The organism is Nocardioides sp., from assembly GCF_041913365.1.
Lineage (GTDB): Bacteria > Actinomycetota > Actinomycetes > Propionibacteriales > Nocardioidaceae > Nocardioides.
Map to the genome: position 1 here is coordinate 188,884 of NZ_JAYSFM010000003.1, position 54,564 is coordinate 243,447.

The following is a 54,564-nucleotide window of genomic DNA, read 5'->3' on the forward strand; positions in this document are numbered from 1 at the left end:
TCGGGTCCGTGGTCGGGTCCGTGGTCGGGTCCGTGGTCGGGTCCGTGGTCGGGTCCGTGGTCGGGTCGGTCGTCGGGTCCGTGGTCGGGTCGGTCGTCGGGTCGGTCGTCGGGTCCGTCGTCGGGTCCGTGGTCGGGTCGGTCGTCGGCGTGGCGCTCGAGGTCGGCGTGGCGCTCGAGGTCGGCGACGGGTCCTGGGTCGGCGTCGGGTCGTCGGTCGGGTCGTCGGTCGGGTCGTCGGTCGGGTCGTCCGTGGGGTCGTCGGTCGGATCGTCGGTCGGATCGGTCGTCGGGTCCGACGTGGGATCCGTCGTGGGATCCGTCGTGGGGGCGAGCGTGGGCGCCAGCGCGTCGTCGGGGGTGGGCACGTCGGCGACCACGTCCTCCGGCGCATCCGTCTCCACCGACGTGTCGGCCGAGGAGCCCGACCCGCTGCCCGAGCCGGACCTCAGCGAGCTGCCCCCGGGATCGGCGGGGGCGCTCACGCCGGGATTGCGCACGGGCGGCTCGGCCGTGGTCCGGTCGGCGTTGTTGAGCCCGACCGCGATCGCCCCGCCCACGACGGTCACGCTCGCTGCCACGCCGGCGACCGCGACGGCACCGCTGTTGCCCACGACCAGGTCGCGGATCCGGCCGACCACCGCCCCGACCCCGACCGGCACGGAGGCACCACCCGCGGCGGCACCGACGTACGTCGCGCCGACCCCGCCGAGCAGCAGCGGAGCCAGGATCGCGCCGAGGTTGGAGTTGACCTCGGTGAGCTCGAGGTAGATGGCCATGCAGGACCGGCAGCCGCCGAGGTGGTCCTCGACCTTCGCCGCGTCGCGCCGCGAGATCGCGTTGCGGACGTAGGCGCCGAGCTGGCCGTGGGTCCAGCGGCAGGTGTCCTCCTCCAGCTCCGTGACGTGCTGGGTGAGGAAGGCCTGGCGCAGGCCCTCGCGGGCCCGGTAGGCCAGCGCGGAGACCGAGTTCGCGCTCATCCCGAGCAGGGGAGCGATGTCGGCGGGCTTGTCGCCCTCCACCTCGGTGTGCCAGAGGACGAGCTGCCAGCGCTCGGGCAGCGACGCGAACGCCCGGGCCGCTGCCGCACTCTCGAAGCCCTCGACGGCAGTGTCGCGGAACGGCACGCCGGGGTCGAAGGCCTCCATGTCGTCGGTGCTGTGCAGCCGCACGTTGGCGCGGAAGCGGTCGACCTGGAGGCGGCGTACGGCGGTGAGCAGGTAGGCGCGGAACGCGACGTCCGGCCCACCTCCGCGCTGCAGCACCCCGAGGACCTTGATGAAGGCGTCGGAGACCAGGTCGTCGACGTCGCCGGCCGGCACCAGCTGGCGGGCGAGGCGGCGGGCGGCCTCGGCGTGGCGCTCGAAGAGCGTGCCGTAGGCGTCGACGTCCCCACCGCGGACCGCCGAGATCAGCTCGGCGTCCCCCGGTGACTCAACGCTGGTGGCAGTGCTCATGTCGACGCTCCGGACGCGCGCCTGACCCGGGTGCCAGGCAGTGCGACTCTAATCCCCGGCACCGGATCCGGGCCGCGAAGGCAAAAAAACCCGAAACAGTGGTCTGGTCCGCGTCATGGGTCCGCATGAGCCCCGTCACACCGGTGAGCAGGACGACCAGGAGGGGGACGCCGTGAAGAACTTCGCCGCACGCGTGCGACGGATCTCGGCGACCGATCCTGGGGTGAGCAGGCCAGAGTCTCCCGAAGCGCGGTTGGGGTTGCCGCACCGGTTCGAGGCTGTGGGGGAGGCGCTCTCCTCAGGATCGGGTCTTCTGGACGCGTGCGCGGTGGCGGGCCAGGACCTGGCCCGTGACGGTGCCTCGATGCAGGAGGCGCTGGAGAGCCTGCGCGACACCTCGCACCGGATGGCGGGTGGGGATCCGCCGTTCGACGCGGTGGCCGCACTGCTCACCGCCTGGGGGGAGACGACCCTGGGCTACCTGCACCAGCTCTCCTGCGACGACCCGCTCACCGGCCTCGCCAGCCAGGCCCACCTGCGGAGCCGGCTGTCCGAGCTGCACCGACTGCCGCCCGCGGAGGAGGCGGTCGCCGCGCACGCGCTCGTCGTGTGCACGCTGCCCTTCGGGGACGACCCGTCGGAGGAGCCGGTCGACCACTTCACCCGGGCCATGCGCCTGGCGCGGGCGGGGGAGATGGCACGGACCGTGTTCGCCCGTGACGAGACGGTCGCGCGCATGGGCATGCACCGCGTCGCGGTCCTCACCCGGCGCGACGACCGGCTGGGCCGGCGGGTGCGGGTGCTGCGCACGCTGCTCGAGGGCGTGGAGGGACGCCCGGGCGGACCTGTCGTACGCGTGTGGATCGAGGGGCTGCCCGACTCGGACGTGGCCACCGGCATGCTGCTCGACGAGCTCGCCCGGGGCTGACCCCCGCCTCCTGTCCGTGCCGACCCCTAGGGTGGTCGGTATGTGCGGCCGCTACGCCTCCTCACGGAGCCCCGAGGACCTCGTCGAGGAGTTCGAGGTGGTCGAGAGCCGGGTGGCCGGGCCCCTCGCGGCCGACTACAACGTCGCGCCCACCAAGGAGGTCTACGCCGTCGTCGAGCGGCCTCCGTCGCGGGAGTCCGAGGAGCCGCCGCAGCGCCAGCTGCGGGTGTTCACGTGGGGCCTGGTCCCCTCGTGGGCAAAGGACCCGTCGATCGGCAACCGGATGATCAACGCGCGGATGGAGACCGTCGCGGAGAAGCCGGCCTACCGCAAGGCCTTCGCCTCCCGGCGGGCGCTGCTGCCGGCCGACGGCTACTTCGAGTGGTATCCCACCTCGCAGACCAACGCCAAGGGCAAGCCGGTCAAGCAGCCCTTCTTCATCCGCCCCAAGGACGGTGGCGTGCTGGCGATGGCGGGCCTCTACGAGATCTGGCGCGACCCGACCAGGGACGAGGACGACCCGGACCGCTTCCGCTGGACCTGCACGGTGCTGACCACGCAGGCCGAGGACTCCCTCGGCCACATCCACGACCGGATGCCGCTGATGGTCGAGCGCGAGCGCTGGCACGAGTGGCTCGACCCGACCACGACGGGCGACACCTCGCTGCTCGTCCCGGCCGCGCCCGGCAGGCTCGAGGCGTACGCCGTCCCCACCCTCGTCAGCAACGTGCGCAACAACGGCCCTGAGCTCGTCGAGCCGCTGGAGGCGACCACGTGAGCACCGAACTCGTGAAGGAGAGCGCGTGAAGAAGGCCACGGTCCGCACCGTCGACACGCCCCACGGCGAGGGCCGGCTGCACACCCGCCGGGCGACCAGCCCGATGGCCACCCTGCTGCTCAGCCACGGCGCCGGGGGAGGGGTGGAGTCGCGCGACCTCTGGGCGCTCGCCGATGCCCTGCCCGCCCAGGGGGTCTCGGTGGTGCTCTTCGAGCAGCCGTGGCGGGTCGCCGGCCGCAAGGTCGCGACCGCCCCGCCCACGCTCGACGTCGCGCTGAGGTGCGCCGCCGACATGATGCGCGTGCGCACCCCGCTCGTCGTCGGCGGTCGCTCGGCCGGAGCCCGCTCCGCCGCCCGTACGGCGAAGTCGCTGGGCGCCACCGGCTGCCTGGCCCTGTCGTTCCCGCTCCACCAGCCCGGCAGGACCGAGCCGACCCGGCTCCCCGAGCTGATGGACGCCGGCCTGCCCACGCTGGTGATCCAGGGCGAGCGCGACCCGATGGGCCGTCCGGACGAGTTCCCGGGCGACCTTCCCGACCTCGACATCGTGGTGATCCCCGGCGGCGACCACGGCCTCAAGGTGCCCGCGCGGGGCGAGGTGACGCAGGACGAGGCGATGGGGATCGTGGTCGAGTCCACGCTCGAGTGGCTGGTCCGCGAGGTCGTCGGGAATCCTCCGGCGTAGCTCGCTGTTGCGTCAGTGTGCAGTCACTGACCCTCGACCGACCGCGACCCCGAGAGCGCGGTACTGACCCTGCGTCCACGGCGGTACTGTGGGAGGCGATGACTGAATCGCTCGAGGACCAGCTGTCCTCCCCCGAGACCGCCGAGGTCGACCGCGCCGCGGAGACCGACGAGGAGCGGTCGGCGCGCTTCGAGCGCGACGCCCTGCCGTTCCTGGACCAGCTCTACGGCGCCGCCATGCGGATGACCCGCAACCCGGCCGACGCCGAGGACCTGGTGCAGGAGACGTTCGCGAAGGCCTACAGCGCCTTCCACCAGTTCCGGCCCGGCACCAACCTCAAGGCCTGGCTCTACCGGATCCTCACAAACACCTACATCAACTCCTACCGCAAGAAGCAGCGCCAGCCGCAGCAGTCGATGTCCGAGGACGTCGAGGACTGGCAGCTCGCGCGGGCGGAGTCGCACTCGTCCACCGGGCTGCGGTCGGCGGAGATGGAGGCGCTGGAGCACCTGCCCGACTCCGAGGTGAAGGAGGCGCTGCAGCGCCTGCCCGAGGAGTTCCGCCTCGCGGTCTACCTCGCCGACGTCGAGGGATTCCCCTACAAGGAGATCGCCGAGATCATGGACACGCCCATCGGCACCGTGATGTCGCGACTCCACCGCGGTCGTCGCCAGCTGCGCGACATGCTCGCCGACTACGTCCGGGCCAACGACCTCCTCCCGGCCAGCTCGCTGCCGGGGTCCACCGAGGGGAGCGGATCGTGAGCACCCACGAGCACGGCAAAGAGGACTGCGTCGACTACATCGAGCGCATCGTCTACCTCATCGACAACGAGCTCGACCAGGCCGACTGCGCCGTCGTCGAGATGCACCTGCGCGAGTGCGGTCCCTGCCTGGAGAAGTACGACCTCCAGAAGGCGGTCAAGCAGCTCGTCGCGAGGTCCTGCGCCGAGTCGGCCCCGGAGTCCCTCCGCGACCGCGTACGCCTCCAGCTGCGCGAGGTGAGGATCCAGATCACCGAGGGCGGCAGCTGAGGCCTCCGATTCGCCGCACCACGGCGGATTTGAGACACTGCTCCGAGCACCGATTCCAGGAGGACCACCATGGGCAAGACCGGACGCAAGCGCCGCGCTCGCAAGAAGAAGGGCGCGAACCACGGCAAGCGCCCCAACGCCTGACGCGCACCCGCGCCGTCATCAGTAGAAGTCCCCGCCGCGGCGGGGACTTTTGCATGTCAGCTTCTCGGCGCGTAGACCCGGAGCTCACGCCCGTCCCGCTGCTCGACCTCGCCGGGGTCGACGTAGGTGATCGAGCCGCTGCCGACGTCCTCGACACCGATCGGCTCGCCGGGCTCGGCGACGTGGCCGTCCGCCGGGCCGCCGCGCAGGATGACGTTCGGGTCGTGGGTCATGGGCTCGACTCTAGGTCTGGATGTCTGGACCACCGGTCGGGCCTCCCGAGCGCGAAGCGCCCACCGCCGCGGTGTCCGTCAGCCCAGCAGACGAAGGTGCTTGTCCCCGCAGGTCGGGACGAGGACCATGTGGCGCAGGGCTCTTCTCCGCTCGGGGGTTGTCATGGCGCCGTCCAAGAAACTGTTGAACTTCATCAACCCGGGCCTGGTCTTCGGCTACCAGGTCACGTTGATGCTCGTGTCGTTCATCGCACTGTGGTGGTTCACGTCAGCGCCCGGCCGTGCTCCGGACATGAGCTGGACCAAGGTGGTGCCGCTGTGGGTGCCGTTCGGCGGCTGGCTCGGCGGGATCACCATCAGCATCGTCGGCGTGGCGACCCACACCCACGACTGGAACCGTCAGATGTACGGCTACTGGCACCTCGCCCGGCCGTTGCTGGGCCTGATCACCGGTAGCGTCGCCGTTCTCATCGTCCTCTTCGTCGTCACGGGTGTGAGTGGCAGCCCGATCCCCTCGGGTGAGGAGACCTACGAGCCGAGCGGCATCGCGGTGCTCTTCGTGCTCGCGTTCGTGGTCGGCTACCGCGAGGAGACCTTCCGAGAGCTCGTCAAACGGGTTCTCGACGTGATCCTCACCCCGGGAGACAAGGCCGCCGAGCAGAAGATCACCCTGGTGCCGGCACGCACCGTCCTGACTGCCAGACGTGGCGAGTCCGTGTCGGGGACCGTCACCTTGGTGAACACCACCGGCGACACCTTCGACATCTCCCAGGTGACCCCGCGCTTCGATCCGACGATCTCGAACCTCACGGTGGCGCTGGCCCCGGGCAACGGCCAGCTCGGTCCTGGCCAGTCGGCTGAGCTGACCGTGACGTGGGAACCCCAAGCGGCGGCCACTTCGTCCGAGACCTCCCTCGTGGTCGCGGTCGGCGGATACCGCGTCACCTCCGTGGTCCGGCCGACCGTCGGTACCTGACTCGGTGGCTCGCGAGGCTGGGGGGTGATCCGGTGAACGAGAGCTGGGCGACGAGTCCCTCGCGCGGCCGCTATGACGGGGCTGACGCGCGGCCGACTGCTGCACAGGTCAGGGACGTGATCCTGGCGGGTGAGCGCGGCGAGGCTCCGACGCAGCTGGTCCTCTCGCGAGTCACCCTGGACTCGACGCTGGACCTGTCCTACGACACCGTCCACACCACGCTCGTCCTCGATCGATGTGTCCTCGCCGGAGGTCTGACTGTCAAACGCGCGAACCTCGAGGGCCTGGAGCTCTATGACACCCAGGTTCCCTTCGTGGACGTGAGCTGGGCACAGGTCCACGGTGACCTCCGACTCGTCAACGTGCAGGCACCGACACCAGCCCCGACAGGCGCGACGCGCACCGGAGCTCACGAGACTGGCCGTGACGCTCCGGGTGCCGAACCAGCCCAGGCTGCGGAGAAGCTGGCGCGAGAGCCCGACCGGGAAACACTGCTGCCGATCGGCATGTCGTCCACAACACCTCCGCGACCGCAGGGCGATGCCGCCACCGAGACGGACGACGGGCCGGCCGGTCCCAGCACCGACGAGGGCCAGGCCAGCACGGGTGAGGACGGGACGGACACGGCTGAGGACGTGTTCGACGTCCCTGCGACGCCACCGCGCGGGCGGACGCCGGTGGCGGTCTCCTGCGCGGGGGCACGGGTCACGGGCGAGGTGAATCTCGCGGGGTCGTCCATCGCCGAGGGCGACGCTGATGCGCTGTTCGCCTGCCGGGCGACGGTCGGTGAGAGGGCGGCCGAGGACGCCAGCTTCAGCTGGGAGCGCTTGATGAACGCGATCGGGCTCGCGTCCGCGCTCGTCCTGTGGATCGTGGTGGTCGGCGGCGCCACCATGTGGGCCCGACTCGATGCGATTGGCGCGCCCGCGCTCCCTGCGCTGACCTCCCTGGGGCAGACCTGGATGGCCACTGCCGGCTTGCAGACGTTGCTGACACCGATGTTGCTCGGCACGGTGGTCGCGTTGCTCGCCTACTTCTCTCGGCGGCTCCCTCTGGACCCGGCACGCCCGGCCGACACCTTCGAAAGCTCCAGCCCCGCTGCGCGAGCTCCGGCCGGGAGCACAACTTCGGAGGACGCACCAGAAGACCGCCCGCACGTGCCTGCCCTTGTGCAGCGGGGGTTGCGTGCCCTTCGAACCGCGCGGCACCGTCCCTTGATCGCCTGGAGGACAGCTCACCGTGAAGGCGACGGGCGTGTCCTCGTGCCAGCCGTCGTCGGAGTCGTCGTCGCGGGGCTGTACGTGGCCCACGCCTCGTTGCTGGTCCTCGGTACCACTGCCGCCATCGTCGCCATCGGACTCGTTGTCGCGTTGGTTCGTCTCCCGGGCTGGTGGGACCTCGGCCTCGCGCTGGGTGGCGGGGGAGCGGTGCTCGCCGCCTGGCTCCTCTCCGACAGGACGCAAGCCTTGTCGTTCATCGCGGGCGCCACCGCCTTGGTGCTGGCGTGCGTGTTCGTCGCTATGAGGCGCGCGAACACCTCCAGCAGTGGGTCGTCGCTGTTGGCCGCGCTGTTGGTGGTGCTCTTCGTCGGGACGGTGGCGTCGTTCCTGGTCAGCGTGACACTGGGATGGACCGTGGTGATGGCCGTGACGACGGTGCTCGCCGTGTGGATCACGTTGGGTGCGCTCGTGGGCAAGCGCGAGGGTGCGACTGCGCTCACGCTGTTCGTCGCGATCGTCGTGTGGAGCGGCGCGCTCCAGTACGCCCGAGAGCTGGGCAACCGGGAACCCGCATTCCCTGAGGCGACGCTGACCCTCGAGGACGGCTCGGACGCCTCAGGGCTCCTCGTCGGGCGCACGTCGGACGTCGTCATCCTCGCCGCCATTCGTGCTGAGCGCGGCCTACGAGAGGTCAGCGTCTACCCTGCCGACCGAGTTCACAGCCTGGGCATCGGCAACCAGGTCCACATCAACACGTCCGACAAGAGCGTCGACGACTCTGAGTCGTCGAGCGATCCGACAGGCGGCGGAGAGCCGGGCGTGGAGCAGACTGAGTACGAGCCGCCCACCCAGGAACCGTTCAGCGCGACCACCCCGATCGAGACGCTCGATGCAGAGGTGAACAGCATTCCCGTCAGGCTCGGAATGCTCGGGGTCCAGCGCCGCGACGGCGTCACCTACGTGTGGTTGCGGGTGGTCAACATGGACCGGACGTGGCACACCGTTGCGGAGATGCTCCTGCTGGACCGAGGCCTCCTCGATACGCCCATAGCGCTGGATCCCGGATCGGGCCTGACCTACGAGGTGGCACAGCATCGCGTCGGCTGCGGATGCAGCGCCGGCCTGGACGCAGTCCAGCTCCAGCCCCACGCCCAGCTCAACGTGTACGCCGCCTTCACCTTCCCCGCGTCGACGACGAACGCGACGCTGACGGTGCCTGCCATCGGAACGTTCGACGATGTACGGATTGAATAAGAGCTTGGCGCTCGTCGCGGCCCTCGTAGCGATCCTGGTCGTTGCGGCGTTCGTGCTCTCCCGCGCCCAGCAAGCTGCGCAGCTGCCGGCGTCCTCGCGGGTCCATCGCATCGACGGGGCCGGCCAGTCCGCACGGGCGAACGTGTACCGGCTCGAGTCAGTGCGGCGCGAGCTTGCGTCACCACCGGTCCACCTCGTCTCGTCCGCAGTGCGGGCGCCCGTCAGCGGCACCACACCTCGAAGTCGCTCGTACCGCCTCTTCTCCGCCACCAGCCGCCTGCCGACAGTCGTCACGACCAGGTTCGCGTTCAACTCGGTGCAGGTTCGGGACCAGGGTGAGCTGCTCGACCGGGTACGCACGCTCTCGGCTGCGAGCGGTCCCGGGGGACAACCCGTGTCCTTGGACGTCGCTGGGCACGCCGACGGGATCGGCGCCGTGCCCTACAACGAGGACCTGTCCGCACGGCGCGCACGAGAGGTGGCCGCGCTCTTGATCGAGGCTGGCTTCAGCGTCCAGGCGTGGGCGTACGGCGAGACGTGCCCGCTCGCCTACCCGGACACCGGCTCAGAAGGGGAGGACCTGCCGCAGGCACGACAACGGAACAGGCGGGTCGTGATCTCGGTTGCCGGCGATCGTGACCCGACGGCCAGCCAGCACTGCCGAGGGCCGGGTCAGCCGATGGTGGCGAGGGTCGAGCTCGCGGCTCAACGATGAGGACCTCTCAACACGGTAGAACCACGGCGAGCGCACCAACGCCTCACGCGCACCGACCCCGACCCCCCCGAGCCGACCGCCACGCGGGTTCGGTGCCTCTCGGAGGTCTTCACTCGTGTCGTCGAGCGCGGGTGACGTGATCGCCGCCGCAGGCGCGTGCTCGAACTGGCTCTCATCGTCCGCAGTGCACGGACGTCCTGGCGATCATCCCGAGGGACACGGTGAGTAGCGCGCCCGGAGAATGCGCGACAGGAGTGATTGTCTCCACGGCCGCAGCTTGGGCGTGCACAGCGCCCGGCGCGGGTGCTCCTCGCGCGAGATGACCATCACCGCCCGGTCCGATTCGCGAAGGACGACGAGCTCGTCGTCGACGTCGTCCAAGACGTACGCCGTGAACGATGAACCACCGTCGCGGCCGATCCGTTCGGTCGGGAGCCACGGAACCGACAGCGAGCTGGCCAGGGTCACGAGAGCGGTCATCGAGATGACCGCGATCACCGCACGTCTGTGGCGTCGCGTCAGGGGTGCCGCCTTGGCATCCCAGGCTCGAAGGGCCGCGCTCACTCGTGCCAGCTCGGCGCCCCGCTTCTCGAGGATCTCGGCCTCTCGCTGCAGCTCTGACATCAATGACTTGTGGTGCTCGAGCCGCTGCGCCCGGTCGGCGGCTGCTGCAGGATCTTCAGTCGTGGTGCTCGTCTCTGTCAGCTCTGCCTCGAGTCGGTCGATCTCCACTGCGGATGTCTCAACGCGCACGACGTGTGCTGCGAGGTCGGCATCGAGCGACGTCGTCATCCCGGCCACGGCGTCAATGAACTGGGCGTCCTGTCGGGCTTGCATCACGACCGACTGATACGGCTCCCACCCGTACATGCGCATCTCTCTCTCAACGGCCGAGCGCTCGTCAGATCGCGCTACGCGATCCTCGAGCCGCAGGTACAGGAAGCTGGTCAGGTACAGGGTCACCCCAACACCCGCAGCGAGGTACTGGGGCACCAGGAAGACCCACGCGACCAAGGCGAGCACGATGAGCCCCGACCTCGCGGGAGCGGCCGTGGCGGTCGCCCAGCTACCGAAGCTCAGCAGTACCGTCAGGCCGGGCACCGCAGCGGCGACCAGCACCGGCAGAGTTGTCAGCCCCGCCCCGAGCAGCACGCTTGAAGTCCCGCCGCGCTGCAGGATCGCGGCCGCGGTGGTCAGGTCCAGGTGCGCGACAGCGAGGATCCGGACGGCGATCAGCAAGAACGCCAAGCTCGACACCAGACCGACGTTGGCCGTCCACTCTGTGCGCAGACGCATCCACGGAGACGCCACGCCACCGGTCTACCAGCCCCCGGCCGCTCCTGGTAAGGGGCATCTTTGCCGCCGCAGACACACGATCGAGATCCGTTGGACATGCCGGGCCAGCTGAGTCAGCGACCTGGGTACAACTCCCGATCAGACAGGTGTCCTCTCAACTGCCTATCTGCGTCGATGGAAACGGAGGTCACCGTTGGGTAGTCGTTCCACCCTGTAGGTGAGGTCGTGCGCCCGGTGATGATGGTGGCTGCAGAGCAGGATGCCGTTGTGGAGGTCGGTGGGGCCGCCGGCCAGCCACGGGTCGAGGTGGTGGGCCTCGGACCAGGTGCCGGGGGTGTCGCAGCCCTCGGCGCGGCAGGTCTGGTCCCGGAGCAACAAGGCCTTGCGCTGGCCGGGGCTGAAGAGGCGGCGCGCGCGACCCAGGTCGAGAGGAAGGCTCTCGCCGCCGAGGACGACCGGCAGGATCTTGGCGGTGCAGGCGAGTCGCCGGGCCTGGGCGGCCGTGATCCGGTCTCCCGTGAGCTCGTCGCCCGGGACCATGCCGGCGTCGAGGACACCGGCGGTGGCGAGCTCGGCCTGGAGCGAGGCGAGCGGGATCGTGACGACGACCGTCGTGGCGTCGCCACCATGGATCGGAAGCCGCGTCGCGTCGATCGCCTCGAGGAGGTGGACGAATGCCTGGCCCAGCCGCCGCGGGCGGGGCAGGCGCGCGACGGGGAGGTCGGCCGGAGGAGCGACGCGGGGGTTGGCGTAGGACTCGAGGTAGGTCGCGAGTCGCGCAGCTGACGCGTCGGGGATGCGACCGGAGATGCGGGTGGTGCCGTCCCCGAGCCGTCGGAGGACAAGCCGGGTCTGCTCCTCGGCGCTGGCCTCGAGGTCGGCGAGACGCGCGGCCTCGGCAGCCTCGGCGATGTCGGGAGCCACGACGTCGAGGATCCGCCGCCCGATCCTGGCGAGCTCCTTCGGCCCGAAGTCGCGTGCCTGGGCGACCAGGTGCTCCTCGGCACGGGCGACCGTGTCGTCGTCCACGCTTGCCGGCAGCACGTCGATCGCGCGGCGGATGACGTGCGCCTGCGCGAGCGTGGCCTCACCCTCCCGCATCGCAACGGCGAGAAGGGGACGCTCGCGGTCGAGGGTGCTCGCGAGCGCGAGGTCGGCACGGGCGTCGGTGAACCGGGTGCGCGTGTGCTGGGCGAGCCAGCCAGCCGCGTCCCGCGCTGCTGTGGCCTCGGCGAGGTCGCCGGCATCGCCCAGGATGCGCAGGCGCAGCTCGTCGAGCTGGGCTGTGGCGCGGACGAGCTCGGCCAGCGCCACCGCCTTGTCGTCGGTCGACATGAAGGCCGGGCTCGCATCGGCCACGGTCTTGAGCGAGGCACGCACGCCCGCGACCGCCTCGACGATCGGGTGCTGTGGGGTGTGCGTGAGGGACATGGCGACCACGCTTCCGACCACGTCCGACATTCCAGGGAGTGGCTGCTCCGCCCTGTGGAGGAGCTGCGTCGGGGGCCGTCTGTGGACGATTCGTGGCGGGTTTCTCGGCCCCGGCGCCTGCCGGGGCAGTCTGCCGATGAGCGCGGGAAGGTCCCCGGTGATGGAGGCGGATGGCGCAACGGGGATCGACGCTGGGTTGGTTCCGGCGGGAGAATCACGTGGGGTAGAGCCTGAGACATGCGGTGCGAGGATCGCGACATGGCAGACGACCGCTCGCTGGCGATGACGTTCGACTCGGCGGCCGAGCTCTACCAGCAGGCGCGCCCCGACTATCCGGAGCAGCTCTTCGACGACCTCGTCGAGATGGCCGGTCTCACGCCGAGGGACCGCCTGATCGAGATCGGCTGCGCCACCGGCAAGGCGACGCTGCCGCTGGCGCGCCGCGGGTTCGCGATCCAGTGCGTCGAGCCGGGTCCGGCGCTCGTGGAGGTCGCGCGGCACAACCTCGCGGGTCTGCCCGTAGAGGTGCAGCACGGGAGGTTCGAGGACGTGGTGCCTGCGGACCACGAGCCGTACGACCTCGTCCTCGCTGCGACCGCCTGGCACTGGGTCGACCCGGTCGTTCGGTACCGGCGGGCGTGGGAGCTGTTGCGGCCCCGCGGGCACCTCGCCTTCTGGAGCGCCCGTCACGTCTTCCCCGACGGTGGCGACCCGATCTTCGCCGAGCTCCAGGAGGTCTACGACGAGATCGGCGAAGGCCTCCCCGACGGCGCGGCCGAGTGCAGGCCGGGCGAGCTCCCCGACCAGCGCGCCGAGATCGAGGCGAGCGGGTTCTTCGACGACGTGCAGGTGCGGCACCTCGACTGGGAGGTGACCTACGACGCCGAGGGCTACCTGGCGTTGCTCGACACCTTCTCGGGCCACATCGCGATGCAGCCGTGGCAGAGGGACCGGTTGTACGCCGAGGTACGGCGGCGGCTCGCAGAGCGCCCCGACGGCCTCCTGCATCGGGGGTGGGGAGCCGTGCTCCACGTCGCCCGCCGCCGCGAGCAGTCCCGACTCAGAGACGCGACAGGAACCGCTCTTCATCGACCACGACCCGGGTGATCTCCCCGGCGCCGAGGACCTTGCCGGAGGACGTGTCCCGGGCGCTGACGGTGAAGCGGTGCAGCCGGCCGTCGACGTACGCACTGGACGCGCTGACCTCGACCGTGGCGCCGACCGGGCTGGCGGCCAGGTGCTCGACCTGGACGCGCGTGCCGACGCTGGTCGACCCCTCGGGCAGCTCGGGAGCCAGGCACGCGCACGTGGCCGCCTCGAGCCAGGCGAGCAGCCGCGGGGTGCCGAGCACGGGCAGCGACCCGCTGCCCAGGGCCGCCGCGGTGTCGTCGTCGGTGACCGTGAAGGTCAGGGTCGAGGGGTCGGGCATGGCGCGGCCTTCCGGGAAATCGCTGGGGGAGTGAGGCAACCTGAGTGGTCCCCACACGTCTACCAGACATGAGCACGAGGACCATCGGCATGGAGCCAGCAGTGGACATCACTGAGCTCTACGCCGCCCACCGGCTGTCGCTGGTCCGGCTGGCGGTGCTGCTGGTGGACGACTTCGCCTCGGCCGAGGACGTCGTGCAGGACGCATTCGCGGCGCTGGCCAGGCGTCCGGAGGCGGTGCGGGACCCCTCGAAGGCGCTGGCCTACCTGCGGGTGTCGGTGGTCAACACCGCGCGCTCGGCGCTGCGCCGACGGCGTACGGCACGGGCATACTCGCCGCCGCACGACCTGTCGCCACCCTCGCCCGAGGACACCGCGGTGCTGGCGGAGGAGCACCGCGAGGTGATCACCGCGCTGCACCGGCTCGCGCCGCGGCAGCGGGAGGTGTTGGTGCTGCGCTACTGGTCGAACCTGTCCGAGGCCGAGATCGCGCAGACCCTGGACATCAGCCAGGGCACCGTGAAGTCCACCGCCAGCCGCGCCCTCGCAGCGCTGGAGAAGGCGATGCAGGAGAGCAGTCCGTCGAGCTCGGGGAAGGAGGAGCGATGAGCACGCCAGGCACGATGTCCGAGTTGGAGGAGCGCCTCCGCGCGGCGCTCACCGCCCGCGCCGAGCTGGTCCGCTCCGAGGACCTCGCCCCGCTCACCCCCGTCGTGGAGCTGCGGCCCCGCTGGCGGTCGCCGTGGGTGCTGCTCGCCACCGCCGCGGTGGTGCTGCTGGTCCTGGGAGTGGTGTTGCAGGGCGTCGGCCGCGACCAGCGCTCCGACGACCTCGCCCCGGAGCCGGACCAGCAGGTCACCCTCCCGCCCGACGTGGGGGGCAGCTGGACCGCGGCGGAGGCGGCGACACCGGCGAAGGTCGACCTCGACGGCGACGGCACGCTGGAGAAGGTGACCTACCGCGCCGAGCCGAGCGAGGACTACACGGGGCGGCTCAGGCTGGAGACCACCCTGAGCAGCACGGGGGAGGAGACCTACGGCGTCACCGACCTGGGCAGCACCCTCGGCACCACACCGCTCGACCCGATCGACGCCGACGGCGACGGCGACCAGGAGCTGGTGCTGCTGCACGAGCTGGACCCGGACGCCGTCGGCGGGCACAGCACGCCTGTGCTGTTCGACCTGCGCGAGGGCCTGCTCGTCGAGGTCGTGCCGGAGGATCCCGACCTGCTGCAGCGCGTGGTCCTGGGCGTTCCCGGGAGCGAGACCGAGCACTACGACCTGGCCGTGATCCACCACTTCTGGTTCGAGGACGGGCAGCTCCACTCAGGTCGCTCGCTCAACAGCTACGCCCGCGGCAACATGAGCCTCTACCGCCCCGAGCGCGTCGCGCTGGAGAGCTGGGTCTGGCGCCTCGACGAGGACGGGGTGCTGCGCGCCGACGAGGCCGGCTGCCGGCTGGAGGAGCTGGGCGAGATCGGACCGTGCGGTGGGCAGACCGAGGACGATCCGCTGGAGGTCGGTGCCCCGACGACGGAGCTGTGGGGAGTGGGCGACGGTGGCGACATCGCCCAGGGCTACCCCTTCAGCGTCCGACTCGAGCCCGGCGTCCCGCCGTCGCTCGTCCTGGTCGGCATGGGTGGCCGGACGATCCGTCACGAGGTCGACCTTGCCGACCCGCAGGTGGCCGCGGCGCAGCCGTGGGGCGCCACCTACGACGGGATGTCCGTGCTGCTGACCTCCGCGTCGGACCCCGACGCCATCCAGCTCCTGGTCGAGGACGGCGAGCAGCTCGCGGAGCTGCGTGCGGTGGGAGACGTGCCGTTCGGCAACGGGACGACAGCGGACGGCCGCAGCTACCGGTCCTGGATGACCGACGATGGTGTCGTGGTCACGGCGACGAGCCTGGGCGACGACCAGTGGGAGATCTGGGGCTGGCAGCTGCTCCGCGGTCTCCGGATGACCGCGATGCCGCGGGGCGTGGTGTGCCTGGCCGACATCGACGACCCCGCGAGCGGGTGCTGATCAGAACACCTTGTGGAAGGCGATCAGGTCGACGCCGGGCAGCGGCGACCAGTCGCGCGACGGGTCGCGCGTGTAGCCCAGCCGGCCGTAGACCCGGTGCGCCGACGTCATGGTCGCCAGCGACGACAGCGCCATCCCGGTCGCGCCCTCGGCGCGGGCCTGCTCCTCGCACAACCGCGCGAGCGCGGTGCCCGCACCCGCGCCCTGCGCGGACGGGTCGACGGCCAGCATCCGGAACTCGCCCTCGTCGTCGCGCGCGATCTCGCGCCACGGCGTCCCGGGCCGGCAGAAGGTGACGTTGCCGACCACACGGCCGGCGTCGACGGCCACCCACACCTCGGCCTCGGCGTCGCGCGTCGCCACGTCGTGCAGGCGCTCGCGGTAGTCGTCCTCGGCCCCCGTGAGGAACGGCTCGTACGCCGCCACGCAGACGTCGCCGGCGGCGACGTGCTCGTCCGGCCGGATCCGGCGCAGCTCCATGGAGTCGCTCAGATCCCGAACGTGTTGCGGGGGTACGCCGCCTCGACGTCGGTGATCACGTTGACGAGGTAGGGCACGCCCGCGGCGTAGGCACGGTCGAGCGCCGGGCCGATCTGCTTCGGGTCGGTCACCGTCTCGCCGGCGCCGCCGAGCGCCTTCACCACCTCGTCGTACGGCGTGCGCTGGGCGAGGTCGGCGGCCACGTCGTAGCCGTAGAGCATCTGCATCGGGCCCTTCTCCAGGCCCCACGCGGAGTTGTTGCCCATCACCATCACCACGGGCAGCTCGTGGCGGACGAGGGTGTCGACGTCCATCAGCGAGAAGCCGGCCGCGCCGTCACCGAGCAGTAGCGTGACCTGCGCGCCCGGCCGGGCGATCCGTGCCGCGATGGCCGCGCCCAGCCCGGCACCGAGGCAGCCGTAGGGGCCCGGGTCGAGCCAGCCACCCGGCCGCTTGGGCTCGACGTACTTGCCGGCGAAGGAGACGAAGTCGCCGCCGTCGCCGATGACCACGGAGTCGTCGGCAAGGCGGGGGACCAGCTCGCCGTAGATGCGGGCGGGGTGGATCGGGTCGGCCTCGGCGGTCAGCAGCTGCGCGTCGCGCTCGGCGGCGGCGCGCACCTGGTCGGCGAGCTGGTCGGCCCATGCCGTCCAGTCGGGCTTGCTGCCGCGCTCGATCGCCGTTTGGAGGCCGTCGAGGACCGCGGTGAGGTCGCCCGACACCGAGGCGGCGAGCTCGGCGTGGCCGGAGACCTGGCCGGGGGAGTCGGCGACGTGCACGACCCGCGCGGGCGTCGCGCCGTCCTTGCCGCCGAAGACGCCGTAGCCCAGGCGGAAGTCGAGCGGCGTGCCGACCACGACCACGAGGTCGGCACCCGAGAGGGCGGCGCCACGCGCCTTGGTGACCAGCGAGCGGTGGCCGCCGGGGATGACGCCGCGGCCCATGCCGTTGGTGAGGGTCGGGATGCCGAGGTCCTCCACGAAGCGCAGCGCGGCGGTCTCGGCGTGGTCGGCCCAGACGTCGGTGCCGAGGACCAGCACCGGCCGGGTGGCCTCGGCGAGCAGCCGGGCGACGGCCTCGACCGCGTCGGCGTCGGGCTCGATGCGCACGCCCTCGCCGGAGCCGGCGCTGCCGGTCGAGGAGTTGAAGAACTCGTCCATCGGTACGTCGACGAACACCGGCCCGCGGTGGCTCGAGCGCGCCAGCGTGAACGCCTCGTCCATGCCGGAGGCGACCTCGGCGGCGGTCATCAGGGTCTTCGCCGACTTCGCGACCGGCGCGATGATCGGCGGCTGGTCGAGCTCCTGGAGCGAGCCGCTGCCCCAGCGGTTCTGCGGGGCGCGACCGCCGACGACGACCATCGGGGACCCGGCGAACTGGGCCTGCGCGATCGCGCTGATGCCGTTGGTGACGCCCGGACCGGCGGTGAGGACGGCCAGGCCGGGCACGCGGGTCAGCTTGCCGGTCGCCTCGGCGGCGAACGCGGCCGTCTGCTCGTGGCGTACGTCGAGCAGGCGCATCTGCGGATCCTGGCCATCCTTGTTGATCCGTACAGCCCCGTCGTACATCGGGAAGACGTGGGCACCCGAGAGGGTGAACATGGTCTCGACGCCGTGCGCCCGGGCGACGTGGACGGCCAGCTCGCCGCTGTGGCCTGTGATCTCGCTCTCGCTCATGGAGCAGAGATTAGTCGGTGCCTACTCGCAGGTAGGGAGCGTTCGTCATGCGGAGGGCGTCGATGACGACCAGCAGCAGGTCGGGCCGGACCGTCGGGGGCGCCTGCGCCAGCGACAGCTGGAGGAAGAGCGCGCGGAGGAACGCCTGGGGCGCGGCGGCCGGCGGGAACGGGTCGCCCTGGCCGCCGAGGCCATAGGCGTTGGCGGCGGCCCCGAGGCGGTGGACCCACGGCTCGAGGACGTCGGTGCCGAGCGTGTTGCGGCGCAGGACCTGCATCACGGCGTAGGCGATCCGGTCGGGCTCGCCGGCGGTGAGCGGAGCGTCCGGGGGCTGCGCGACCAGCCGCTCGGCCAGCACGTCGAGCAGGACGGAGTGCTCGGCGCCGGCCAGGTGCGGGGACTCGCCCAGGGCGCCGATCGCGTCGGCGCCGTGCGCGATCGCGTGGGCCCAGCCCTTGTCGGCGACGAAGCCGCGCGTGTCGCGCTCGGTGAGGAACCACGTCGCCAGGCGGTCGCCCCACTCCAGGATCTTGCCGCCGGGGAGCAGGTGCTGCTCGTTGTCGCGCTCGAGGCAGGCCCCGAGGATCAGCGCGCTGAAGCTGCGGCGGAACACCGTGTCGGTGCCGTGCTCACCGAGACCGACGGCGAGGCCGGCGACCATCCCGTCGCCCAGCCCGGCGAGCAGGTCGTCGTAGACGCCGCGCTCGATCCAGGTCGCCAGCGCGGGGTAGGCGGTGCCGTCGCGCACCTCGGGGCGGGTCGAGCCCAGCATCGTGGTGAGCTCGGCGGTGAGGTCGTCGAGCGGGCGGTCCGAAGGGACCTCGAACCCGGCTGCTTGCACCTGGTCCCAGTACCCGAGCGACATGGGGGCCATCCTGCCAGCCGCCCCCGACACGGCTCCAGTCCGGTCCACGGCAGCCCCTAGGCTGGACCGGTGCCGTCCCTCCACGAGCTCGTGCGAGCCCACACCGACCTCGTCGAGGACGACGTGGCGTGGCTCCAGCTCCTCATGGCGGACTGGCAGATCCTGGCCGACCTGTCCTTCGCCGACCTCGTGCTGTGGCTGCCCGACCGCGAGGGGAGGGGCTACTGGGCCGGTGGCCAGATGCGTCCCACGACCGGCCCCACGGCGCTGGTCGACGACGTGCTGGGCACCTTCATCCCGGCCGGGCGCCGCCGGATGCTCGACGAGGCCTTCGGGTCCGGGCGGCTGGTCCGCGAGGGTGACCCCGAGTGGCGCGACGCGGTGCCGGTGCGGGTGGAGGTCATCCCCGTCCGCCGGGCCGGCCGGGTGATCGCCACGATCGCCCGCAACACCAACCTCCTCGGCATCCGCACCCCCAGCCGGCTCGAGCTCAGCTACCTCCAGACCGCCGCAGAGCTGACCCAGATGATCGCCAACGGCCACTTCCCGCTCCCGGGCCAGCGCAGCGACCACGCCGACTCGCCCCGCGTGGGGGACGGCTTCGTCCGCCTCGACCCGGCCGGGAAGGTCGTCTACGCCAGCCCCAACGGACTGTCGGCCTACCGCCGGCTCGGCCTCCAGGGCGACCTCGCCGGGCTGGTGCTCACCGACCTGACCCGCGACCTGGTCCCCGCCCGCAAGCGCCCCGACGAGGAGACCCTCAGCGCGGTCCTCGGCGGCCGGGACGGCCGGGCCACCGAGGTCGGCACCGACGAGGTGACGCTGATCGTGCGCAGCATCCCGTTGCGGCCCCAGGGCGACCGCAGCGGCGCCCTGCTGCTGGTCCGCGACGTGAGCGAGCTGCGCCGGCGCGACCGGGAGCTGGTGACCAAGGACGTCACGATCCGCGAGATCCACCACCGGGTGAAGAACAACCTCCAGACCGTGGCGGCGCTGCTGCGCCTGCAGGCGCGTCGTACGCACGCAGAGGACGCCAAGGCGGCCCTCGAGGAGGCCGTGCGCCGCGTCGGCTCGATCGCGATCGTCCACGAGACGCTCAGCCACGCGGTCGAGGAGACCGTCGACTTCGACGAGATCGCCGACCGGCTCGGCTCGATGGTCGTCGACGTCAGCGGGGTGGAGGTGCCCGTGCGGGTGGTGCGCGAGGGCTCCTTCGGCAAGCTCCCCTCGGAGGCGGCCACGCCGCTGGCGATGGTGCTCACCGAGGTGCTGCAGAACGCCGTCGAGCACGGGTACGCCGACCTGCCGGAGGGTCCCGAGCAGCGCACCGGGCGCGTGGTGGTCACCGCGCGGCGGATCGTCGGCCGGCTGCATGTGGTCGTCGAGGACGACGGCCGCGGCCTGCCCGAGGACTTCGACGTCGACGCGTCGACCCAGCTCGGCCTCTCGATCGTGCGCACGCTCGTCGAGTCGGAGCTCGGCGGGGTGCTCGAGATCGGCCCGGGGGTGCGGGGGACCCGCGTCCAGGCCGACCTCCCGGTCGACTGAGGGCGGGGCCGGCTCAGGCGGTGCGGATGCGCGCGCGAGCGTTGCGACGCTTCAGTGCGCGGCGCTCGTCCTCGCTGAGGCCACCCCACACTCCGTGGTCCTGCCCGGCCTCCAGGGCCCAGGCAAGGCACTGTTCGCGTACCTCGCAGCGTCGGCACACCTGCTTGGCCTCCTCGATCTGGAGGATCGCGGGTCCGGTGTTGCCGATTGGGAAGAACAGCTCGGGGTCCTCGTCGAGGCATGCAGAGCGGCTGCGCCAATCCATGGGGTGGGGGTTCCCTCTTTCTCAAATCACAGGCAGTGGCTGTTGTCGGACATTCAGCTGGCCCGGGCGCCACGAAGTACACAACCTCAGAGGCGCAGCGACCAGACTGGCAAGACTTGAACGTTCACACAACCCCAAACGCTGGTCGTGTCCGTCACAACTACTGTTGTCCAGTGCCCGTTACGCCCTCGAACATTCCCCCCGGTCCCGGACGTGCCGTGCCGCCGCCGCTCGTGGTCGCCGCGTCGCTCGCCGGCCTCGAGGCCTTCGTGCTGGCCGGGCTCGCGGTGCTGGAGCTCGCCAACCTCAGCTCGATGCGGCTCACCATGGGCCTGACCACGACCGCGTTCTTCCTCGCGGCCGCGGCGGGTCTGGCGTGGTGCGCCTGGTCGCTGTGGCGCGTACGACGCTGGGCGAGGGGCCCGGTCGTGATGGCGCAGCTGATCCAGCTGGGGCTGGCCTGGAACCTGTGGGCAGGGTCGACCAAGCCCCTTTCGGCCGGCCTCGCCGTGGTGGCGCTGGTCGTGATCGCCGGCCTCGTGCACCCGGCGAGCACCGACGTGCTGGAGCACGAGGCCCGGACCTAGCCCTCAGTCCTGCTCGAGCGAGGTCCGCAGCTGCGCCAGCGTGCGGGTCAGCAGCCGGGAGACGTGCATCTGGGAGACGCCGATCTCCTCGGCGATCTGCGACTGGGTCATGTTCTTGAAGAAGCGCAGCAGCAGGATCCGCTTCTCCCGCTCGCCGAGCCCCTCGAGCAGCGGCTTGATCGACTCGCGGATCTCCACGTGCTCGATGTTGGTGTCCTCCACGCCGAGCGTGGCCAGCATCGCCGGCGGCCCGTCGTCGGAGTCGTCGGAGGCGTCGAGGGAGAGCGTGGCGTAGGCGTGGCTGGACTCGATGCCCTCCATGATCTCCTCGACGCTGCAGCCGATGACCTCGGCCAGCTCGCGGGGCGTGGGGGAGCGGCCCAGCTTCTGGGTGAGCTCGCCGGTCGCCCCGCCGATCTGCATCCGCAGCTCCTGCAGGCGCCGCGGCACCCGGATGGCCCAGCCCTTGTCGCGGAAGTGGCGCTTGATCTCGCCGATCACCGTGGGCGTGGCGTAGGTCGAGAACTCGACGCCCCGGTCGGTCTCGAAGCGGTCCACCGCCTTGATCAGGCCGATCGTCCCGACCTGGACCAGGTCCTCGAACGGCTCGCCCCGGTTGCGGAACCGGCGGGCGCAGTGCTCGACCAGCGACAGGTGCAGGTGCACCAGGTCGTCGCGTGCCACCGAGCGCTGCGCGTCGCTCGAGTCGTCGCCGCGCAGCACCGCGAACAGCTCGGAGCTGCGGGCGCGCACGTGATCCAGGCCGCTCGGCCCGTCCTCGGGCGCGCGGTCCACGGCGGCCCCCGCCGCCTCGTCCCCCGTGTGTGCGCTCATGTCAGCGCTCGGCACCTGTCGTTCCCGCAGCGACCTGCGACGTCACCGTGAACCGGACGCGGAAGCGCCCGTCCTCGGATCCCGCGGCAGCGTCCTGCGCCATCGTGTCCAACACCTGCCAGGCGAAGCTCTCGGTGTCGAGCTGTGGATCGTCCATCGCCTCGGTCTCCAACGTCACCGTCATCGAGCCGGGGCCGAAGTAGAAGCAGGCCACCAGGTCGGTGCCCGGATCGGCCTCCGGGATCGCGAGGGCCGTCGCCTCGCCGATGGCGATGCGCAGGTCCTCGATGTCGTCGATCGTGAAGTCCAGGCGCGCAGCCAGGCCGGCGGCGGTGGTGCGGACGACCGTGGCATAGGCACCCTCGGCCGGAAGTCGGAGCTCGACGTCGGCGCGGCCCCCGTGGTGTTCTGCCATCTGCGTCAACGTCTCCGTCCTCCGAGTGTGTGCTCGCCCACCCTAGGCCATCTCGTTCGGCCTCCGACCGCGTGCGCCGTCACCGGAACCAGGGGCAGACCTGGTCCCGCGTGCGCAGCGCGTGCCGGTGGACCGGGTCGCGCAGCAGCGGTGCGGACAGTCGTACGACGGTCTCCGCCGGCGGTGCCGCAGGCGCGGCTGCGTCGGTCGGCGGCAGCGCGACGACCACGCCGCACACGCCGTACTCCTGGTCCTCCACGGTGGTCGGGCCGAGCCGGGCGAGCATCCGCAGCGAGGCCGGGTTGTCCTTGAGGACCTCGGTCTCGATGCGCTCCACGCCCGCCGGGCGGTGCCGCATGAGGACCTCGAGCAGGGTCGTGGCGACGCCGCGGCCCTGCCACTCGTCCTTGACGGTGACCGCGAGGTCGGCGGCGTCCGGGACGTCCTCGTAGCGCACGATCCGCGCCAGCGCGACCGGGTCGTAGACGTCCGGCGACGTCTCGACGCACAGCACGAGGGCGACGTGGTCGACCCCGTCCACGTCGTCGACGAGGTGCTGGAGCATCGCGTCGCTCAGGTGCACCACGGGCGCGAGGAAACGTCGCCGCCGGGACTCGGGCGCGAGCGTCTCGAACTCGGCCACCAGCGCCGCCCGGTCCGTGCGCTGCAGCGGCACCACGAAGCCGTCCGTGCCGTCCGGCAGCCGCACCTGCTCGATCATCCGTGCTCCTCCCCGAACCCACCCGGGCAGGAGGATTCAAGCAGGCCGGTCCAGACGGGTGCGCCGTGTGCGTTGATGGGTCCGCCGGACGGGCGCAGAATCGAGTGTTCGGGAAGAGGTGGCCCCATGGGCGTAAATCGCCTGGTCAAGCGGCTGACGGTCTGCAAGCTCGTCGACCACAAGTGGCAGAAGCTGCCGTATCCGGTCGGTGCGGACGGCGAACGGGGCGGGGTGTACCTGCGGTGCCGCCGGTGCGGCAAGGAGGACCACCGGGCCGGCACCGTCGCCCGCGGGGGCGGTGCCCTGGCCTGATGGCAAAAACGACGACGGGCCCGGTCGCCACCCGCGTGGCGACCGGGCCCGTGCTGGTCCGATCTGGCGACCGAGCCTGAGGTTCAAGCACGGAGCGGCAAGCCGCTCAGAAGAAGACCTGAGAAGTCGCGGCTCCGCGGATGTCCGAATCTGGCGACCGAGCCTGAGGTTCAAGCACGGAGCAGCAAGCTGCTCAGAAGAAGTCCTGAGCAGTCGCGGCTCCGCCGCGCCTGCTCAGGCCTTCTTCGTCTCCCAGAAGATCTCGGCGATCTCGTCGATCTTGGCGAGCAGCTCGTCGGCCTTGGCCGCGTCGAGCTCGCCCTTGGTGCCGCTGGCGCCGGCCAGCTTGGTGGCCTCGTTGACGAGCGTGTGGAGCTGCGGGTACTTCTCGAAGTGCGGGGGCTTGAAGTAGTCGGTCCACAGCACCCACAGGTGGTGCTTGACCAGCTCCGAGCGCTGCTCCTTGATCAGGATGGCGCGGGTGCGGAAGTCGGGGTCGTCGTTGTCGGCGACCTTGGCGATGATCGCCTTGATGGACTCGGCCTCGATGCGTGCCTGGGCGGGGTCATAGACGCCGCAGGGCAGGTCGCAGTGGGCGGAGACCTCGACGGTCGGGGCGAGCAGGTGGCGAAGCATCGGGTTCCTCTCGATCGGGACGATGAGCGTCTGGCTGCGACACTACTCCGCGTGCAACGACGTCTGCAGCGGGGTCTCGCCCGGTGGGGTGGGGCCTCCGGGGCGCCCTTCGGGACCGCGGTCGTGCGGGGCCGCTCGATGCTCCCGACGCTGCGTGAGGGTGACCTGCTGCTCGTGCGCTACGGCGCCCGGCCCCGGCCCGGCGACCTCGTCGTCGCCCGGTTCGTGGACGGCACGCTGACGGTCAAGCGCGCCGAGGGCGAGCGGCGTACGAGCTCGGGCGGAACGGGGTGGTGGCTGCTCAGCGACAACCCCGGCGAGGGCGTGGACTCGCGCCACCGTGGCCCCGTCCCGGAGGCCGCGGTGCTCGGCGTCGTACGGCTGCGACTGTGGCCTTCCCCACGCATGGGACGGCGGCTTTCACCCCGCTGAGCTGTGCAAGGATCCCGAGCATGGCTTCGCTCCACCCGCACTCAGGCGATCCCGTGTTCGACCTGCACGTCGGCGGCAAGATGGAGACCGTCTCGACGGTCGCCCTCCACGGCCCCGACGAGCTCTCCCTCGCCTACACCCCGGGCGTAGCGCGCGTGTGCGAGGCCATCGCCGCCGACCCGACGCTGACCCAGCACTACACCTGGGTCCCCAACACCGTGGCAGTCGTCACCGACGGCACCGCCGTGCTCGGCCTCGGTGACATCGGTCCTGCCGCGGCAATGCCGGTGATGGAGGGCAAGGCGGTGCTGTTCAAGCAGTTCGGCGGCGTCGACGCGGTGCCGATCTGCCTCGACACCACCGACGTCGAGGAGATCATCGAGACGGTGGTGCGGCTCGCGCCGAGCTTCGGCGGCATCAACCTCGAGGACATCTCCGCCCCGCGGTGCTTCGAGATCGAGGCACGGCTCAAGGAACGGCTCGACATCCCCGTCTTCCACGACGACCAGCACGGCACCGCCGTGGTCGCGCTCGCGGCGCTGACCAACGCGCTGCGGCTGACCGGACGCGACGCCGCGACCGTGCGCGTGGTCGTCCAGGGCGCCGGTGCAGCCGGCGTCGCCGTCGCCCGCATCCTGCTGGAGGCCGGCGTCCGCGACATCGCCGTCCTCGACCGCCAGGGCGTGCTCAACTCCGAGCGCGCCGACCTCACCGAGGTCAAGGCCGCCCTCGCCCGCGACACCGCCGACCGGTTCGGCCGTCGGGGGAGCCTGGCCGACGCGATGGCAGGCGCCGACGTCTACATCGGGGTCTCCGGCGGGCAGGTGCCCGAGGAGATCGTCGCCTCGATGGCCGCCGACGCGATCATCTTCGGCCTTGCGAACCCCACGCCCGAGGTGCACCCCGACCTCGCCCACAAGTACGCCCGCGTCGTGGCCACCGGTCGCTCGGACTTCCCCAACCAGATCAACAACGTGCTCGCCTTCCCCGGCATCTTCCGCGGGGCCTTCGACGTGCACGCCACGGCGATCACCGAGGGCATGAAGGTCGCCGCGGCCACCGCGCTCGCCGAGCTCGTCGGCGACGACCTGCGCGAGGACCTCGTCATCCCGTCGCCCTTCGACCCCCGCGTCCCGGGGGCGGTCCGGTCCGCCGTCTCGGAGGCTGCGCGCCGCGACGGCGTCGCTCGCCGCTGACTACTCCAGCTTGGCGCCGGGCCGGACGCCGAGGCGCGTCGTGAGGCCGGCGAGGGCGGCGTCGAGGTCCTCGGCCACCACGACGTCGTCGAGGACCTCGCTGCGGATGAAGCCCGCGTCGACCAGGCCGCCGAGGGCGTCGAGGAGCGGGGTCCAGAGGCCGCCGAGGTCGAGGAAGCCGACCGGGTCGTCGTTGAATCCGATGTAGCGCCAGCTCCAGACCTCGATGACCTCCTCGAGGGTGCCGAGGCCGCCGGGCAGGCAGAGGAAGGCGTCCGCGAGGTCGGCCATCATCGCCTTGCGCTCGTGCATGGTCTCCACGACGCGCAGCTCGGTGAGGTCGTCGCGTCCCCACTCCCGCTCGATCATCGAGCGGGGGATCACCCCGATCACCTCGCCGCCGCCGTCGAGCGCACCCTGCGACACCTCGCGCATCAGCCCGTGCCCGCCGCCGCCGTAGACGAGCCCGATGCCCCGCTCGGCCAGGCCGCGCCCGACGTCGTACGCCATCCGCGGGAGGGCGGGGTCGACGCCCGGGCTGGAGGCGCAGAAGACGGCGACGCGGCGCAAGGTGGTGCTCACGGGACGGCAGTCTAGGAAGCCCGGGACCGAGGTTCCCGGGGTGACCGGGACAAGCGTCCCTGTCGTGCCTGCGCCGCCGAGCGGATCGTGGTCGGGATCCGGTGACCATCGGGGTCACCGCCGGTGCGCCGCGGGAGCACACCCACGGCGCGAGGAGGGAGAGGGCGATGAGGCCTCTGTTCAGCTCGGGTCGCTACGCGGCCGTCACCTCGACCGTGGCGCTGGTCGTCGCGCTCGGGGGCGGGACGGCGTACGCCGCCGGGCTCATCACGAGCAAGGACATCAAGGACGGTGGGGTGAAGCGGGTCGACCTCGCCTCGGGCGCCGTCGACTCGGCGAAGGTCGCCGACGGGACGCTGGCCGCGCGCGACTTCCGGGCCGGGCAGCTGCCGGCCGGTCCGCAGGGCCCGGCCGGCGCACGCGGCCCCGCCGGCCCGCAGGGGCCCGCCGGTCCGGCCGGCACGGGAGGGGAGCTCGAGCTCGTCTACGTGCGCACGGGTCCGCTGGGGGCGGACGTCGGCGTCACGGAGGTGTACCTCTTCTGCCCGGACGGCCTGTCCCCGACAGGGGGCGGGATCGCCTCGGGTGGCTCGACGACGGCGCTGGGGATGCACGGGTCGTTCCCGTTCGACGACAGCTGGGCCGGCCCTGACGGCGACGGCGACAACATCCCGGACAACGGGTGGGCGGTCGAGGTCAACAACGACGGCACGGCGGGCACGGTCTTCGCCGCCTACGCGGTGTGCGGCTCCGCGACGTACGTCGCCGACCAGTACGTCATCGTGACGCCGACGCAGACGACCTCGCGGACGACCTCCGAGGGCACTCGTATCGTCGCGCGACCGGGCCGGTGACGGGGGCGGCGGGCTGAGGCCCTAGAAGCCGATCGACGGCTCCGGCGCGACGAGGGTGCGCATCGCACGCGCGAGCTCGGCGTACGCGCCCCGGCGGTGCTCGGCGACGAGCCCGGCACGCAGCCGGCCGCCGATGCCGTGGCCGAGGTAGCCGGCGCCGAGGACGTCGATGTCGAGGGTGAGCTCGGCGGCGTCCTCGGTGCGGGTCGCCTTCCCGGAGCCGCCCGAGCAGGTGAGCCGCCAGCGTCCGGCGTTCCACGGGGCGTGGCGGTCCGCCACCTCGACCACGACGTCGCAGTCGTCCTCGTAGTGGCGCAGCGGCCAGGCGGCTTCGAGGTCGACGAGGCGGATCCACGTGCTGTCCCAGGTCTCGAGCGACCCGGCGCCGCGCGGGCCACCGACCCACCCGAGGATCGGGTCGTCGGCCCCGATGTTCTCCAGCTTGGTGGTGCCCATCAGGTCGAGGTCGACGACGCGGCGGGCGAGCGCCAGGCGAGCGGCCGGGCCGCCGCAGAACGTGCCGACGGTGACGGTGCCGGACGGACGCGCCTTGCTCCACTTGTGCTCGCGGCGCAGGCCGACGAACCCGACGTCCTCACCGTCGCGTCGGGCGAAGAGGATCCGCCGGCGCTCCTTGTCCCGCAGCTGCTCGGGCGGCTCGAGCGCCATCAGGGAGAAGAAGTCGGGCGTCCCGACGATCGTGCCCGGGAAGTCCGGTGCCGAGTCGAGCTGGCAGGCCCGCATCCTCTCGGTGACGCCCGGGTCGGACATCGACACCAGGTGGGTGGTGATGCCGGCGACCTCGTCCTCGAGGTGCGGCGCGGTGAAGGTCGTCCCGCGGCCGACCTCGACCTGGTGGGTCAGGACAGCGTTGCCGTATCCGAAGCGCCCGTAGATCGCGACCTCGCTGGCGTGGAGGGCGGACAGGGCGAGCCCCGCCTCGTGCGTGCGCGCGAGGTGGTCGGTCATCATCGAGGTGAGCACACCGCGCCGCCGCGCGTCGGGGTGCACGCCGACCCACGTGAGCCCGGCGATGGGCACGACGGCGCCGCCGGGCAGCGACATCTCCATCGGACGGACGCCGTAGATCCCGCTGTGCGTGTCGGTGGGGCCGCCCTCCACGTCGACCGCGAACCGCTGGTCCTCGGGGAGCCCGAGCCGCACGTGCTCGGCGTCGGAGTCGGTGACCTCGCCGAACCAGACGAGCTGGTCGGTGGCCAGGAACCTGTCGAAGTCCTCCGCGGGACGTACCTCGATGCTCACCCGATCAGCCAATCGTCCGTCGTGAGGACCCGCAACCGGATATCGACCCGCACTCGCTAGGGTCGCAGCATGTTCGCCGTCTACGCCGAGTCCTTCTCCTCCGACGACCCGCTGAGCGGCCTGGTGGTGGGGGAGCGTCCCGCTCCGGAGGCCCCCGACGGCTGGGCGACGGTGACCGTGAAGGCGGCCAGCCTCAACCACCACGACCTCTGGTCGCTGCGGGGCGTGGGCCTGCGCCAGGAGGCCCTGCCGATGATCCTGGGCTGCGACGCCGCCGGGGTCGACGAGGACGGCAGGGAGGTGGTCGTGCACGGCGTGATCGGCGACCCCGCGTGGACCGGTGACGAGGCGGACGACCCCGGTCGCTCGCTGCTCTCGGAGCGGCACCAGGGCACCTTCGCCGACCAGGTGGTCGTGCCGCGCCGCAACCTGGTGCCCAAGCCGGCGTCACTGTCGTTCGAGGAGGCGGCCTGCCTGCCCACCGCGTGGCTCACCGCCTACCGCATGCTCTTCACCCAGGGCGGCTGCAAGCCGGGCGAGACCGTGCTCGTGCAGGGAGCCGGCGGCGGCGTCGCCACCGCGTTGATCACCCTCGGCCGCGCCGCGGGCCTCACCGTGCTCGCCACCAGCCGAGACGAGGCCAAGCGCACCCGCGCCCTCGAGCTCGGCGCCCACGAGGTCTTCGAGTCCGGCGCCCGGCTGCCGGTCAAGGTCGACGCCGTCATGGAGACCGTCGGCAAGGCCACCTGGAGCCACTCGATCCGGTCGCTGCGCCCGGGCGGCCGCATCGTCATCAGCGGCACGACCTCGGGCCCCGACGTCGACGACGCCGGCCTCACCCGGGTCTTCTTCCTCCAGCTCTCGATCATCGGCTCGACGATGGGCACCCGGCAGGAGCTCGACCAGCTCGTCACCTTCCTCCACGCCACCGGCACCAGGCCGCTGATCGACCACACGCTCCCGATGGACCAGGCGCGCGACGGCTTCGCGGCGATGGCCGGGGGAGACGTCTTCGGCAAGATCGTGTTCACCCGGTGAGGCACGTCGTCACCGGCGCCGGCTCCGGCATCGGGCTCGCCCTCGCGCACCGGCTCGCCGACCGGGGCGACGACCTCGTTCTGCTGGCCCGCAACGAGTCCCGGGCGGCCGCGCTGCGCGACCTCTTCCCACGGGCGCAGGTGCTGGTCGCCGACCTCGCCGAGCCCGGCACCCTCAACGGACTCGGCCGCCAGGTCGACGGCGCCGTCGACACGCTGCTCCACGTCGCCGGGGTGGTCGACCTCGGCCGGGTGGAGCGGCTGCGGCTCGCCGAGTGGGAGGAGCAGATCACCGTGAACCTCACCGCGCCCGCCGTGCTGAGCCGCGAGCTCCTGCCGCACCTGCGCGCGAGCGGCGGCACGATCGTCTTCGTGAACTCCTCGGCCGGGCTCACCGCGAGCGCCGAGTGGTCGGCGTACGCCGCCTCGAAGTTCGGGCTGCGCGCCTTCGCCGACGCGCTGCGGGCCGAGGAGGTCGAGCACGGCGTCCGGGTCAGCACTGTCTACCCCAGCCGCACCGCGACCCCGATGCAGGAGAAGGTCCACGAGCAGGAGGGTCGGACGTACGACTCCTCGCGGTGGATCAGCCCGGAGACGGTCGTCGACACGATCCTGCACGTGGTCGACCTGCCCGCCGACGCGACGATCCCGGACGTCACCGTCCGCCCGGTGGTGCCGCGGCCCGGCACCTGACCGGGCCGCTCGTCACCGAGGTCACGGGGTCGGGTCCGGGAACGTCAGCCGGTCGTCGCGCGCGAGCTCGAGGAGCTGGGCGTCGGTGAAGCTGCGGGCCTGCGCCGCGGCGCCCTCACTGGCCGCGGGGATCTCCTCCAGCACCGAGACGAGGAAACCGTCGTCGGCCTCGAATACCACGAGGAAGCGCCAGCGGGCGCTGCCATCCGTGCCGAGCCGCTCCGAGATCTGCGTCGAGGTGCGCCCGTCCGCCACCGGCGACCACGCGCAGTCGGGGCAGCCGTACGCACTGCTCCCGGCCGGGTGGCCCACGAAGAGGCGGAAGAGGCCGCCGCCGCCCAGGTCGTACTCCGCCTGCCAGTCGGTCGCGGAGGCGAAGTCGGCGTCCGGCATCGGGCCGTTGTGGTCGGTGCTGCTCGGAAAGACGTCGCGCGGGGCGCCCAGCGCGGGGAGGTGCGCGGCGACGACGTCCATCAGCGTCTGGTCCACGTCGGTGCCCGCCACGAAGTCGGTCGCCGCAGGTGCGGGCTCCGGTGCGACGACGTCGTCGGACCGCGTCAGGCGAGGCGCGAGGACGCCTGCCGCCACCACGGCCGTCGCGAGGCCGGCGGCTCCCGCGAGGCGCAGTCGCGCACGTCGCCGGCGAGCTCCCCGCCCGAGCGCGAGGACCTCGCCGAGGTCGGGTCCGGTCGAGGCGTCGTCCGTGGCGCGGGAGTAGGCGCGCCGGAGGTCGGTGTCGGTGCTCATGAGGTCTTCCTCTCGGTGCTGACGGTCGCCTCGTCGGCCCGGAGGCGGGCGAGGGCGCGGTTGGTCTGGCTCTTGACGGTGCCCTCGGCCACGCCGAGCAACCCGGCGACCTCCGCGACCGACAGGTCCTCGAGGTAGCGGAGCGCCAGGACCGCTCGGTCGCGCGGAGGCAGGTCGGCGAGCGCGCCCATCAGGTCGACGCGCACGTCCAGGTCGACCTCGCGTGCCGCGGAGTCCTGGACCGAGTCCGACAGTGGTTCACGGGCCCGCTTCTGCGCTGACCGGATGCTGGTGGTGACGACCGTGCGGCGCGCGTAGGCGTCCACGGCCGCTGGGTCGATCCTCGGCCAGTGGAGGTAGAGCTTCACGAAGGCCGTCTGGGTCGCGTCCTCGGCGGCCGGCCAGCTGCCCAGGATGGCGTACGAGATGCTGAGCAGCCGTCGTCGGCGGGTCGCGAAGAACTCGCAGTAGGCCGATTCTCAGGCAGGCACGCGCATGCCGTCTCCAGACTCGTGTAGGCGTCGTCATGAGTAGAGATCCGCGAGACGGCCGGGAGGTTCCCTCCTCCCGCAGATCAACCCGACTCGAGCACGAACGCCCGGATCCGCCGGGTCTCGCCGATCCGCTCGCGGTAGCTGAGGTAGCCGGGGTAGAACTCCCCGGCCAGGGCGAAGATCTCCTCCGCCTCGACCGGCGTCGCGGGCCGCGCGGTCACCTCGCGGGAGGTGTTGCGGTAGGTGACCACGGCGTGCGGGTCGGCCTCCAGGTTGAGCGCCCACGCCGGCGTCGAGGCCTGGCCGAAGTTCGTGCCGAGCAGCGCCAGCGTGCCGGCGTACGGCGTCGCGATGAGGTGGCTCGTGCGCCGCTGCCCGGACTTGCGACCTGTCGTCGTCACGTCGAGCACGGCCAGCCCGGCCAGCAGCCCCGGCGCGCTCTGCCTCCCCTTGCTGAGCCGGCCGACGACGTCGTCGAGGTGGCGCAGGACGTGGGAGAACACCCAGCCGCCGGGTCGGGTGCCCGCGCCCCACCGGACCAGCCGGTGCAGCGGGTTGGCCGAGGTGTGGGAGTAGCCGAGGTCGTCCGCGAGGCCCATCGTCGTCACGCTCCTGCCGCGGGCTCGCGCGAGCGCCAGTTGAGCGCGCCGACCAGCAGCATCCGCAGCTGGGTGCGCGCCTGGGCCAGCGTCCGGGCCTCCGAGTCCGGGTCCTCCACGAGCCGCTCGGCCATCGTCACCACGAACGACACGATGAGGTCGGCGAGCAGGCCGATGTCGGTGCTGGAGTACTGCTGGGCGGCGCCGCTGCGGGCGATGTCGGTGGCGAGCTCACGGGTGATGAGCTCGATCTCGTGGCTGATGGCCTCGCGGACGCGCGGGGGACCGGCAGTCCGCTCACGGGCGATGAAGGCGTAGTGGGAGCGGTTCTCGCGCACGTGCTCGGCCACGATCGGCAGCGAGCCGTCGATGAAGTCGCGGTACTCCGGGGCGTGGCGCCACACGTCCATCAGCATCAGGCGCAGCGAGCGGAAGCTCTCGTCCACGAGCGCCAGCCCGAGGAGCTCCAGCGAGCCGAAGTGCCGGTAGAAGGCGGTGGGCACGACGCCGACCTGCTTGGCGACCTGGCGGAGGGAGATCGCGGCCAAGTTGGAGTCCGCGGCCAGCGCGAGGGCGGCGTCGAGGATCGCGCGGCGGGTGCGCTCCTTGCGCTCGGCGCGGGACTCGCCGTCCTCGGGCTCGGTGGACATGCCTCGAGCCTAGGGCACGCGTGGCCGACAGGGAGTGCACGAGTGTTCACGGAAAGTGCGCCGGATCACCCGTCGTGCCGTTGACGTCTGGTCGCGACGCCGGGATAGTTGAGTGAACAGACGTTCACTCAAGAACGGAGGCCAGGATGATCGTCCTGGACAGGATCGTCCGCTCGCGCACCATGGCGGCGCTCGCCTCGCCCCACGGTGTCGACCACTACCTCTCCCGGGTCAACCCGATGTGGGCGGCGCACGAGGTGCGCGCCCGCGTCGTCGACGTGCACCGCGAGACCCACACGGCCGGCGCCCCCGTCGCCACCCTCACGCTCCAGCCCACCTCGACGTGGCGCGGCCACCGTGCCGGCCAGTACGTCCAGGTCGGCCTCGACCTGCCGGGCTCCGCGCGTCGGATGACCCGGTGCTTCTCGATCTCCTCCGCCGCCTCGGGGGCGGGGGAGGAGATCACCCTGACCGTCCGCTCCCACGCGGAGGGGCAGGTCAGCAAGTACCTCGTCGACGCGCAGCCCGGCCAGGTGCTCCACCTCTCGCAGGCGCAGGGGGAGTTCACGCTGCCAGTCAGCCCCGCCACGCCCGGCATCGACCCGCTGCTCTTCATCACGGGCGGCTCGGGCATCACCCCCGCCATGTCGATGGTGCGCACCCTGCTCCGCGACGGGTACGACGGCCGCGCCGGCCGGCCGGTGACGTTCCTCCACTACGCCCGCTCGCCCGAGGACCAGATCTACGCCGCCGAGCTCGCCAGGATCGCGGCGGACGACAACGACGTGACGGTGCACCTGCGCCACGGCGACGCCGTCTTCCACGAGCTGGAGCTCCGTCGCCTGGTGCCCGGCTTCCGTGACACCGACACCTGGGCCTGCGGACCCGCCGGGATGATCGACCTGGTGCGGACGGCGTACGCCGACAGCCCCCGGTTGCGGCTCGAGCTCTTCAAGCCGCCGAGCACCGCGACCGGCAGCGCCCAGGGCGACCTCACCTTCGCCGGCAGCGACCGGCAGGTCGCCAACAGCGGCGCCTCGATCCTCGAGCAGGCCGAGGAGCTCGGCCTCACGCCCGAGTTCGGCTGCCGCATGGGCATCTGCTTCTCCTGCACCACCCGCAAGCCCGAGGGCACCGTCCGCAACGTGCTCTCCGGCGTCGAGTCCTCGCTCCCCGACGAGGACATCCAGATCTGCGTCTCCGCCCCCGTCGGCGACTGCGTCGTCGACCTGTGAAAGGACACCATGACCACCACGAACCAGAAGCTCACCCCTGACCAGCTCGAGGCCTTCGGCCGGGAGATGGACGACCTCCGCCAGCGGATCCTGGCCGACCTCGGCGAGGACGACGCGGCGTACATCCGCGGCATCGTCAAGCGCCAGCAGCAGATGGAGGTCCTCGGTCGCGCGCTGTTCTACCTCCCTCCGGCCTGGCCGCTGGCCGTCGCCGCGCTCTCGGTCTCCAAGATCCTGGAGAACATGGAGATCGGCCACAACGTGATGCACGGGCAGTACGACTGGATGGGGGACCCGCACCTCAACTCGCGCATCTACGAGTGGGACAACGTCTGCCCGAGCGAGCAGTGGAAGTACTCCCACAACTACGTCCACCACACCTTCACCAACATCCTCGGCAAGGACCGCGACATCGGCTACGGCATCCTCCGCATGGACGAAGACCAGAAGTGGCACCCCTACTACCTCGGCAACCCGCTGTACGCCCTCCTCCTGATGGTCTTCTTCGAGTGGGGTGTGGCCATGCACGACCTCGAGGTCGAGAACATCGTCGCGGGCCGGCGCAAGCTGGAGGAGAACAAGGCCCTCCACGCCGGCATCATGCGCAAGGTGCGCCGCCAGGCGCTCAAGGACTACCTGCTGTTCCCCGCGCTCACCGGTCCGCTGTTCCCGCTGACCTTCGTCGGCAACGCGACCGCCAACCTGGTGCGCAACGTCTGGGCCTTCAACATCATCTTCTGCGGCCACTTCCCGGCCGGCGCCGAGACGTTCACCCAGGACGAGTGCGAGGACGAGACCCGCGGCCACTGGTACTACCGGCAGGTCCTCGGCTCGGCCAACATCACCGGCGGCCGGCTGTTCCACATCATGTCGGGCAACCTGAGCCACCAGATCGAGCACCACCTCTTCCCGGACCTGCCAGCGCGGCGCTACCCCGAGATCGCGCCCGAGGTGCGCGCGATCTGCGAGCGCTACGGCATCGCGTACACGACCGGTCCGCTGCGCAAGCAGCTCGCCAGCGTCGCCAGGAAGATCTGCCGTCTCGCGCTCCCGGACCGCACGACCACGCAGCCCGACGAGCCGACAGCGGCGCAGCCGGTCGCGGCCTAGTCCTCCGGGTCGTCGAGGCGCGCCAACCAGGTGGCCAGCCGCTCGATCGGCACCTCGAAGTCGGGGTGGGCGTCGACGAAGGCCTGGAGCTGCTCGGCGAGCCAGGCCAGGGTGACCTCCTCGTCACCCCGGCGCTTCTCGAGCTCCTCGATGCCCCGGTCCGTGAAGTACAAGCGCGGACCTCAGTAGTCGTTGCCGGCGGCGTGCGGCGAGGCGAACGCCGCGTCGAGGAGCGTCTTCTGCTCCTCGGTGTGGCGCTTGACCGTGCCGACCGACGGGGACGCGGAGGACGGACGGGTGATCGGCTCGACCACCTGGTCCAGCTGCGGCCACACGTTGAGCTGGTAGTGCGGCCACGGGCCCATGTTGCGCGGCTCGTCCTGCACCCAGCGGATCGCCTTGAGGTTGGGGTACTTGGCGACCTCGGCCTTGATGTCCTCGATCGGGTTCGGGTAGAGCCGCTCGACGCGACCGATGGCGAACTTCGCGCCGTCCTCGCGCTTCGAGCGCTCGACCATCAGGTCCCACGTCACGCGGCCCGAGCACATGATCAGCGTCTCGACCTGCGCGGGGTCCGCGGCGTCGTCGCCGATGAAGGCGCGGAACGTCGTGTCGGCCACGAAGTCGGCCGGCTGCGAGGCCGCCTCCTTGCGCTTGAGCATCGACTTCGGGGTGAAGACGATGAGCGGACGGTGCTCCTCGCCGAGCGAGTGGCGACGCAGCAGGTGGAAGTACGACGCGGGGGTCGAAGGCTGGGCCACGACCATCGCGTCCTCGGCGCACATCGTCAGGAACCGCTCGATGCGGGCCGAGCTGTGGTCGGGGCCCTGCCCCTCGTAGCCGTGGGGGAGCAGCAGCACGACGCCGGACTGCTGGCGCCACTTGGTCTGGCCGGCGGAGATGAACTCGTCGATGACGGTCTGCGCGCCGTTGACGAAGTCACCGAACTGCGCCTCCCAGAGGACGAGCGCCTCGGGCCGCGCCACGGAGTAGCCGTACTCGAAGCCGAGGGCGGCGTACTCCGAGAGGAGTGAGTCGTAGACGTGGAACTTGGCCTGGTCCTCGGTGAGGTTGGTCAGCGGCGTCCACTCGTCGGCGTTGGTGCGGTCGATGATCGTCGCGAAGCGCTGCACGAACGTGCCGCGCCGCGAGTCCTGACCGGCCAGGCGCACCGGGCGGCCGTCCATCAGCAGCGAGCCGAAGGCCAGGATCTCGCCGGTGCCCCAGTCGATCGGGCCCTCGGTGATCGCGGCCGAGCGGCGCTGCAGCTGCGGCATCACCTTCGGGTGGACGGTGAAGCCGTCCGGCGGCGTGACGTAGCTGTCGGCGATCCGCTTGAGGACCTCCGGGGTCACCGCGGTGGAGAACTCGCCGGCCGGCTTGTCGGGGTAGTCCGGGACGGTGGTCCACTCGGTGGGCGCCTCGGAGCTGGCCTCGCGCACCTCGGTGAAGACGCGCTCCAGCTGCTGCTGGTAGTCCTTGAGGACCTGCTCGGCCTCCTCGATCGTGATGTCGCCACGACCGATGAGGGACTCGGTGTAGAGCTTGCGCACCGAGCGCTTCTGCTCGATCAGGTCGTACATCAGCGGCTGCGTGTACGACGGGTCGTCGCCCTCGTTGTGGCCGCGGCGGCGGTAGCAGACGAGGTCGATGACGACGTCCTTGTTGAACGCCTGGCGGTAGTCGAAGGCGAGCCGGGCGACGCGGATGCACGCCTCCGGGTCGTCGCCGTTGACGTGGAAGATCGGCGCCTGCACCATCCGCGCCACGTCGGTGGCGTAGAGCGAGGAGCGCGACGAGCCGGGTGCGGTGGTGAAGCCCACCTGGTTGTTGATCACCACGTGCACGGTGCCGCCGGTGCGGTAGCCGCGCAGCTGCGAGAGGTTGAGCGTCTCGGCGACCACGCCCTGGCCCGCGAACGCCGCGTCACCGTGGACGAGCAGCGGGAGGACCGGGAAGTTCTCGCCCTGGTCGAGGATGTCCTGCTTGGCGCGGGCGATGCCCTCGAGCACCGGGTTGACCGCCTCGAGGTGGGACGGGTTCGCCGCCACGGACACCTTGATCTTGTCGCCCGACCCCGCCACGAACTCGCCCTCGGCGCCGAGGTGGTACTTCACGTCGCCGGAGCCCTGGACGGTGCGCGGGTCGATGTTGCCCTCGAACTCGCGGAAGATCTGGCTGTACTTCTTGCCGACGATGTTGGCCAGCATGTTGAGGCGACCGCGGTGCGCCATGCCGATGGTGACCTCGTCGAGGCCCGCCTCGGCGGCGGCCTCGCAGATCTCGTCGACCAGCGGGATGGTGGTCTCGCCGCCCTCGAGGCTGAAGCGCTTCTGGCCGACGAACTTGGTCTGCAGGAACGTCTCGAAGGCCTCGGCCTGGTTGAGCTTGAGCAGGATCCGCAGCTGCTCCTCGCGGGGCGGCTTCACGTGCGGCTGCTCGACGCGCTCCTGGATCCACTTGCGCTGGTCGGGATCCATGATGTGCATGTACTCGATGCCGGTGGTGCGGCAGTAGGAGTCACGCAGGATGCCGAGGATGTTGCGCAGCTTCATGAAGCGCCGGCCCTCGCCGCCGAACGAGCCGGTGGCGAACTCGCGGTCGAGGTCCCACAGGGTGAGGCCGTGCGACTCCACCTCGAGGTCGGGGTGGCTGCGCTGGCGGTACTCCAGCGGGTCGGTGTCGGCCATCAGGTGGCCGCGGACCCGGTAGGCGTGGATCAGCTCGAGGATGCGCGCCTGCTTGACGATGTCGTCGTCGTGGCTGGCGACGATGTCGCGGGCCCAGCGGATCGGCTCGTAGGGGATGCGCAGCGAGCGGAAGATCTCGTCGAAGAAGTCGCCCTCGCCGAGCAGCAGGCTGTGCACGCGCTTGAGGAACTCACCCGACTGCGCGCCCTGGATCACCCGGTGGTCGTACGTCGAGGTCAGCGTCATCGCCTTGCTGATGGCGTTGCGGTTGATGGCCTCCTCGGAGGCGCCCTGCCACTCCGGCGGGTACTCCATCGCGCCGACGCCGATGATCGCGCCCTGCCCGGCCATCAGGCGGGGGACCGAGTGGACGGTGCCGATGCCGCCGGGGTTGGTCAGCGACATCGTGGTGCCCTGGAAGTCGGCGACGGTCAGCTTGCCGTCGCGCGCCTTGCGGACCATCTCCTCGTACGCCGTCCAGAAGGCGGCGAAGTCCATCGTCTCGGCGCCCTTGATGTTGGGGACGAGCAGCTGGCGGGTGCCGTCGGACTTCTGCATGTCGATCGCCAGGCCGAGGTTGATGTGGGCCGGGGTGATCAGGTTGGGCTTGCCGTCGACGACCTCGTAGCCGACGTTCATCTCCGGCATCGACTTCAGCGCCTTCACCAGCGCGTAGCCGATGATGTGGGTGAAGGAGACCTTGCCGCCGCGGGCGCGGGCGAGGTGGTTGTTGATGACGGTCCGGTTGTCCCAGAGCAGCTTGACCGGGACAGAGCGCACCGAGGTGGCGGTCGGCACCGACAGCGAGGCGTCCATGTTGGCGGCGGTGCGCGCCGGGGCGCCGCGCAGGACGGTGTAGGTCGGCTCGTCGCTGGCCTGGCTCGGCGCGGCCGGCTTGGACTCCTTGGCGACCGGGGTGCTGGTGCCCTTCGCGGGCTCGTCGGCCGGGGCCGCCGGGCGCGGCGTCGACTTCACGGCGGGCTTCTCGGCGGGCTTGTCGGCGGACTTCTCAGCGGACTTCGCCGCGGGAGCAGCAGGTGCGGCGGGCGCCTTGGCGGGCGGGGCCTGGGTGGTGGTCGCGGCCTTCGGTGCGGCGGCGCGGGCCGGGGAAGCGGCGGACGCAGGCGCGTCAGCGGCGGCCGGAGCCGTCCCGTTGCCGAAGTACGCCGCCCACTCGGGCCCCACGCTCGCGGGGTCCTTGTCGTACTGCTCCTTCATCTCCTCCACGAGCCACTCGTTGGCTCCCAGGTCAGATGACGGTGCAACCGAGGTCTGGTTGCCGGACTGCCCGTTCGGGGACTGCGCCACGCTTGTTTCGCCTCTTCCAGGATCATCGCGCAAGGGTTGGACACTGTGCCGGTCCAATGTCGCCTTCAAGGCTAGTCGCACACGCACGCAAATGCAGGGGCGGGCCCGTCCTTTGAGGCATGGTGTCGACCACACCCGATCCGTACCTCCGGGTAACCGGTCAGCAGACCGGCCTGCTGGCCGATCAGGCAACCGCTACCCACCCCGTTCCGTCCTGCCTCGCCCCCGCCTGGAGTCGTCATGCCACGCCCCTCACCGGGCCGCACGCCGTGGTCCCGCCTCGCCGCCCTCGTGCTCGTCCTCGTCCTGCCGCTGTCCGCCACCGCCTGCTCGTCGGGCTCGGACCCGGAGGCCGCGCCCGAGCGGCTCAGCCGCGGTGACAGCCAGGTGGCGCTGGCCTCGCACCCGGTGCAGACGAAGACCAAGATCCACCGTGTCTACGGCCGGCTCCCCGACGCGCGGCGCAAGGCCGTCCGTCGTCAGGTGGGCCAGGTCGTCGACCGCTGGTGGGAGGCCGCCTACCTCGGCGGCACCTACCCGCGCAGCAGCTTCCCGTCGGCCTTCCCCGGCTTCACCCGGGGCGCGGAGCGTCGGGCCCGCATCGACAAGGCGCTGCTGACCAACCAGACCGGCGGCCGCCGCATCGACGCCGTCGAGGCCCGGCACCGGTCGGTCTCCCTCGACATCCTCGCCACCCGCAAGCAGGCGCGGTCGGTGACGGCGCACGTCCTGCTCCGTTTCGACACCCGTGGCGACAAGACCGGCACCACGGTGGTGCGCGGACGCCTCTTCCTGGTCCGCAAGCGCGGGGCGTGGCGCGTCTTCGGCTACGACATCTCGAAGGGAGCGCAGCGATGAGCGAGCACACCACCCCCCGCGAGGTCGTACGCCGTGCGCGCCGCGCCGTGAAGGCGGTCGCCCTGGCCGGCGTCCTCGCCGTCACCGCGCTCGTCGTGCCCCAGTCGGCCGTCCAGTCGACCGAGGTCAGCCTGGTCAAGATCCGCCACGCGCAGGGCGTGTCGGTGGGCGACGACGTGGTCTGGATCCTGGCCGTCGGCTCCGACGCCCGACCGGGGCAGGACATGACCCGGGCACGGGGCGACGCCCTGCAGCTGGTCGGGATCAACACCCGCACCGGCTCGGCCACCGCGATCGGCGTGCCCCGCGACTCGTGGGTCGGCATCCCCGGCCACGGCCGCGAGAAGATCAACTCGGCGCTCTACTTCGCCGGGCCGCGCGGCATGGCCGGCGCGATGCGCAACCTCATCGGCATCGAGCCCGACTACGTGATGGTCACGCGCTTCCCGTTCTTCGAGGACATGGTCGACGACATCGGCGGCATCACCGTCACCAACCCGCGCCGCTTCTACGACCCCTACCTGAAGAAGGAAGGGTTCCGGAAGGGCCGGATCCACCTCGGCGGCTACGACGCGATGGCGTTCTCGCGGATCCGCAAGGGCCTGGCGGGCGGCGATTTCGACCGCTCGGCCAACCAGCAGCGCACCCTGCGCGGCATCCACGCCCGGATCCGCGCGCAGGCCGACAAGCCGGGCTTCATCGAGCGCGGCGTGATGACGGTGATGGCGCACATGGCCACCAACGCCGACCCCGGCGAGCTCTACGAGCTCGCGCAGGCCGTCGCCCAGGTCGACCCGCGCCGGATCACCACGTGCGTCGTGCGCGGCCGGGTGGGCTTCGTCGGCGCCGCCAGCGTGGTCTTCCCCGACGTCGCCCAGGCCCGGCGACTGGGCCGCGACGCCCGCTCGGACGCCACGCTGCGGCGCTGCTGACCGACCCCCGGGACGACGCGACGCCGAGTCGAACCCCATGGCCGACTCGGCGTCGCTGACGGTGAGCGTACTCAGGGCACGCCTCGGAGCGCGTCAGTGCGGGTAGATGCGGCCCGCCGTGCGCGCGAGGTCGATCACGACCGCCTCGGAGTAGAGGGTGATCCGCAGGGCGATCACCTGCGAGCCGCGGTAGCCCGTGTCGACCAGCTGGCGCTGGATCTCCCCGACCCCGTTGGGCAGCTCGACGACACCACCGGGCTCGGGCACCTGGATCGCCTGGCCCGCCACCGTGATGGAGCCGACCGACGTCGAGACCCTCGAGCGGACCCGCTTCCCGGTCTTCTGGCGCATCGCCGCGCGTGAGGACACGTCGGTGATCACGAGCTGGGCGGTGGGGACCGAGAAGGAGCCGATGGCGGTGCGCGACCAGCCCTTGGCGACCGACTTCTTGCGGAACTGGTCGCCGTGCACCTGGTAGACCACCCCGTCGAGGGTCACCGGCACGGGCAGGAGCTGGCTGGCGTGCGGGACCTTGTAGGTCTGCGTGCGGCCGCGCGAGCCCTGGCAGGGCAGGGCCTTGTGCTCGACGTTGCCGAACTTCAGCGCCCCCTCGAGCGCCTGGTAGTCCATCGCGGTGCCGCCGGACCGGAAGACGCCCACCGGGGCCGGGCCGCCCATGCGCACCCGGGCGGTGCCGAGCTCGACGAGCTGGCGACGGTCGCCGGCGGTGACCTCGATCCGCAGGGCTGACGCCTGTGACTGGGCGTTGCCGCTGTTGGCACGACCGTTCTTGTAGCCGAGGGCGATGCTGCCCAGACCGGGGATCTGGATCGGCTTGGTCACGTCGCTCAGCACCTGGAACACCTGCTGAGCCGCCTGCTGGGTGCCCGTGAACACCGTGTCGGTGACCTGGTCGAGCGGGGCGAGCAGCTGCTGGAGCTCCGGGGGCAGCTGCTGGACCACGGTGTTGTCCAGCAGCTCGAGGGAGATGCTGGCGAAGGTGAAGCCCTCCTCGTGGCCGTAGCCCTGCGGGGTGTTGAACGCGTGGGCGGTGGTCTGCAGGCCCTTGATGACGAGCTTCGGCGTGGTCAGCGGGCCGACCGTGCCGCCGATGCTGATGTCGCCGATCGTGCTGGTCCCGCGTACGCCGTGGGTGCTGCCGTCGGTGTAGGTCTCGGTGCGGCTGGTGCTGGCCGAGACGTGGATGAGCGGGTTGTCCGGCACCGACACCGTGGACTGCTGCTCGACGATCTTGCCGACGGCCCGGGTGCACAGCTGCTGCGCGTGGGCGTCCTTGAGGTTGAGCGCCTCGACGCTGTCCGTCACGAGCTTCACGCCGTAGACGTCGCCGCGGTAGCCGTAGTCGGTCAGCTGGTCCTGCCCCCGCTGCTGGGCGCTGCCGGCCGCCTGCGCGGGCGCGGTGAGCGCGGCGGTGAGCGCCAGCCCTGCGGCCAGGGCGAGGCTGGTCGCCGCCGTCGTCCGGCGCGTGGTGCTGCGTTGCATGGGTTCCCCTCCCGAGGTCGTGGGGAGCCGACCAGGGGCCGATCCCCTCAGACCGGCGCGTGCTCCCTCGCCCGCTCAACGAGACGGTCGCCACAGGGTTACGTGCCAGTAGCAGCGTCCGGGCCCCGGAAATGACGGATGGACCCCCGCTCGTCGGAGTGGGAGTCCATCGGTGTGCGCCTCCGGCAGGATTCGAACCTGCGGCACCTGGTACCGGAAACCAGTGCTCTATCCCCTGAGCTACGGAGGCGTGCCCCGTCCCCGACGGTGCCGGGGCCAGTGCGCGGTGAAGACTACCGGTCGCACGACGCGGTCGTGAAACCGCCCGAGGTTCAGCGCAGGGCGAGCGATCCCGAGGTGGCGGCCGGGAAGGGGAGTGCCTCGTGCTCGGCCACGCGGGCGTCGAGCTTCGCGGCCACCTCCTCGGGCCACGGAGCGGTCAGTCGGGTCGAGAGGTCGATGTGCAGGAAGATCTCCTCGACCACGCACGCGACGGTCTGCTTGGTCTCGTCGAGCAGGTAGACCAGGGCGTGCGCGGCCCGGTCGGAGCGGCCCAGCAGCCGTACCCGTGCCGACATCGCGTCGCCGGTGCGCAGCTCGCTGAGGTAGGTGACGTGGTGCTCGGCGGTGAAGCAGGCATGCCCGTCGGTGAGCGGCCACATCTGCGGGATCCCGACCTCGACCAGGGACTCGTCGAGGCCCTCGCTCGCGATGCCGATGTAGTGGCGGACGTTGAGGTGGCCGTTGATGTCCTCGAAGGGCATCGGCACGGGCTGCTCGACGTAGGCGGGGAGGTCGATGAGCTGGTCGTAGGTGGGGTGCGTCGTCACAGGCAGGACCTTAAGGGCTGCCCGCACCGGCAACCACGGCGTGAAACCGGTTCGGGCCGGACGGCGGGCCGCCGATAGGCTTGCCCGGTGAATCCCGAGCAGCTCTCCGAGACCATCGTCGATGCGCTGACGGCCCTCGTGGCCGACGGTGCGATCACGCTGCCTGACGGCGTGCCGACCCAGGTCACGGTCGAGCGACCCCGGCAGAAGGGGCACGGCGACTACGCCACCAACGTCGCGCTCCAGCTCGCCAAGAAGGCGGGGACGAACCCGCGTGCCTTCGCCGACCTCGTCGCCGAGCGGCTGCGCGCCACCGACGGCATCTCCGACGTCGAGGTCGCCGGTCCCGGCTTCCTCAACGTGACGGTCGAGGCCGGCGCGCAGGGCCAGGTCGCGGCCGACGTCGTCGCGGCGGGCGCGGCGTACGGCCGGTCGCAGGACATGGCGGGCCACGCGATCAACATCGAGTTCATCTCCGCCAACCCGACCGGCCCGCTGCACCTCGGCCACACGCGGTGGGCGGTGCTCGGCGACGCGATCGCCCGGGTGCTCGAGGCCGCCGGGGCGAAGGTGGCGCGGGAGTTCTACATCAACGACCGCGGCAACCAGATGAACCTCTTCGGCGCCTCGATCGAGGCCGCCGCGCTGGGCAACCCGGTCCCCGAGGACGGCTACCGGGGCGACTACGTCGCCGACCTCGCGGCCGAGGTCGTCCAGCAGCAGCCGGGCATCCTCGACCTGCCCGCCGACGAGCGGCTCGTCGCGTTCCGCGAGGCGGGCTACGCGATCCAGCTCAAGCAGCAGCAGGACCAGCTCGACGGCTTCAACACCCACTTCGACGTCTGGTTCTCCGAGCGCGACCTGCACGCCGACGAGTCCCACGGCTCGGTGGCCGACACGCTGCGCAGCCTCAAGGACAACGGTCACCTCTTCGAGGCCGACGGTGCCCTCTGGATGCGCACCACCGACTTCGGTGACGACAAGGACCGGGTCCTGATCCGGTCCAACGGCGAGCTCACCTACTTCGCCTCCGACACTGCGTACTACCTCAACAAGCGGGCGCGGGGCTTCGACCACTGCATCTACCTGCTCGGCGCCGACCACCACGGCTACGTCGGGCGGCTGCGGGCGATGGCAGCCTGTGTCGGTGACGACCCGGCGCTCACGCTCGACGTGATGATCGGCCAGCTGGTCAAGATCATGCAGGGCGGTGAGGAGCTGCGGCTGTCCAAGCGCGCCGGCACGATCGTCACCCTCGACGAGCTGGTCGACCAGATCGGCGTCGACGCGCTGCGCTACTCGCTCGCCCGCTACCCCGCCGACAGCCCGCTCACCCTCGACGTCGCCGAGATCACCAAGGCGTCGAGCGACAACCCGGTCTACTACGTCCAGTACGCCCACGCCCGCACCTGCCGGATGATCGGCAACGCGACCGACCTCGGCATGTCGCTGCCGGGCGAGGCCTTCGACCCGTCGCTGCTCAGCCACGACCGCGACGGCGAGCTGCTGCGCGCGCTGGCCGACTACCCGCGCGTGGTGGCCAGCGCCGCCGAGCTGCGCGAGCCGCACCGCGTGGCCCGCTATCTCGAGGACACGGCGTCGGTCTTCAACAAGTGGTACGACACCAAGGAGTGCCGCATGCTGCCGATGGGCGACGAGCCGGTCACCCCGACCAACGAGGCGCGTCTCGTCCTCGTCCACGCGACGCGGACGGTCATCGCCAACGGCCTCGACCTGCTCGGGGTCACCGCTCCCGAGAGGATGTGATCGGGCGTGCCGACCGCACACCCGTCCGGCTGGGCGCACGCGGACGGTGCGCTGCGAGGCCCCCACTGGCTGCGTGAGCCCGCCGACCCCAACGCGCTGGTCGACCACCTCTGGTCGCGCACGACCACCAAGACCGACGGCGTGCTGGCCGTCGGGGGAGTGCCGCTGCCCGAGCTGGTCCGCGAGCACGGCTCGCCGGCGTACGTCCTGGACGAGGACGACTTCCGCGCCCGAGCCCGGGCGTTCCGCGACGCGTTCGCCGACTACGACGTCTTCTACGCGGGCAAGGCGTTCCTCTGCACGACCGTCGCCCGCTGGCTGGCGGAGGAGGGGCTCTCGCTCGACGTGTGCTCCGGCGGCGAGCTGTCCGTGGCCGAGCGGGCCGGCTTCCCGATGGAGCGGGTCGGCTTCCACGGCAACAACAAGACGCTCCGCGAGCTCGAGCGCGCCGTCGAGCTCGGCGTGGGGCGGGTCATCGTCGACTCGTTCCACGAGATCGAGCGGCTGGCCGAGGTGGTTTCGAGGCTCGCTGGCGCTCGCACCTCAACCACCGAGGGCATCGGGGTCATGGTGCGGGTGACCGCCGGGGTCGAGGCCCACACGCACGAGTACATCGCCACGGCCCACGAGGACCAGAAGTTCGGCTTCTCGATCGCCAGCGGCGACGCGCTCGACGCCGTACGCCGCGTGCACGAGGCACCGGGGCTGCGCCTGCTGGGCCTGCACTCCCACATCGGCAGCCAGATCTTCGACACCTCCGGCTTCGAGGTGGCCGCCCGCCGCGTGCTGGCCCTGCACGCCACGGTGAGCGAGGAGGTCGGCGTCGAGATGCCCGAGATGGACCTCGGCGGCGGCTTCGGCATCGCCTACACCACCCAGGACGACCCGGCCGACCCCTCGCAGCTGGCCACCGAGATGACCAAGATCGTCGAGCACGAGTGCCGCGCCCTCGGCGTCGCCGAGCCCCGGCTGTCCATCGAGCCCGGCCGCGCCATCGTCGGACCGGCGATGTGCACGGTCTACGAGGTCGGCACGGTCAAGGAGGTCGCCCTCGACGGCGGCGCGCGCCGCTCCTACGTCTCCGTCGACGGCGGGATGAGCGACAACATCCGCACCGCCCTCTACGACGCCGACTACTCCGCCACCCTGGCGTCCCGCTCCTCGGCCGCCGCGCCCGCGCTGGCCCGCGTGGTCGGCAAGCACTGCGAGGCCGGCGACATCGTGGTGAAGGACGAGTTCCTGCCCGGCGACGTGCGTCCCGGCGACCTCGTCGCGGTCCCCGGCACCGGTGCCTACTGCAGATCCATGGCGTCCAACTACAACCACGCCCTGCGTCCTCCGGTGATCGGAGTTCGGGACGGGAAGACTTTCACCGTCCTGCGCAGGGAGACTGAGGCCGACCTGTTGGCGACCGATGTGGGTGTGTTCGATGAGTGAGGGTGACAAGCGGCTCCGCGTGGCGGTGCTCGGCTGCGGTGCGGTCGGCTCCCAGGTGGTGCGGCTGCTGACCGAGCAGCACGACGACCTCGCGGCCCGGGTGGGCGTGCCCGTTGAGCTGGTCGGGGTCGCCGTACGCCGCCTCGACGCGCCGCGCGAGGTCGAAGTGGCCGACGGACTGCTGACCACCGACGCCGCCGGGCTGGTGGCGCGCGACGACGTCGACCTGGTCGTCGAGGTGATCGGCGGCATCGAGCCCGCGCGGTCGCTGATCCTCTCCGCGCTGGAGAACGGCGCGAGCGTCGTCACGGCCAACAAGGCGCTGCTCGCCGAGGACGGCCCCACCCTCTTCGAGGCGGCCGCCAAGGCCGAGCGCGACCTCTACTACGAGGCGGCCGTGGCCGGCGCGATCCCGATCCTGCGGCCGCTGCGCGAGTCGCTGGCCGGTGACAAGGTCACCCGGGTCCTTGGCATCGTCAACGGCACGACCAACTTCATCCTCGACAAGATGGACACCTCCGGCGCCGGCTTCTCCGAGGCGCTCGAGGAGGCCCAGGAGCTCGGCTACGCCGAGGCAGACCCGACCGCCGACGTCGAGGGCTTCGACGCCGCCGCGAAGGCCGCGATCCTCGCCAGCCTGGCGTTCCACTCGCGCGTGACCGCCTCCGACGTCTACCGCGAGGGCATCTCCGAGGTCACCGCGGCCGACGTCGCCAGCGCCCGCGACATGGGCTCGGTGGTCAAGCTGCTCGCCATCTGCGAGCTGCGCGGCGACCAGGTCGCCGCCCGCGTGCACCCCGCGATGATCCCGCGGTCGCACCCGCTCGCCAGCGTGCGCGAGGCCTACAACGCGGTGTTCGTGGAGTCCGAGGCCGCCGGCCAGCTGATGTTCTACGGCCCCGGTGCCGGCGGCGCGCCCACGGCCAGCGCCGTGCTCGGCGACCTCGTCACGGTCGCGCGCAACCGGCTCGCCGAGACCCGCGGCGCGGGGGAGTCGGCCTACGCCGACCGCGCGGTGCAGCCGATGGGGGAGACCCGCACCCGCTACCACGTCGCGATCGACGTCGACGACCGCGCTGGCGTGCTGGCGGCGGTGGCCAACGCCTTCGCCGACCACGACGTCTCCATCCAGACCGTCCGCCAGGAGGGCCGCGGCGCCGACGCGCAGCTCGTGGTCGTCTCGCACGCGGCTCCCGACGCCGCGCTCAGCGCCACCGTGCAGCAGCTGCGGGACATGGACATCGTCCGCGAGGTCACCTCGGTGATGCGGGTCGAGGGAGGCGACGAATGAGCACCCGGACGGCCAGGACCCACCAGTGGCGCGGCGTGATCCAGGAGTACCGCGACCTGCTCGACCTGCCCGACGGCATCGCGGCGGTCACCCTGCGTGAGGGCGGCACCCCGCTCGTGCACTCAGAGTGGCTCTCCGGCGTGACCGGCGCCGAGGTGTGGCTCAAGGTCGAGGGCGACAACCCGACCGGCTCCTTCAAGGACCGCGGCATGACCGCGGCCATCTCCCACGCCCGGCACCTCGGCGCGCAGGCCGTGGTGTGCGCCTCGACCGGCAACACGTCCGCGTCGATGGCGGCGTACGCCGCGAAGGCTGGCCTCAAGCCGCTCGTCCTCATCCCCGAGGGCAAGATCGCGGCCGGCAAGCTCGCCCAGGCGGTCGTGCACGGCGCGCAGGTGATCATGGTGCGCGGCAACTTCGACGACTGCCTCGCGATGGCCATCGGGCTGTCCAAGGACTATCCCGTCGAGCTGGTGAACTCGGTCAACCCGGTCCGCCTCCAGGGCCAGAAGACCGCGTCCTTCGAGATCGTCGACTTCCTCGGCGACGCCCCCGACTTCCACCTGCTGCCGGTGGGCAACGCCGGCAACATCTCGGCGTACTGGCTCGGCTACCAGCAGTACGCCGAGCTCGGCCTGGCCACGAAGCGGCCCCGGATGCGCGGCTTCCAGGCCGAGGGCGCGGCGCCGCTCGTGACCGGCGAGCCGTTCCCGCACCCCGAGACCAAGGCCACCGCGATCCGCGTCGGCAACCCGGCCTCCTGGCACCTCGCCGAGCAGGCGGCCAAGGAGTCCGAGGGCGGCTTCGCGGCGCTCTCCGACGCGCAGATCCTCGCCGCCCAGCTCGAGCTGGCCCGCCACGACGGCGTCTTCGTCGAGCCCGCCTCCGCGGCGGGTGTCGCCGGCCTGCTGGCCGCGGTCGCGGGCGGGGAGTCCTTCGCCGGCTCGACCGTGGCGATCACGGTGACCGGCCACGGGCTCAAGGACACCGCGACGGCGCTGGAGTCGTGCGGCGACATCGTCGACACGGTCGTGGACGCCGACGTGGACGCGGCCGCGGCCGCCGCCGGACTCGCCTGATGCCCCAGTTCGTCGACGGCCCGGTGCGGGTCACGGTCCCGGCGACCTCGGCCAACCTCGGGCCCGGCTTCGACTCGCTCGGCCTGGCCCTCTCGCTGCGCGACGAGCTCGAGGCCGAGGTGCTCCCCGAGGGCCTCGTCGTCGAGGTCGAGGGTGCCGGCGCCGACGGCGTCCCCCGCGACGAGTCGCACCTCGTGGTGCGGGCGATGCGCGCGGCCTTCGAGCTGATGGGGGCGCAGCCGCCCGGGCTCCGGCTCTCCTGCCACAACGTCATCCCGCACGCCCGCGGCCTCGGCTCGTCGTCGGCGGCGATCGTCGCCGGCGTGGTGCTGGCCCGCGGGCTGGTGGCCGGGGGGCAGCTGCTCGCCTCCGACGAGGCGCTCTTCGACCTCGCCGCCGACCTCGAGGGCCACCCCGACAACGTTGCTCCTGCCTTCTACGGCGGATTCGTCGTCTCCGGGCGCGAGGCCGACCACTGGTACGCCGTTCGCGTCGGGGTCGACCCGCGGATCACCGCCGTCGCGTTCGTGCCGCCGACCGGCGTCGAGACCAAGGTCGCGCGCGGGCTGCTGCCGCAGACCGTCCCGCACGCCGACGCAGCCGCCAACTCGGGCCGGGCCGCGCTCCTCGTGGCCGCCCTCGCCGGGCAGCCCGAGCACCTGCTGGCCGCCACCCGCGACTGGCTGCACCAGGACCAGCGCGAGCCCGCGATGCCCGAGACGCTGGCGCTCGTACGCCGCCTCCGCGCGGACGGCGTACCGGCCGTGGTGTCCGGTGCCGGGCCGACGGTGCTGGCCTTCGGCTCCACCGACACCTCCTCGCTGACCGCCCGCTGCCCCGACGGCTGGGCGTGCCACGACCTGGTGGTCGAGCCCGCGGGCGCGCTGATCGTCTGACCCGACGGGAGGGGATCGGCGGCGTCGGGCCGTCCGCGGACGGGGACCCTGCTAACCTGAGCGCGCGCCGTTCGGCGCACTCGCCCGGCCGGTTGCCGGCCCGCCCGTCCTCGGGCGCCTCGGGCGACACACCTTCCGCCTCGGTGGCCGCGTGACCGGTCCCGCAGGCGACGCAACGTGCGAAGGATCCACGTGACCGAGACTCCCTCTGCCACCGCGGAGAACGCTGCCCCCGAGGCAGCCGAGACCACCCGGCCCGCGAAGAAGGCCGCGTCGAAGTCGGGCGGCCTCAGCTCGATGCTGCTCGCCGACCTCAAGTCGATGGCCGGTGGCCTCGGCATCGCCGGAGCAGGCTCGATGAAGAAGGCGCAGCTCGTCGACGCGATCAAGGCGGCCCAGTCGGGCGCCGGTGCGAAGGCCGAGCAGGCGCCGGCGCAGGCCCCCGCCGAGCCCGCCGCCGAGACGCGTTCCGATGAGGCCCGTTCCGCTGAGCCGGCCGCGCAGACGACGGTGCGCACCCGCACCCGCAAGCAGCGCCAGGCCGAGCGGGCCGAGCAGTCCGCCGACCAGGCCGAGCCGACGCCGCAGGACGGCCAGACGCAGGGCCAGAAGCCGGACGGTCAGAAGCGGGACCAGAAGCAGGACCAGAAGCAGGGTGGCCAGAAGCAGGGCCAGGGCCAGAAGAACGAGGCCCGGGACGACCAGAAGTCCGACCAGAACGAGCAGAAGCAGGGCCAGCAGAAGCAGGCCAACCAGAACAAGCAGCAGAACCAGCAGCAGGGCCAGCAGCAGGGCCAGCACCCTGACGACGACGAGGACGGCGAGGGCGGCAGCCGCCGCAACCGTCGCCGCCGCGGCCGGGACCGGACCACGGCCCGGACCGGTGGCCGCAACGAGCCCGACACCACGATCCTCGAGGACGACGTCCTGGTGCCCGCCGCGGGCATCCTCGACGTGCTCGACAACTGCGCGTTCGTGCGGACCTCGGGCTACCTGCCCGGCCCCGAGGACGTCTACCTGTCCCTGTCGATGGTCCGGAAGTACCACCTGCGCCGCGGCGACGCGGTCGTCGGCCAGGTACGCCAGCCACGCGAGGGCGAGCGCCGCGAGAAGTTCAACCCGATGGTCCGCATCGACAGCGTCAACGGGACCGAGGCCGAGGGCGCCAAGGAGCGCCCGGACTTCGCCGACGCGGTCCCGGTGCACCCGCACCAGCGGCTCCGGCTGGCCACCGACGACGCCAACCTCACTGGCCGGGTCATCGACGTCGCGGCTCCGGTCGGCAAGGGCCAGCGCGGCCTGGTGCTCACCCCGCCGCGTACGGGCGCGACCTCGCTGCTCCAGTCGGTGGCGCAGTCGATCACGGCCAACAACCCCGAGTGCCACGTGATGGTGGTGCTCGTCGACACCCGCCCCGAGGAGGTCACCGACTTCCAGCGTGCGGTCAAGGGTGAGGTCGTGGCGTCGACGTTCGACCGCCAGCCCGCCGACCACACCCTCGTCGCCGAGCTCGCCATCGAGCGCGCCAAGCGGCTCGTCGAGCTCGGCCACGACGTGGTCGTGCTGCTCGACTCGCTGACCCGCCTCGGCCGCGCCTACAACCTGGCGGCACCGGCCAACGGTCGGGTGCTGGGCGGGGTCGTGGACGCCTCGGCGGTCCACCCGACCAAGGAGTTCTTCGGCGCGGCCCGCACGATCGAGGACGGCGGCTCGCTGACCATCCTCGCCACCGTCACCGTCGGCACGGGATCGGCGACCGACGAGTTCTTCCTGGAAGAGCTCGCCGGCACGGCCAACCTCGAGCTGGTGCTCAGCGCGGAGCGGGCGGCCAAGGGCATCGTCCCGGCGGTCGACGTCGCCGCCTCCGGCACCCGCCATGAGGAGAAGCTGCTCGCCCCGGCCGAGGGCGCGGTCGTCGGCGACCTGCGCAAGCAGCTCGCTGCGGCGGACTCGCAGCAGGCCGTGGTCAAGGTCGTCGGCGGCCGCTGACCGTCGCCGTACCGGGGGGTTCCCAGGAGGGAATCCCCGGATTGGCATCGTTGTTCACACCGGTGGCACACTTGTGCGTCGGTTCCGGTTCACGTCCTACGCGATCCACGCGGGCGACCCGGAGCAATTCGAGAGGACACCCATGAAGAAGGACACTCACCCCGAGTACGTCGAGACCCAGGTCACCTGCACCTGTGGCGCGTCGTTCACCACCCGCAGCACCGCGACCTCCGGCACGATCCACGCCGATGTCTGCTCGCAGTGCCACCCGTTCTACACCGGCAAGCAGAAGATCCTCGACACCGGCGGCCGCGTCGCCCGCTTCGAGGCCCGCTACGCCAAGAAGGCTGCTGACAAGAAGTAGTCCACGTCAGGCGCCGGTCGCCCGCACTCGCGGGTGGCCGGCGCCTTGTCGTCTGTCCGGGTCGTGTGATCAGCAGGAGGAGCGATGTTCGAGGCCGTCGAGGGCATGCGCGAGGAGCACGCCGAGCTCGAGCGACGCTTGGCCCTCCCCGAGACCCACGCCGACCAGCGCCTGGCCAAGCAGCTCAACCAGCGCTACGCCGAGCTGACCGCGGTTGTCACCACGTGGCAGGAGTGGGTCCAGCTCGGTGACGACATCGAGGCCGCGCGTGAGCTCGCCGCCGACGACCCGGCGTTCGCCCAGGAAGCCGACGACCTCTCCGCCCGCCGCGACGCGTCCGAGGAGCGGCTGCGCCGGTTGCTCGTGCCCCGCGACCCCGCCGACGGCAAGGACGCCCTGCTGGAGATCAAGTCGGGGGAGGGCGGCGAGGAGTCCGCGCTCTTCGCCGGCGACCTGCTCCGGATGTACTCCCGCTACGCCGAGCAGCGCGGCTGGAGCGTCGAGGTCCTCGACGCCACCGAGTCCGACCTCGGCGGCTACAAGTCGGTCACCGCGGCGGTCAAGGCGCGCGGCACCGTCGAGCCCGGCCAGGCGCCGTACGCGCTGCTGAAGTTCGAGGGCGGCGTGCACCGGGTGCAGCGGGTCCCGGTCACCGAGTCGCAGGGGCGCGTGCACACCTCCGCTGCCGGCGTCCTCGTGATGCCGGAGGCCGAGCAGGTCGACGTCACCATCGACGAGAACGACCTGCGCATCGACGTCTTCCGCTCGAGCGGGCCCGGCGGCCAGAGCGTCAACACGACCGACTCCGCCGTCCGGATCACGCACCTGCCCACCGGCATCGTGGTGAGCTGCCAGAACGAGAAGAGCCAGCTGCAGAACAAGGAGCAGGCGATGCGCATCCTGCGCGCCCGCCTCCTCCAGGCCGCCCAGGACGCCGCGGACGCCGAGGCGAGCGAGGCCCGCAGGTCGCAGGTGCGCACGGTCGACCGCTCCGAGCGGATCCGCACCTACAACTTCCCGGAGAACCGGATCTCCGACCACCGCACCGGTTACAAGTCCTACAACCTCGACCAGGTCCTCGACGGCGACCTCCAGCCGGTGCTCGACTCGTGCGTCGAGGCCGACATGGCGGCCCGCCTCGCCGCCCTGGAGGGCTGACGTGCGGGCCAGCCTCGCCCGGCGCGAGGGTGCCGCCCGGCTCCGCGACGCCGGGGTCGCCTCGCCCGAGCGCGACGCCGACCTGCTGCTCGCACACCTGCTCGGCGTGCCGCTCGGCCGCCTGCCGCTGGTCGACGACCTGGCTCCCGAGACGCACAAGCAGTACGCCGACCTGCTGGCGCGACGAGCCTCCCGTGAGCCGCTGCAGCACCTGACCGGCACCGCGGCGTTCCGCCACGTCGAGCTGGCCGTCGGCCCCGGGGTCTTCGTGCCCCGCCCGGAGACCGAACTCCTCGCCGGCTGGGCGATCGAGCAGGCCGGCGCGCTCGACCGTGCGGCGGTCGTGGTCGACCTCTGCACCGGCTCCGGCGCGATCGCCCGGGCGGTCGCCGACGAGGTGCCCGACGCCGAGGTGCACGCGGTGGAGCTCGACGAGGGCGCGCTGGCCTGGGCCGAGCGCAACCTCAGCGGCACCGGCGTCGACCTGCGCCACGGCGACCTCGCCACCGCCTTCGACGACCTCCGGGGCACGGTCGACGTGGTGGTCTGCAACCCGCCCTACATCCCGCTCGAGGCGTGGGAGTCGGTGGCCGCCGAGGCACGCGACCACGACCCGCACCTCGCCCTGTTCTCCGGGCAGGACGGCCTCGACGCGATCCGGGTGCTGGAGCAGCGCGCCGCGCTGCTGCTGCGACCCGGGGGAGTGGTCGGCGCCGAGCACGCGGATGTCCAGGGGGAGTCCGCCCCGGGCGTCTTCGCGGCCTCCGGGCGGTGGCTCGACGTGGCCGACCACCGCGACCTCGCGGGTCGACCCCGCTATCTCACCGCGCGACTGGCACGATGAGCGCCGTGGACAGGCTTGCGACCTCGACCGAGGAGGAGCGGGAGGCGGCGGTGACCGCCGCGGCTGCCGCCGTACGACGCGGAGAGCTGGTGGTCATCCCGACGGACACCGTCTACGGCATCGCCGCCGACGCCTTCTCGCACGACGCCGTGAAGGGCCTGCTCGAGGCCAAGGGCCGCGGCCGCGACATGCCGCCGCCGGTGCTGGTCTCCGCCGCGACGACGCTCGATGCCCTCGCCGAGGGGGTGCCGACCTGGGCGCGCACGCTGGTCGAGCAGTTCTGGCCCGGTCCGCTCACCCTCGTCTGCCGGCAGCAGGCCTCGCTGATGTGGGACCTCGGCGAGACCCGGGGCACCGTCGCGGTCCGGATGCCCGACGACGAGGTCGCGCTCGCGGTCCTCGAGCGCACCGGCCCGCTGGCCGTCAGCTCGGCCAACCTGACCGGCCGTCCGGCCGCCACCGACGCCGACCAGGCCGAGGAGATGCTCGGTGACGCCGTGGCGGTCATCGTCGACGGCGGCGCCTCGCCCGGCGGCGAGGCCTCCACGATCATCGACGTGACCGTGCCCGAGGGGCGCGTGCTGCGGCTCGGCGCCCTCTCCCTCGACGTGCTCAACGCCGCGATCGACGAGCACGGGGTCGTGCTGACGGACGAGGGCTAGGCCGCGTGCGGGAGTACCTCCTCGTCTTCCTGGTCGCCCTGTCGGTGACCTACCTGCTCACCGTCATCGCCCGCGAGATCGCGCTGCGCACCGGGGCCGTCGCGGCCGTCCGCGACCGCGACGT

Annotated in this window: 57 protein-coding genes, 1 tRNA gene and 1 pseudogene (1 of these 59 only partly in view); 35 read left to right on the forward strand and 24 right to left on the reverse strand. The window is 71.8% G+C overall.

Annotation, left to right across the window (positions count from 1 at the left end; genetic code table 11):
* On the reverse strand, window positions 1–1,456 hold a 1,456-nt coding region (locus tag ACE3QY_RS09265), incomplete at its 3' end, for a sigma-70 family RNA polymerase sigma factor (protein WP_374455724.1).
* A 328-nt stretch (window positions 1,457–1,784) separates the two neighbouring features.
* Here ACE3QY_RS09265 and ACE3QY_RS09270 point away from each other — a divergent pair.
* The 6 genes from ACE3QY_RS09270 (at window position 1,785) to ACE3QY_RS09295 (ending at window position 5,024) form a co-directional block, all read left to right on the forward strand.
* On the forward strand, window positions 1,785–2,384 hold the full coding sequence (locus tag ACE3QY_RS09270; protein ID WP_374455725.1) for a hypothetical protein: 600 nt from the start codon (window positions 1,785–1,787) through the stop codon (window positions 2,382–2,384).
* 40 nt (window positions 2,385–2,424) lie between these two features.
* The gene (locus ACE3QY_RS09275; RefSeq protein ID WP_374455726.1) at window positions 2,425–3,162 is read left to right on the forward strand and encodes an SOS response-associated peptidase; all 738 of its coding nucleotides are present in this window, start codon (window positions 2,425–2,427) and stop codon (window positions 3,160–3,162) included.
* A 25-nt stretch (window positions 3,163–3,187) separates the two neighbouring features.
* Window positions 3,188–3,847 carry an alpha/beta family hydrolase gene (locus ACE3QY_RS09280; RefSeq protein ID WP_374455727.1) on the forward strand — a complete coding sequence of 220 codons (660 nt, stop codon included), beginning with the start codon at window positions 3,188–3,190 and terminating at the stop codon, window positions 3,845–3,847.
* A gap of 98 nt (window positions 3,848–3,945) precedes the next feature.
* Complete coding sequence (locus ACE3QY_RS09285; RefSeq protein ID WP_374455728.1) at window positions 3,946–4,611, forward strand: sigma-70 family RNA polymerase sigma factor; 666 nt, start codon at window positions 3,946–3,948, stop codon at window positions 4,609–4,611.
* A complete protein-coding gene (gene rsrA, locus ACE3QY_RS09290) occupies window positions 4,608–4,880 on the forward strand; it encodes a mycothiol system anti-sigma-R factor (RefSeq protein WP_374455729.1) in 273 nt (90 codons plus the stop codon). The genes ACE3QY_RS09285 and rsrA overlap by 4 nt, the downstream gene beginning before the upstream one ends.
* Window positions 4,881–4,949: 69 nt before the next feature.
* On the forward strand, window positions 4,950–5,024 hold the full coding sequence (locus ACE3QY_RS09295) for a 50S ribosomal protein bL37 (RefSeq protein WP_369759046.1): 75 nt from the start codon (window positions 4,950–4,952) through the stop codon (window positions 5,022–5,024).
* Between the two features lie 56 nt (window positions 5,025–5,080).
* Here the strand turns inward: ACE3QY_RS09295 and ACE3QY_RS09300 are convergent, their stop codons facing one another.
* Window positions 5,081–5,257 carry a hypothetical protein gene (locus ACE3QY_RS09300; protein WP_374455730.1) on the reverse strand — a complete coding sequence of 59 codons (177 nt, stop codon included), beginning with the start codon at window positions 5,255–5,257 and terminating at the stop codon, window positions 5,081–5,083.
* Between the two features lie 163 nt (window positions 5,258–5,420).
* Between ACE3QY_RS09300 and ACE3QY_RS09305 the strand changes: the two genes are divergently transcribed.
* From ACE3QY_RS09305 to ACE3QY_RS09315, 3 genes are read left to right on the forward strand one after another with little or no spacing between them, the layout of a single operon-like run.
* Complete coding sequence (locus ACE3QY_RS09305) at window positions 5,421–6,233, forward strand: hypothetical protein (protein ID WP_374455731.1); 813 nt, start codon at window positions 5,421–5,423, stop codon at window positions 6,231–6,233.
* A 32-nt stretch (window positions 6,234–6,265) separates the two neighbouring features.
* A complete protein-coding gene (locus ACE3QY_RS09310) occupies window positions 6,266–8,707 on the forward strand; it encodes a hypothetical protein (protein WP_374455732.1) in 2,442 nt (813 codons plus the stop codon).
* A gap of 4 nt (window positions 8,708–8,711) precedes the next feature.
* Complete coding sequence (locus ACE3QY_RS09315) at window positions 8,712–9,422, forward strand: OmpA family protein (RefSeq protein ID WP_374455733.1); 711 nt, start codon at window positions 8,712–8,714, stop codon at window positions 9,420–9,422.
* 204 nt (window positions 9,423–9,626) lie between these two features.
* Here ACE3QY_RS09315 and ACE3QY_RS09320 read toward each other — a convergent pair whose 3' ends face one another.
* Both ACE3QY_RS09320 and ACE3QY_RS09325 read right to left on the reverse strand, forming a co-directional pair.
* On the reverse strand, window positions 9,627–10,733 hold the full coding sequence (locus ACE3QY_RS09320) for a hypothetical protein (RefSeq protein WP_374455734.1): 1,107 nt from the start codon (window positions 10,731–10,733) through the stop codon (window positions 9,627–9,629).
* Window positions 10,734–10,880: 147 nt separating this feature from the next.
* A complete protein-coding gene (locus ACE3QY_RS09325; RefSeq protein ID WP_374455735.1) occupies window positions 10,881–12,149 on the reverse strand; it encodes a DUF222 domain-containing protein in 1,269 nt (422 codons plus the stop codon).
* Window positions 12,150–12,407: 258 nt separating this feature from the next.
* On the opposite strand from ACE3QY_RS09325, the gene ACE3QY_RS09330 reads away from it, so the two are divergent.
* Window positions 12,408–13,256, forward strand: a complete 849-nt coding sequence (locus ACE3QY_RS09330; RefSeq protein WP_374455736.1) for a trans-aconitate 2-methyltransferase — start codon at window positions 12,408–12,410, stop codon at window positions 13,254–13,256.
* Here the strand turns inward: ACE3QY_RS09330 and ACE3QY_RS09335 are convergent.
* Window positions 13,210–13,578, reverse strand: a complete 369-nt coding sequence (locus ACE3QY_RS09335) for a thioesterase family protein (RefSeq protein ID WP_374455737.1) — start codon at window positions 13,576–13,578, stop codon at window positions 13,210–13,212. The genes ACE3QY_RS09330 and ACE3QY_RS09335 overlap by 47 nt on opposite strands.
* Window positions 13,579–13,667: 89 nt before the next feature.
* On the opposite strand from ACE3QY_RS09335, the gene ACE3QY_RS09340 reads away from it, so the two are divergent.
* Together ACE3QY_RS09340 and ACE3QY_RS09345 are read left to right on the forward strand one after the other, a co-directional pair.
* On the forward strand, window positions 13,668–14,186 hold the full coding sequence (locus ACE3QY_RS09340; RefSeq protein WP_374455738.1) for a SigE family RNA polymerase sigma factor: 519 nt from the start codon (window positions 13,668–13,670) through the stop codon (window positions 14,184–14,186).
* On the forward strand, window positions 14,183–15,601 hold the full coding sequence (locus tag ACE3QY_RS09345; protein WP_374455739.1) for a hypothetical protein: 1,419 nt from the start codon (window positions 14,183–14,185) through the stop codon (window positions 15,599–15,601). The genes ACE3QY_RS09340 and ACE3QY_RS09345 overlap by 4 nt, the downstream gene beginning before the upstream one ends.
* Here the strand turns inward: ACE3QY_RS09345 and ACE3QY_RS09350 are convergent, their stop codons facing one another.
* Genes ACE3QY_RS09350 through ACE3QY_RS09360 form a run of 3 tightly spaced genes read right to left on the reverse strand, consistent with a single transcriptional unit; the run spans window position 15,602 to window position 18,622 of the window.
* A complete protein-coding gene (locus ACE3QY_RS09350) occupies window positions 15,602–16,081 on the reverse strand; it encodes a GNAT family N-acetyltransferase (protein WP_374455740.1) in 480 nt (159 codons plus the stop codon). It lies immediately after the preceding gene.
* A gap of 8 nt (window positions 16,082–16,089) precedes the next feature.
* Window positions 16,090–17,757, reverse strand: coding sequence for an acetolactate synthase (locus ACE3QY_RS09355; protein ID WP_374455741.1), 1,668 nt, complete (start codon window positions 17,755–17,757; stop codon window positions 16,090–16,092).
* A 10-nt stretch (window positions 17,758–17,767) separates the two neighbouring features.
* A complete protein-coding gene (locus tag ACE3QY_RS09360; protein WP_374455742.1) occupies window positions 17,768–18,622 on the reverse strand; it encodes a DUF2785 domain-containing protein in 855 nt (284 codons plus the stop codon).
* Between the two features lie 69 nt (window positions 18,623–18,691).
* Between ACE3QY_RS09360 and ACE3QY_RS09365 the strand changes: the two genes are divergently transcribed.
* On the forward strand, window positions 18,692–20,170 hold the full coding sequence (locus ACE3QY_RS09365) for a sensor histidine kinase (RefSeq protein ID WP_374455743.1): 1,479 nt from the start codon (window positions 18,692–18,694) through the stop codon (window positions 20,168–20,170).
* Window positions 20,171–20,183: 13 nt separating this feature from the next.
* Here ACE3QY_RS09365 and ACE3QY_RS09370 read toward each other — a convergent pair whose 3' ends face one another.
* Entirely contained in the window at window positions 20,184–20,435 is a 252-nt protein-coding gene (locus ACE3QY_RS09370; RefSeq protein ID WP_056601527.1) for a WhiB family transcriptional regulator, read from the reverse strand.
* Window positions 20,436–20,653: 218 nt separating this feature from the next.
* On the opposite strand from ACE3QY_RS09370, the gene ACE3QY_RS09375 reads away from it, so the two are divergent.
* Window positions 20,654–21,022, forward strand: a complete 369-nt coding sequence (locus ACE3QY_RS09375; protein ID WP_374455744.1) for a hypothetical protein — start codon at window positions 20,654–20,656, stop codon at window positions 21,020–21,022.
* Window positions 21,023–21,025: 3 nt separating this feature from the next.
* Here the strand turns inward: ACE3QY_RS09375 and ACE3QY_RS09380 are convergent, their stop codons facing one another.
* From ACE3QY_RS09380 to ACE3QY_RS09390, 3 genes are all read right to left on the reverse strand, one after another.
* The gene (locus ACE3QY_RS09380) at window positions 21,026–21,856 is read right to left on the reverse strand and encodes an RNA polymerase sigma factor SigF (RefSeq protein ID WP_374455745.1); all 831 of its coding nucleotides are present in this window, start codon (window positions 21,854–21,856) and stop codon (window positions 21,026–21,028) included.
* Between the two features lies 1 nt (window position 21,857).
* The gene (locus tag ACE3QY_RS09385) at window positions 21,858–22,271 is read right to left on the reverse strand and encodes an anti-sigma factor (RefSeq protein WP_374455746.1); all 414 of its coding nucleotides are present in this window, start codon (window positions 22,269–22,271) and stop codon (window positions 21,858–21,860) included.
* Between the two features lie 79 nt (window positions 22,272–22,350).
* The gene (locus ACE3QY_RS09390) at window positions 22,351–22,992 is read right to left on the reverse strand and encodes a GNAT family N-acetyltransferase (RefSeq protein WP_374455747.1); all 642 of its coding nucleotides are present in this window, start codon (window positions 22,990–22,992) and stop codon (window positions 22,351–22,353) included.
* 126 nt (window positions 22,993–23,118) lie between these two features.
* Here ACE3QY_RS09390 and ACE3QY_RS09395 point away from each other — a divergent pair, with 126 nt between their 5' ends.
* The gene (locus ACE3QY_RS09395; RefSeq protein WP_374455748.1) at window positions 23,119–23,304 is read left to right on the forward strand and encodes a hypothetical protein; all 186 of its coding nucleotides are present in this window, start codon (window positions 23,119–23,121) and stop codon (window positions 23,302–23,304) included.
* 234 nt (window positions 23,305–23,538) lie between these two features.
* On the opposite strand, the gene sodN is transcribed toward ACE3QY_RS09395, so the two are convergent.
* Window positions 23,539–23,940, reverse strand: coding sequence for a superoxide dismutase, Ni (gene sodN / locus ACE3QY_RS09400; protein WP_056601510.1), 402 nt, complete (start codon window positions 23,938–23,940; stop codon window positions 23,539–23,541).
* Window positions 23,941–23,991: 51 nt separating this feature from the next.
* Between sodN and ACE3QY_RS09405 the strand changes: the two genes are divergently transcribed.
* Together ACE3QY_RS09405 and ACE3QY_RS09410 are read left to right on the forward strand one after the other, a co-directional pair.
* Window positions 23,992–24,372 carry a S24/S26 family peptidase gene (locus ACE3QY_RS09405; RefSeq protein WP_374455749.1) on the forward strand — a complete coding sequence of 127 codons (381 nt, stop codon included), beginning with the start codon at window positions 23,992–23,994 and terminating at the stop codon, window positions 24,370–24,372.
* Between the two features lie 20 nt (window positions 24,373–24,392).
* Entirely contained in the window at window positions 24,393–25,568 is a 1,176-nt protein-coding gene (locus ACE3QY_RS09410) for an NADP-dependent malic enzyme (protein WP_374455750.1), read from the forward strand.
* On the opposite strand, the gene ACE3QY_RS09415 is transcribed toward ACE3QY_RS09410, so the two are convergent.
* On the reverse strand, window positions 25,569–26,150 hold the full coding sequence (locus tag ACE3QY_RS09415) for a TIGR00730 family Rossman fold protein (protein WP_374455751.1): 582 nt from the start codon (window positions 26,148–26,150) through the stop codon (window positions 25,569–25,571).
* Window positions 26,151–26,317: 167 nt separating this feature from the next.
* On the opposite strand from ACE3QY_RS09415, the gene ACE3QY_RS09420 reads away from it, so the two are divergent.
* Window positions 26,318–27,004 (forward strand): hypothetical protein, encoded by a 687-nt coding sequence (locus tag ACE3QY_RS09420; protein ID WP_374455752.1) that lies wholly within the window; start codon window positions 26,318–26,320, stop codon window positions 27,002–27,004.
* A 21-nt stretch (window positions 27,005–27,025) separates the two neighbouring features.
* On the opposite strand, the gene ACE3QY_RS09425 is transcribed toward ACE3QY_RS09420, so the two are convergent.
* Window positions 27,026–28,267, reverse strand: a complete 1,242-nt coding sequence (locus tag ACE3QY_RS09425) for a GNAT family N-acetyltransferase (protein ID WP_374455753.1) — start codon at window positions 28,265–28,267, stop codon at window positions 27,026–27,028.
* A 69-nt stretch (window positions 28,268–28,336) separates the two neighbouring features.
* Here ACE3QY_RS09425 and ACE3QY_RS09430 point away from each other — a divergent pair, with 69 nt between their 5' ends.
* Complete coding sequence (locus tag ACE3QY_RS09430; protein ID WP_374455754.1) at window positions 28,337–29,305, forward strand: zinc-binding dehydrogenase; 969 nt, start codon at window positions 28,337–28,339, stop codon at window positions 29,303–29,305.
* Window positions 29,302–29,997, forward strand: a complete 696-nt coding sequence (locus ACE3QY_RS09435) for an SDR family oxidoreductase (RefSeq protein WP_374455755.1) — start codon at window positions 29,302–29,304, stop codon at window positions 29,995–29,997. The genes ACE3QY_RS09430 and ACE3QY_RS09435 overlap by 4 nt, the downstream gene beginning before the upstream one ends.
* 21 nt (window positions 29,998–30,018) lie before the next feature.
* Here the strand turns inward: ACE3QY_RS09435 and ACE3QY_RS09440 are convergent, their stop codons facing one another.
* The 4 genes and pseudogenes from ACE3QY_RS09440 to ACE3QY_RS09455 form a co-directional block, all read right to left on the reverse strand.
* Window positions 30,019–30,744, reverse strand: a complete 726-nt coding sequence (locus ACE3QY_RS09440; protein WP_374455756.1) for a hypothetical protein — start codon at window positions 30,742–30,744, stop codon at window positions 30,019–30,021.
* Window positions 30,741–31,199: pseudogene (locus ACE3QY_RS09445) on the reverse strand (sigma-70 family RNA polymerase sigma factor); the annotation flags it as partial. The gene ACE3QY_RS09440 and the pseudogene ACE3QY_RS09445, both read right to left, overlap by 4 nt.
* A gap of 119 nt (window positions 31,200–31,318) precedes the next feature.
* Entirely contained in the window at window positions 31,319–31,837 is a 519-nt protein-coding gene (locus tag ACE3QY_RS09450) for a nitroreductase family deazaflavin-dependent oxidoreductase (protein ID WP_374455757.1), read from the reverse strand.
* A 5-nt stretch (window positions 31,838–31,842) separates the two neighbouring features.
* Window positions 31,843–32,487, reverse strand: a complete 645-nt coding sequence (locus ACE3QY_RS09455) for a TetR family transcriptional regulator (RefSeq protein ID WP_374455758.1) — start codon at window positions 32,485–32,487, stop codon at window positions 31,843–31,845.
* 146 nt (window positions 32,488–32,633) lie between these two features.
* Here ACE3QY_RS09455 and ACE3QY_RS09460 point away from each other — a divergent pair, with 146 nt between their 5' ends.
* On the forward strand, window positions 32,634–33,722 hold the full coding sequence (locus tag ACE3QY_RS09460; RefSeq protein ID WP_374455759.1) for a ferredoxin reductase: 1,089 nt from the start codon (window positions 32,634–32,636) through the stop codon (window positions 33,720–33,722).
* Window positions 33,723–33,731: 9 nt separating this feature from the next.
* Complete coding sequence (locus tag ACE3QY_RS09465) at window positions 33,732–34,832, forward strand: fatty acid desaturase (protein WP_374455760.1); 1,101 nt, start codon at window positions 33,732–33,734, stop codon at window positions 34,830–34,832.
* Here the strand turns inward: ACE3QY_RS09465 and ACE3QY_RS09470 are convergent.
* Together ACE3QY_RS09470 and ACE3QY_RS09475 are read right to left on the reverse strand one after the other, a co-directional pair.
* Window positions 34,829–35,005 carry a DUF6104 family protein gene (locus tag ACE3QY_RS09470; protein ID WP_129453612.1) on the reverse strand — a complete coding sequence of 59 codons (177 nt, stop codon included), beginning with the start codon at window positions 35,003–35,005 and terminating at the stop codon, window positions 34,829–34,831. The two genes, ACE3QY_RS09465 and ACE3QY_RS09470, sit on opposite strands and share 4 nt — an antisense overlap.
* Window positions 35,006–35,014: 9 nt before the next feature.
* Complete coding sequence (locus ACE3QY_RS09475; RefSeq protein WP_374455761.1) at window positions 35,015–38,830, reverse strand: multifunctional oxoglutarate decarboxylase/oxoglutarate dehydrogenase thiamine pyrophosphate-binding subunit/dihydrolipoyllysine-residue succinyltransferase subunit; 3,816 nt, start codon at window positions 38,828–38,830, stop codon at window positions 35,015–35,017.
* Window positions 38,831–39,070: 240 nt separating this feature from the next.
* On the opposite strand from ACE3QY_RS09475, the gene ACE3QY_RS09480 reads away from it, so the two are divergent.
* Together ACE3QY_RS09480 and ACE3QY_RS09485 are read left to right on the forward strand one after the other, a co-directional pair.
* Window positions 39,071–39,688, forward strand: coding sequence for a hypothetical protein (locus ACE3QY_RS09480; protein ID WP_374455762.1), 618 nt, complete (start codon window positions 39,071–39,073; stop codon window positions 39,686–39,688).
* Window positions 39,685–40,620, forward strand: a complete 936-nt coding sequence (locus ACE3QY_RS09485) for an LCP family protein (protein ID WP_374455763.1) — start codon at window positions 39,685–39,687, stop codon at window positions 40,618–40,620. The genes ACE3QY_RS09480 and ACE3QY_RS09485 overlap by 4 nt, the downstream gene beginning before the upstream one ends.
* 93 nt (window positions 40,621–40,713) lie before the next feature.
* Here ACE3QY_RS09485 and ACE3QY_RS09490 read toward each other — a convergent pair whose 3' ends face one another.
* The 3 genes from ACE3QY_RS09490 to ACE3QY_RS09500 form a co-directional block, all read right to left on the reverse strand.
* Window positions 40,714–42,123, reverse strand: coding sequence for a choice-of-anchor P family protein (locus tag ACE3QY_RS09490; protein ID WP_374455764.1), 1,410 nt, complete (start codon window positions 42,121–42,123; stop codon window positions 40,714–40,716).
* 177 nt (window positions 42,124–42,300) lie between these two features.
* Window positions 42,301–42,373: transfer RNA gene (locus ACE3QY_RS09495), tRNA-Arg, on the reverse strand.
* A gap of 82 nt (window positions 42,374–42,455) precedes the next feature.
* The gene (locus ACE3QY_RS09500; protein ID WP_374455765.1) at window positions 42,456–42,953 is read right to left on the reverse strand and encodes a thioesterase family protein; all 498 of its coding nucleotides are present in this window, start codon (window positions 42,951–42,953) and stop codon (window positions 42,456–42,458) included.
* Window positions 42,954–43,040: 87 nt separating this feature from the next.
* Here ACE3QY_RS09500 and argS point away from each other — a divergent pair, with 87 nt between their 5' ends.
* The 11 genes from argS to ACE3QY_RS09555 form a co-directional block, all read left to right on the forward strand.
* The gene (gene argS / locus ACE3QY_RS09505) at window positions 43,041–44,720 is read left to right on the forward strand and encodes an arginine--tRNA ligase (protein ID WP_374455766.1); all 1,680 of its coding nucleotides are present in this window, start codon (window positions 43,041–43,043) and stop codon (window positions 44,718–44,720) included.
* Window positions 44,721–44,726: 6 nt separating this feature from the next.
* Complete coding sequence (gene lysA / locus ACE3QY_RS09510) at window positions 44,727–46,157, forward strand: diaminopimelate decarboxylase (protein WP_374455767.1); 1,431 nt, start codon at window positions 44,727–44,729, stop codon at window positions 46,155–46,157.
* The gene (locus tag ACE3QY_RS09515) at window positions 46,150–47,448 is read left to right on the forward strand and encodes a homoserine dehydrogenase (protein ID WP_374455768.1); all 1,299 of its coding nucleotides are present in this window, start codon (window positions 46,150–46,152) and stop codon (window positions 47,446–47,448) included. The genes lysA and ACE3QY_RS09515 overlap by 8 nt, the downstream gene beginning before the upstream one ends.
* Complete coding sequence (gene thrC, locus ACE3QY_RS09520) at window positions 47,445–48,527, forward strand: threonine synthase (protein WP_374455769.1); 1,083 nt, start codon at window positions 47,445–47,447, stop codon at window positions 48,525–48,527. Before ACE3QY_RS09515 ends, thrC begins: the two co-directional genes overlap by 4 nt.
* A complete protein-coding gene (thrB, locus tag ACE3QY_RS09525; protein ID WP_374455770.1) occupies window positions 48,527–49,423 on the forward strand; it encodes a homoserine kinase in 897 nt (298 codons plus the stop codon). Before thrC ends, thrB begins: the two co-directional genes overlap by 1 nt.
* 192 nt (window positions 49,424–49,615) lie before the next feature.
* On the forward strand, window positions 49,616–51,412 hold the full coding sequence (gene rho / locus ACE3QY_RS09530; RefSeq protein WP_374455771.1) for a transcription termination factor Rho: 1,797 nt from the start codon (window positions 49,616–49,618) through the stop codon (window positions 51,410–51,412).
* 142 nt (window positions 51,413–51,554) lie between these two features.
* Window positions 51,555–51,776: a 50S ribosomal protein L31 gene (rpmE, locus tag ACE3QY_RS09535; RefSeq protein ID WP_311291292.1), complete on the forward strand. Its 222-nt coding sequence runs from the start codon at window positions 51,555–51,557 to the stop codon at window positions 51,774–51,776.
* An 84-nt stretch (window positions 51,777–51,860) separates the two neighbouring features.
* Window positions 51,861–52,934 carry a peptide chain release factor 1 gene (gene prfA / locus ACE3QY_RS09540; RefSeq protein ID WP_374455772.1) on the forward strand — a complete coding sequence of 358 codons (1,074 nt, stop codon included), beginning with the start codon at window positions 51,861–51,863 and terminating at the stop codon, window positions 52,932–52,934.
* Between the two features lies 1 nt (window position 52,935).
* Window positions 52,936–53,778, forward strand: a complete 843-nt coding sequence (gene prmC / locus ACE3QY_RS09545) for a peptide chain release factor N(5)-glutamine methyltransferase (protein WP_374455773.1) — start codon at window positions 52,936–52,938, stop codon at window positions 53,776–53,778.
* Complete coding sequence (locus ACE3QY_RS09550) at window positions 53,775–54,440, forward strand: L-threonylcarbamoyladenylate synthase (RefSeq protein WP_374455774.1); 666 nt, start codon at window positions 53,775–53,777, stop codon at window positions 54,438–54,440. Before prmC ends, ACE3QY_RS09550 begins: the two co-directional genes overlap by 4 nt.
* A 5-nt stretch (window positions 54,441–54,445) precedes the next feature.
* Window positions 54,446–54,564 carry the beginning of an MraY family glycosyltransferase gene (locus ACE3QY_RS09555; protein ID WP_374455775.1) on the forward strand. The gene runs 1,108 nt beyond the window's last position, so only the first 119 of its 1,227 coding nucleotides appear in the window; its start codon is at window positions 54,446–54,448; its stop codon lies beyond the right edge, outside the window.

Bases quoted from the DNA above. Each gene is read 5' to 3' on its own strand.
- ACE3QY_RS09275 (WP_374455726.1), top strand. From the start codon at position 2,425: ATGTGCGGCCGCTACGCCTCCTCACGGAGCCCCGAGGACCTCGTCGAG.
- ACE3QY_RS09285 (WP_374455728.1), top strand. From the start codon at position 3,946: ATGACTGAATCGCTCGAGGACCAGCTGTCCTCCCCCGAGACCGCCGAG.
- ACE3QY_RS09300 (WP_374455730.1), bottom strand. From the start codon at position 5,257: ATGACCCACGACCCGAACGTCATCCTGCGCGGCGGCCCGGCGGACGGC.
- ACE3QY_RS09305 (WP_374455731.1), top strand. From the start codon at position 5,421: ATGGCGCCGTCCAAGAAACTGTTGAACTTCATCAACCCGGGCCTGGTC.
- ACE3QY_RS09325 (WP_374455735.1), bottom strand. From the start codon at position 12,149: ATGTCCCTCACGCACACCCCACAGCACCCGATCGTCGAGGCGGTCGCG.
- ACE3QY_RS09330 (WP_374455736.1), top strand. From the start codon at position 12,408: ATGGCAGACGACCGCTCGCTGGCGATGACGTTCGACTCGGCGGCCGAG.
- ACE3QY_RS09335 (WP_374455737.1), bottom strand. From the start codon at position 13,578: ATGCCCGACCCCTCGACCCTGACCTTCACGGTCACCGACGACGACACC.
- ACE3QY_RS09340 (WP_374455738.1), top strand. From the start codon at position 13,668: ATGGAGCCAGCAGTGGACATCACTGAGCTCTACGCCGCCCACCGGCTG.
- ACE3QY_RS09345 (WP_374455739.1), top strand. From the start codon at position 14,183: ATGAGCACGCCAGGCACGATGTCCGAGTTGGAGGAGCGCCTCCGCGCG.
- ACE3QY_RS09350 (WP_374455740.1), bottom strand. From the start codon at position 16,081: ATGGAGCTGCGCCGGATCCGGCCGGACGAGCACGTCGCCGCCGGCGAC.
- ACE3QY_RS09355 (WP_374455741.1), bottom strand. From the start codon at position 17,757: ATGAGCGAGAGCGAGATCACAGGCCACAGCGGCGAGCTGGCCGTCCAC.
- ACE3QY_RS09360 (WP_374455742.1), bottom strand. From the start codon at position 18,622: ATGTCGCTCGGGTACTGGGACCAGGTGCAAGCAGCCGGGTTCGAGGTC.
- ACE3QY_RS09370 (WP_056601527.1), bottom strand. From the start codon at position 20,435: ATGGATTGGCGCAGCCGCTCTGCATGCCTCGACGAGGACCCCGAGCTG.
- ACE3QY_RS09380 (WP_374455745.1), bottom strand. From the start codon at position 21,856: ATGAGCGCACACACGGGGGACGAGGCGGCGGGGGCCGCCGTGGACCGC.
- ACE3QY_RS09385 (WP_374455746.1), bottom strand. From the start codon at position 22,271: ATGGCAGAACACCACGGGGGCCGCGCCGACGTCGAGCTCCGACTTCCG.
- ACE3QY_RS09390 (WP_374455747.1), bottom strand. From the start codon at position 22,992: ATGATCGAGCAGGTGCGGCTGCCGGACGGCACGGACGGCTTCGTGGTG.
- ACE3QY_RS09395 (WP_374455748.1), top strand. From the start codon at position 23,119: ATGGGCGTAAATCGCCTGGTCAAGCGGCTGACGGTCTGCAAGCTCGTC.
- sodN (WP_056601510.1), bottom strand. From the start codon at position 23,940: ATGCTTCGCCACCTGCTCGCCCCGACCGTCGAGGTCTCCGCCCACTGC.
- ACE3QY_RS09410 (WP_374455750.1), top strand. From the start codon at position 24,393: ATGGCTTCGCTCCACCCGCACTCAGGCGATCCCGTGTTCGACCTGCAC.
- ACE3QY_RS09420 (WP_374455752.1), top strand. From the start codon at position 26,318: ATGAGGCCTCTGTTCAGCTCGGGTCGCTACGCGGCCGTCACCTCGACC.
- ACE3QY_RS09430 (WP_374455754.1), top strand. From the start codon at position 28,337: ATGTTCGCCGTCTACGCCGAGTCCTTCTCCTCCGACGACCCGCTGAGC.
- ACE3QY_RS09440 (WP_374455756.1), bottom strand. From the start codon at position 30,744: ATGAGCACCGACACCGACCTCCGGCGCGCCTACTCCCGCGCCACGGAC.
- ACE3QY_RS09450 (WP_374455757.1), bottom strand. From the start codon at position 31,837: ATGGGCCTCGCGGACGACCTCGGCTACTCCCACACCTCGGCCAACCCG.
- ACE3QY_RS09455 (WP_374455758.1), bottom strand. From the start codon at position 32,487: ATGTCCACCGAGCCCGAGGACGGCGAGTCCCGCGCCGAGCGCAAGGAG.
- ACE3QY_RS09460 (WP_374455759.1), top strand. From the start codon at position 32,634: ATGATCGTCCTGGACAGGATCGTCCGCTCGCGCACCATGGCGGCGCTC.
- ACE3QY_RS09465 (WP_374455760.1), top strand. From the start codon at position 33,732: ATGACCACCACGAACCAGAAGCTCACCCCTGACCAGCTCGAGGCCTTC.
- ACE3QY_RS09480 (WP_374455762.1), top strand. From the start codon at position 39,071: ATGCCACGCCCCTCACCGGGCCGCACGCCGTGGTCCCGCCTCGCCGCC.
- ACE3QY_RS09485 (WP_374455763.1), top strand. From the start codon at position 39,685: ATGAGCGAGCACACCACCCCCCGCGAGGTCGTACGCCGTGCGCGCCGC.
- ACE3QY_RS09490 (WP_374455764.1), bottom strand. From the start codon at position 42,123: ATGCAACGCAGCACCACGCGCCGGACGACGGCGGCGACCAGCCTCGCC.
- ACE3QY_RS09515 (WP_374455768.1), top strand. From the start codon at position 46,150: ATGAGTGAGGGTGACAAGCGGCTCCGCGTGGCGGTGCTCGGCTGCGGT.
- thrC (WP_374455769.1), top strand. From the start codon at position 47,445: ATGAGCACCCGGACGGCCAGGACCCACCAGTGGCGCGGCGTGATCCAG.
- thrB (WP_374455770.1), top strand. From the start codon at position 48,527: ATGCCCCAGTTCGTCGACGGCCCGGTGCGGGTCACGGTCCCGGCGACC.
- rpmE (WP_311291292.1), top strand. From the start codon at position 51,555: ATGAAGAAGGACACTCACCCCGAGTACGTCGAGACCCAGGTCACCTGC.
- prfA (WP_374455772.1), top strand. From the start codon at position 51,861: ATGTTCGAGGCCGTCGAGGGCATGCGCGAGGAGCACGCCGAGCTCGAG.
- ACE3QY_RS09550 (WP_374455774.1), top strand. From the start codon at position 53,775: ATGAGCGCCGTGGACAGGCTTGCGACCTCGACCGAGGAGGAGCGGGAG.